General features: G+C 32.1%; 53 protein-coding genes and 1 tRNA gene (2 of these 54 running past the window's edge). 42 read left to right on the forward strand and 12 right to left on the reverse strand.

The window, feature by feature from the left end; translation table 11 throughout:
• On the reverse strand, positions 1 to 1,390 hold the 5' portion of the coding sequence (locus tag HB672_RS02990; RefSeq protein WP_167607470.1) for a CBS domain-containing protein. 461 nt of this gene lie to the left of the window's left edge; only the first 1,390 of its 1,851 coding nucleotides appear in the window; it begins with the start codon at positions 1,388 to 1,390; the stop codon falls past the left edge of the window.
• 111 nt (positions 1,391 to 1,501) lie between these two features.
• On the opposite strand from HB672_RS02990, the gene rnpA reads away from it, so the two are divergent.
• The 4 genes from rnpA to HB672_RS03010 are packed head-to-tail and all read left to right on the forward strand — an operon-like array spanning position 1,502 to position 5,207.
• On the forward strand, positions 1,502 to 1,873 hold the full coding sequence (gene rnpA, locus HB672_RS02995; RefSeq protein ID WP_167607473.1) for a ribonuclease P protein component: 372 nt from the start codon (positions 1,502 to 1,504) through the stop codon (positions 1,871 to 1,873).
• Positions 1,874 to 1,880: 7 nt separating this feature from the next.
• Complete coding sequence (locus HB672_RS03000; protein ID WP_167607476.1) at positions 1,881 to 2,693, forward strand: DUF4349 domain-containing protein; 813 nt, start codon at positions 1,881 to 1,883, stop codon at positions 2,691 to 2,693.
• A 4-nt stretch (positions 2,694 to 2,697) separates the two neighbouring features.
• Positions 2,698 to 4,332 carry a S41 family peptidase gene (locus HB672_RS03005; protein ID WP_167607479.1) on the forward strand — a complete coding sequence of 545 codons (1,635 nt, stop codon included), beginning with the start codon at positions 2,698 to 2,700 and terminating at the stop codon, positions 4,330 to 4,332.
• A gap of 32 nt (positions 4,333 to 4,364) precedes the next feature.
• Positions 4,365 to 5,207: an OmpA family protein gene (locus HB672_RS03010; RefSeq protein ID WP_167607482.1), complete on the forward strand. Its 843-nt coding sequence runs from the start codon at positions 4,365 to 4,367 to the stop codon at positions 5,205 to 5,207.
• Here HB672_RS03010 and HB672_RS03015 read toward each other — a convergent pair whose 3' ends face one another.
• Genes HB672_RS03015 through rpiB form a run of 3 tightly spaced genes read right to left on the reverse strand, consistent with a single transcriptional unit; the run spans position 5,208 to position 7,056 of the window.
• Positions 5,208 to 5,654, reverse strand: coding sequence for a GNAT family N-acetyltransferase (locus HB672_RS03015; protein WP_167607485.1), 447 nt, complete (start codon positions 5,652 to 5,654; stop codon positions 5,208 to 5,210). It lies immediately after the preceding gene.
• A gap of 20 nt (positions 5,655 to 5,674) precedes the next feature.
• Positions 5,675 to 6,595, reverse strand: coding sequence for a cation diffusion facilitator family transporter (locus tag HB672_RS03020; RefSeq protein WP_167607488.1), 921 nt, complete (start codon positions 6,593 to 6,595; stop codon positions 5,675 to 5,677).
• Positions 6,596 to 6,618: 23 nt separating this feature from the next.
• The gene (gene rpiB, locus HB672_RS03025; RefSeq protein WP_167607491.1) at positions 6,619 to 7,056 is read right to left on the reverse strand and encodes a ribose 5-phosphate isomerase B; all 438 of its coding nucleotides are present in this window, start codon (positions 7,054 to 7,056) and stop codon (positions 6,619 to 6,621) included.
• Positions 7,057 to 7,745: 689 nt separating this feature from the next.
• Between rpiB and rnr the strand changes: the two genes are divergently transcribed.
• From rnr to HB672_RS03040, 3 genes are all read left to right on the forward strand, one after another.
• A complete protein-coding gene (gene rnr, locus HB672_RS03030) occupies positions 7,746 to 9,938 on the forward strand; it encodes a ribonuclease R (protein WP_167607494.1) in 2,193 nt (730 codons plus the stop codon).
• A gap of 66 nt (positions 9,939 to 10,004) precedes the next feature.
• Complete coding sequence (locus HB672_RS03035) at positions 10,005 to 10,679, forward strand: head GIN domain-containing protein (protein ID WP_167607497.1); 675 nt, start codon at positions 10,005 to 10,007, stop codon at positions 10,677 to 10,679.
• A 78-nt stretch (positions 10,680 to 10,757) separates the two neighbouring features.
• Positions 10,758 to 11,426: a LysE family transporter gene (locus HB672_RS03040; RefSeq protein WP_167607500.1), complete on the forward strand. Its 669-nt coding sequence runs from the start codon at positions 10,758 to 10,760 to the stop codon at positions 11,424 to 11,426.
• 34 nt (positions 11,427 to 11,460) lie between these two features.
• On the opposite strand, the gene HB672_RS03045 is transcribed toward HB672_RS03040, so the two are convergent.
• Positions 11,461 to 11,531 (reverse strand) — tRNA-Cys (locus tag HB672_RS03045).
• 49 nt (positions 11,532 to 11,580) lie between these two features.
• Positions 11,581 to 11,943, reverse strand: a complete 363-nt coding sequence (gene folB, locus HB672_RS03050; protein WP_167607503.1) for a dihydroneopterin aldolase — start codon at positions 11,941 to 11,943, stop codon at positions 11,581 to 11,583.
• A gap of 64 nt (positions 11,944 to 12,007) precedes the next feature.
• Here folB and HB672_RS03055 point away from each other — a divergent pair, with 64 nt between their 5' ends.
• Positions 12,008 to 14,017 (forward strand): glutamine--tRNA ligase/YqeY domain fusion protein, encoded by a 2,010-nt coding sequence (locus HB672_RS03055; protein ID WP_167607507.1) that lies wholly within the window; start codon positions 12,008 to 12,010, stop codon positions 14,015 to 14,017.
• A 76-nt stretch (positions 14,018 to 14,093) separates the two neighbouring features.
• On the opposite strand, the gene HB672_RS03060 is transcribed toward HB672_RS03055, so the two are convergent.
• A complete protein-coding gene (locus tag HB672_RS03060) occupies positions 14,094 to 15,020 on the reverse strand; it encodes an SPFH domain-containing protein (RefSeq protein ID WP_167607510.1) in 927 nt (308 codons plus the stop codon).
• 77 nt (positions 15,021 to 15,097) lie between these two features.
• On the opposite strand from HB672_RS03060, the gene HB672_RS03065 reads away from it, so the two are divergent.
• The gene (locus HB672_RS03065; RefSeq protein ID WP_167607515.1) at positions 15,098 to 15,769 is read left to right on the forward strand and encodes a hypothetical protein; all 672 of its coding nucleotides are present in this window, start codon (positions 15,098 to 15,100) and stop codon (positions 15,767 to 15,769) included.
• A gap of 50 nt (positions 15,770 to 15,819) precedes the next feature.
• Here HB672_RS03065 and gltX read toward each other — a convergent pair whose 3' ends face one another.
• Both gltX and HB672_RS03075 read right to left on the reverse strand, forming a co-directional pair.
• The gene (gltX, locus tag HB672_RS03070; RefSeq protein ID WP_167607518.1) at positions 15,820 to 17,358 is read right to left on the reverse strand and encodes a glutamate--tRNA ligase; all 1,539 of its coding nucleotides are present in this window, start codon (positions 17,356 to 17,358) and stop codon (positions 15,820 to 15,822) included.
• 52 nt (positions 17,359 to 17,410) lie between these two features.
• On the reverse strand, positions 17,411 to 18,454 hold the full coding sequence (locus HB672_RS03075) for an alkane 1-monooxygenase (protein ID WP_167607521.1): 1,044 nt from the start codon (positions 18,452 to 18,454) through the stop codon (positions 17,411 to 17,413).
• A 125-nt stretch (positions 18,455 to 18,579) separates the two neighbouring features.
• Here HB672_RS03075 and HB672_RS03080 point away from each other — a divergent pair, with 125 nt between their 5' ends.
• The 5 genes from HB672_RS03080 (at position 18,580) to HB672_RS03100 (ending at position 25,899) form a co-directional block, all read left to right on the forward strand.
• Positions 18,580 to 21,927 (forward strand): DUF4175 family protein, encoded by a 3,348-nt coding sequence (locus tag HB672_RS03080; protein WP_167607523.1) that lies wholly within the window; start codon positions 18,580 to 18,582, stop codon positions 21,925 to 21,927.
• Complete coding sequence (ybeY, locus tag HB672_RS03085; RefSeq protein WP_167607534.1) at positions 21,920 to 22,330, forward strand: rRNA maturation RNase YbeY; 411 nt, start codon at positions 21,920 to 21,922, stop codon at positions 22,328 to 22,330. The genes HB672_RS03080 and ybeY overlap by 8 nt, the downstream gene beginning before the upstream one ends.
• 62 nt (positions 22,331 to 22,392) lie before the next feature.
• Complete coding sequence (gene mnmG / locus HB672_RS03090; RefSeq protein WP_167607539.1) at positions 22,393 to 24,270, forward strand: tRNA uridine-5-carboxymethylaminomethyl(34) synthesis enzyme MnmG; 1,878 nt, start codon at positions 22,393 to 22,395, stop codon at positions 24,268 to 24,270.
• A 34-nt stretch (positions 24,271 to 24,304) separates the two neighbouring features.
• Positions 24,305 to 25,156, forward strand: a complete 852-nt coding sequence (locus HB672_RS03095; RefSeq protein ID WP_167607544.1) for a class I SAM-dependent methyltransferase — start codon at positions 24,305 to 24,307, stop codon at positions 25,154 to 25,156.
• A gap of 227 nt (positions 25,157 to 25,383) precedes the next feature.
• Positions 25,384 to 25,899: an OmpH family outer membrane protein gene (locus HB672_RS03100; RefSeq protein WP_167607549.1), complete on the forward strand. Its 516-nt coding sequence runs from the start codon at positions 25,384 to 25,386 to the stop codon at positions 25,897 to 25,899.
• A gap of 47 nt (positions 25,900 to 25,946) precedes the next feature.
• Here HB672_RS03100 and HB672_RS03105 read toward each other — a convergent pair whose 3' ends face one another.
• Together HB672_RS03105 and HB672_RS03110 are read right to left on the reverse strand one after the other, a co-directional pair.
• Complete coding sequence (locus tag HB672_RS03105; protein WP_167607552.1) at positions 25,947 to 26,873, reverse strand: diacylglycerol kinase family protein; 927 nt, start codon at positions 26,871 to 26,873, stop codon at positions 25,947 to 25,949.
• A gap of 1 nt (position 26,874) precedes the next feature.
• Entirely contained in the window at positions 26,875 to 28,029 is a 1,155-nt protein-coding gene (locus tag HB672_RS03110; protein WP_167607555.1) for a DNA polymerase III subunit delta', read from the reverse strand.
• 150 nt (positions 28,030 to 28,179) lie between these two features.
• Here HB672_RS03110 and HB672_RS03115 point away from each other — a divergent pair, with 150 nt between their 5' ends.
• From HB672_RS03115 to HB672_RS03125, 3 genes are all read left to right on the forward strand, one after another.
• A complete protein-coding gene (locus tag HB672_RS03115; protein ID WP_167607558.1) occupies positions 28,180 to 29,367 on the forward strand; it encodes a phosphoglycerate kinase in 1,188 nt (395 codons plus the stop codon).
• 79 nt (positions 29,368 to 29,446) lie between these two features.
• Complete coding sequence (locus HB672_RS03120; RefSeq protein ID WP_167607562.1) at positions 29,447 to 31,006, forward strand: lytic transglycosylase domain-containing protein; 1,560 nt, start codon at positions 29,447 to 29,449, stop codon at positions 31,004 to 31,006.
• A gap of 24 nt (positions 31,007 to 31,030) precedes the next feature.
• The gene (locus tag HB672_RS03125; RefSeq protein ID WP_167607565.1) at positions 31,031 to 32,005 is read left to right on the forward strand and encodes a DUF4837 family protein; all 975 of its coding nucleotides are present in this window, start codon (positions 31,031 to 31,033) and stop codon (positions 32,003 to 32,005) included.
• A gap of 63 nt (positions 32,006 to 32,068) precedes the next feature.
• Here HB672_RS03125 and HB672_RS03130 read toward each other — a convergent pair whose 3' ends face one another.
• Positions 32,069 to 32,254 carry a twin-arginine translocase TatA/TatE family subunit gene (locus tag HB672_RS03130; RefSeq protein WP_167607567.1) on the reverse strand — a complete coding sequence of 62 codons (186 nt, stop codon included), beginning with the start codon at positions 32,252 to 32,254 and terminating at the stop codon, positions 32,069 to 32,071.
• 120 nt (positions 32,255 to 32,374) lie between these two features.
• Here HB672_RS03130 and HB672_RS03135 point away from each other — a divergent pair, with 120 nt between their 5' ends.
• The 25 genes from HB672_RS03135 to HB672_RS03255 all read left to right on the forward strand — a co-directional run.
• Positions 32,375 to 33,244, forward strand: coding sequence for a M23 family metallopeptidase (locus tag HB672_RS03135; RefSeq protein WP_167607569.1), 870 nt, complete (start codon positions 32,375 to 32,377; stop codon positions 33,242 to 33,244).
• Positions 33,245 to 34,765, forward strand: a complete 1,521-nt coding sequence (locus HB672_RS03140; protein WP_208864175.1) for a GH3 auxin-responsive promoter family protein — start codon at positions 33,245 to 33,247, stop codon at positions 34,763 to 34,765.
• Positions 34,766 to 34,792: 27 nt separating this feature from the next.
• Positions 34,793 to 36,481 carry a hypothetical protein gene (locus HB672_RS03145; RefSeq protein WP_167607571.1) on the forward strand — a complete coding sequence of 563 codons (1,689 nt, stop codon included), beginning with the start codon at positions 34,793 to 34,795 and terminating at the stop codon, positions 36,479 to 36,481.
• A gap of 3 nt (positions 36,482 to 36,484) precedes the next feature.
• Entirely contained in the window at positions 36,485 to 37,564 is a 1,080-nt protein-coding gene (locus HB672_RS03150) for a hypothetical protein (RefSeq protein ID WP_167607574.1), read from the forward strand.
• Position 37,565: 1 nt separating this feature from the next.
• A complete protein-coding gene (gene rfbB, locus HB672_RS03155) occupies positions 37,566 to 38,576 on the forward strand; it encodes a dTDP-glucose 4,6-dehydratase (RefSeq protein ID WP_167607577.1) in 1,011 nt (336 codons plus the stop codon).
• 35 nt (positions 38,577 to 38,611) lie between these two features.
• Entirely contained in the window at positions 38,612 to 39,469 is an 858-nt protein-coding gene (gene rfbA / locus HB672_RS03160) for a glucose-1-phosphate thymidylyltransferase RfbA (RefSeq protein ID WP_167607580.1), read from the forward strand.
• A 1-nt stretch (position 39,470) separates the two neighbouring features.
• On the forward strand, positions 39,471 to 40,016 hold the full coding sequence (rfbC, locus tag HB672_RS03165) for a dTDP-4-dehydrorhamnose 3,5-epimerase (RefSeq protein ID WP_167607583.1): 546 nt from the start codon (positions 39,471 to 39,473) through the stop codon (positions 40,014 to 40,016).
• Positions 40,013 to 40,804, forward strand: coding sequence for a dTDP-4-dehydrorhamnose reductase (gene rfbD, locus HB672_RS03170; protein ID WP_167607586.1), 792 nt, complete (start codon positions 40,013 to 40,015; stop codon positions 40,802 to 40,804). Before rfbC ends, rfbD begins: the two co-directional genes overlap by 4 nt.
• 7 nt (positions 40,805 to 40,811) lie before the next feature.
• Positions 40,812 to 41,831, forward strand: coding sequence for a UDP-N-acetylglucosamine 4,6-dehydratase (inverting) (pseB, locus tag HB672_RS03175; RefSeq protein WP_167607590.1), 1,020 nt, complete (start codon positions 40,812 to 40,814; stop codon positions 41,829 to 41,831).
• Positions 41,831 to 42,976 (forward strand): UDP-4-amino-4,6-dideoxy-N-acetyl-beta-L-altrosamine transaminase, encoded by a 1,146-nt coding sequence (gene pseC / locus HB672_RS03180; RefSeq protein ID WP_167607593.1) that lies wholly within the window; start codon positions 41,831 to 41,833, stop codon positions 42,974 to 42,976. The genes pseB and pseC overlap by 1 nt, the downstream gene beginning before the upstream one ends.
• Positions 42,969 to 43,844 (forward strand): aldo/keto reductase, encoded by an 876-nt coding sequence (locus HB672_RS03185; protein WP_167607597.1) that lies wholly within the window; start codon positions 42,969 to 42,971, stop codon positions 43,842 to 43,844. Before pseC ends, HB672_RS03185 begins: the two co-directional genes overlap by 8 nt.
• Before the next feature lie 83 nt (positions 43,845 to 43,927).
• Positions 43,928 to 44,902 (forward strand): formyltransferase family protein, encoded by a 975-nt coding sequence (locus tag HB672_RS03190; RefSeq protein WP_167607600.1) that lies wholly within the window; start codon positions 43,928 to 43,930, stop codon positions 44,900 to 44,902.
• The gene (locus HB672_RS03195) at positions 44,903 to 45,667 is read left to right on the forward strand and encodes a glycosyltransferase family protein (protein WP_167607603.1); all 765 of its coding nucleotides are present in this window, start codon (positions 44,903 to 44,905) and stop codon (positions 45,665 to 45,667) included.
• A gap of 30 nt (positions 45,668 to 45,697) precedes the next feature.
• Positions 45,698 to 47,011: an aminotransferase class III-fold pyridoxal phosphate-dependent enzyme gene (locus HB672_RS03200; protein WP_167607606.1), complete on the forward strand. Its 1,314-nt coding sequence runs from the start codon at positions 45,698 to 45,700 to the stop codon at positions 47,009 to 47,011.
• The gene (gene pseG / locus HB672_RS03205; RefSeq protein ID WP_167607609.1) at positions 47,012 to 48,487 is read left to right on the forward strand and encodes a UDP-2,4-diacetamido-2,4,6-trideoxy-beta-L-altropyranose hydrolase; all 1,476 of its coding nucleotides are present in this window, start codon (positions 47,012 to 47,014) and stop codon (positions 48,485 to 48,487) included.
• Positions 48,477 to 49,499 carry a pseudaminic acid synthase gene (pseI, locus tag HB672_RS03210; protein ID WP_167607612.1) on the forward strand — a complete coding sequence of 341 codons (1,023 nt, stop codon included), beginning with the start codon at positions 48,477 to 48,479 and terminating at the stop codon, positions 49,497 to 49,499. Before pseG ends, pseI begins: the two co-directional genes overlap by 11 nt.
• Before the next feature lies 1 nt (position 49,500).
• Positions 49,501 to 50,805, forward strand: a complete 1,305-nt coding sequence (locus HB672_RS03215; RefSeq protein ID WP_167607615.1) for a hypothetical protein — start codon at positions 49,501 to 49,503, stop codon at positions 50,803 to 50,805.
• Positions 50,802 to 51,686, forward strand: a complete 885-nt coding sequence (locus HB672_RS03220) for a hypothetical protein (RefSeq protein WP_167607618.1) — start codon at positions 50,802 to 50,804, stop codon at positions 51,684 to 51,686. The genes HB672_RS03215 and HB672_RS03220 overlap by 4 nt, the downstream gene beginning before the upstream one ends.
• The gene (locus tag HB672_RS03225) at positions 51,683 to 52,183 is read left to right on the forward strand and encodes an acyltransferase (RefSeq protein WP_167607621.1); all 501 of its coding nucleotides are present in this window, start codon (positions 51,683 to 51,685) and stop codon (positions 52,181 to 52,183) included. The genes HB672_RS03220 and HB672_RS03225 overlap by 4 nt, the downstream gene beginning before the upstream one ends.
• Complete coding sequence (locus tag HB672_RS03230; RefSeq protein ID WP_167607624.1) at positions 52,180 to 52,920, forward strand: hypothetical protein; 741 nt, start codon at positions 52,180 to 52,182, stop codon at positions 52,918 to 52,920. The genes HB672_RS03225 and HB672_RS03230 overlap by 4 nt, the downstream gene beginning before the upstream one ends.
• A gap of 686 nt (positions 52,921 to 53,606) precedes the next feature.
• On the forward strand, positions 53,607 to 54,239 hold the full coding sequence (locus HB672_RS03235; protein WP_167607627.1) for a hypothetical protein: 633 nt from the start codon (positions 53,607 to 53,609) through the stop codon (positions 54,237 to 54,239).
• Between the two features lie 7 nt (positions 54,240 to 54,246).
• Complete coding sequence (locus HB672_RS03240) at positions 54,247 to 55,248, forward strand: hypothetical protein (protein ID WP_167607630.1); 1,002 nt, start codon at positions 54,247 to 54,249, stop codon at positions 55,246 to 55,248.
• A 6-nt stretch (positions 55,249 to 55,254) separates the two neighbouring features.
• On the forward strand, positions 55,255 to 56,313 hold the full coding sequence (locus HB672_RS03245; RefSeq protein ID WP_167607633.1) for a hypothetical protein: 1,059 nt from the start codon (positions 55,255 to 55,257) through the stop codon (positions 56,311 to 56,313).
• Between the two features lie 5 nt (positions 56,314 to 56,318).
• Complete coding sequence (locus HB672_RS03250) at positions 56,319 to 57,563, forward strand: hypothetical protein (RefSeq protein WP_167607636.1); 1,245 nt, start codon at positions 56,319 to 56,321, stop codon at positions 57,561 to 57,563.
• A protein-coding gene (locus HB672_RS03255) for an O-antigen ligase family protein (protein WP_167607639.1) crosses the window boundary here: on the forward strand, positions 57,560 to 57,671 show its start. It continues 1,115 nt past the right edge of the window; only the first 112 of its 1,227 coding nucleotides appear in the window; the start codon lies at positions 57,560 to 57,562; the stop codon falls past the right edge of the window. The genes HB672_RS03250 and HB672_RS03255 overlap by 4 nt, the downstream gene beginning before the upstream one ends.

The following is a 57,671-nucleotide window of genomic DNA, read 5'->3' on the forward strand; positions in this document are numbered from 1 at the left end:
CAAATCGTTTTCTAGTTTTTAAAAGATTTCTGTAGCTCTTAGTAATCCATTGAGATCCATTATTTGAGATAATTCTATTTTTTATAATTTCTAAATAATATTCAGCATCTTTTGGAGAAACATTCATTTTATAAAGCCCTTTGTAGGCCATTGGAATTAGTTCGTTCAAAATTAGTTCGTGACTAGGAATAATTTTACCATTCCAATGAAACTGTGTGTTCATACCATATCTTGCAGCGTTAAAAAAGTTGCTTTTAACGTCTTTAAAATTCATTTTTTGATGAATATTATCATACATTTTAGGTTTTCCCATCATGACTCCTACCCAAAATACCATATTGGCTATTTCATCAATCATTGTTGGTCCCGAAGGAATATACCTATTTTCAATTCTAAGATGTGGTTTCCCTCCGCCAACACCATAACAAGGCCTGTTCCAGCGATACACGGTACCATTGTGAAGGTTTAATGCTTTTAACCCAGGAATTTCTCCTTTTTCAAGCATTTCAACGCTGTCCTTAGTGAACTCTGTAGTCACTAAGCTTCTAAATCTAGAAACATTATCTCTAAAAATATCAGCGACACTTCCTGTAGACCAATGGTCACCAAAGCTCACTCTAGATTGTTTTTCATTTAATAAAAATGAATTGGCTCTTGTATCTACACTTTGAGTAAACAAAGATATTCTCGTTTCGCTCCAAAGTTCTTTTCCAAATAAAAGGGGGGAATTAGTACAAGCACTTAAAATAGGACCCGAAATTGCTTGTGCCCAATTATGTGTGTCTATAAACGTGTCTGGATCTACCTGTAAATGCATTTGAAAACTTGTGTTACAACCTTCAAGCATTACGCTGTCGTGGAGTAAGTTTATCTCATCAACGCCCTTAATATAAATATTAAAATCTTGCTTTCTAGACTCTTTTATGGCTTCATTTAACACAAAATATCTATCTATTGGCGTCATGTTTTCTATGCCAATATGTTTAAGCGTGAGTGTTGGTAATATTCCTGTTAATAGAACTTTAGTTTTTTTGTTTTCAGCTATTTTATTGGCTTTACCTAAAAGTTCGGTTAACTGATTGTGAAGTTTTGAAAAGCAATCATTTTTTAATTCAAGAGGGTCTAAATTTATCTCTAAATTATAGTTACCTATTTCGGTTGTAAAATGATTGTCGTTAATATCCTTTAATATTTCTACAGCATTATTACTTGGTAAAAACTCACTATCTACTAAACAAAATTCTTGTTCTGCACCTATTCTAATAGGTGATTTCTCGATTAAATCATTATTAATCATAAAATCGAGAGCCTCTATGTCCTTAAGTAAATGAAAGATATAATTAGCTTTATCTTCTTTACTGGTAAGTTTTGTTACTTTTAATTCTCCCATAAAATTTAGAAATTTTAGCTGTGTTAAATTACTACTCCCTGGGTTTTTAAAACATGATTTTTATCATACCTTAAATGAGTGTTGTATCTTGCGATTTGTTAAGTCTAATAAATGGATACCTCTTACTCTAATAAAGAAAAGCTAAAAAGCAAAAAGCTTATTGAAAAAATGTTTGTAGAAGGACGCTCTATTTCTGCTTTTCCTTTACGTTTAGTGTATCTAAAAACCCATTTTAATGATGGCGTTACTATTAAAACTGGAGTTTCGGTAAGTAAACGCCATTTTAAAAGCGCCATTGATAGAAATAGGATAAAACGATTAATGCGAGAGGCTTATCGATTAAATAAACCTATATATTTTAACAACTTTTCAACACAATGTGCGTTTATGATTTTGTACATTGGGAATGAAAAACCAACATTTGAAGAGGTCGATAAGGCTATGAAGCAGTTGTTGGAAAAGGTCCTTAAAAAGGTTTCTTAGAATAATTATGAAAACACTTTATATCTTTTTATTGCTGATTTTACCATTAGCCTGTACAACAAGCTCAGACAAAGAGAGCCGTGGAGATGTATCTTCTATCAACGGCTTACTTAATAGCGATTTTACACCCATGAGCGATGATGTTCGCTATGAAGAAGTGGATTTCGAACAAAAACTTATAAAAGAATCTTATTTTGAATTTGAAACCAATGATCTTGATAAAACCTATAATTCTATCTTAAGATATGTAAAAACTAATCGTGGGTTTATTCAAAGTGATAATGCAAATAAATCCTATGCTAGGCATTCTAGAAACTTGATTATTCGTGTTCCTACTAGTAATTTTCAAAAAACGATTGACTCAATATCAACATTAGTCGATTTTTTTGACACGAAGCGTATTACTCTAAAAGATGTTACTGAAGAGTTTATCGATTTAGAAGCTAGGCTTAAAGCAAAATTAGAGTTAGAAAAAAGGTATTTAGAGCTGCTATCTAAAGCAAAAAATGTAAAAGAAATGCTTGAAATAGAACGCGAGCTATCACATATTCGAGAAGAAATTGAAGCAAAGCAAGGTCGTCTAAAATACTTAAACGACAAAGTTTCATTAAGCACTTTAAACGTTGAGTTCTATAAAATATCTGCCGAAACTGGTGTAACAACATCTTATGGTAGAAAAATGTGGAACGCTATTCAATCTGGATTTAATGGTCTTTCAATTTTCTTTTTAGGCCTTCTAAATATTTGGCCATTTATTATTATTTTATTAGTGGCTGCTTATTTAATAAGAAAGCAACTAAGAAAAAAACGAAAAAAATAATGTTATGAAAAACTTTTTGAAAAAGAAATTCTTAGTTCCTTTATTGGCTATCGGTCTTTTTTTAACTGGAACTGCTTTTCAAAGTGACTTTTTTGAAATTGCGAAGCAAATAGAAATTTTCACCACCATGTTTAAAGAGGTTAACATGAATTATGTTGACGAAACAAATCCTGGTGATTTAATGGATACTGCTATAAAAAGTATGCTAAAGGACCTAGACCCTTACACTGTTTTTTTTAACGAACAAGATGTTGAGGCTTCTAGAATAAACAATACAGGCGATTATACAGGAATTGGGGCAAGTGTGAAAACATTAAAAGACAAACTTGTAATTATTGAACCTTATAAAGATTATCCTGCTGACCAAGCTGGATTAAAAGCTGGAGACGAAATTATTAAGGTTGAAGACATAACCGTAGCGTCTTTTAAAGAAAATGCTGGTGATTTATTGCGTGGTGCTCCTGGGTCAAAAGTAAATGTTACATATATTCGTCAGGGTAAAACAAATACAGCTACAATTACTCGTCAAGAAGTTGAAGTTGGTGCTGTTCCTTTATACGATATGATTGACGAAAATACTGGTTATATAGCATTATCTAAATTTACAAGAACAGCTTCTAGAGAAACCGGAAATGCACTTAAAGAATTAAAGGCAGAAGGAGCAAAATCTATAGTTTTGGATTTAAGAGGAAATCCAGGGGGCTTGCTACTTGAAGCAGTGAATATTGTTAATTTGTTTGTTGAAAAAGGGCAATTAGTAGTAACTACTAAATCGAAAGTAGATAAGTATAATAAAACCTATTATACCCAAAATCAACCCATCGATTTAGAAATCCCATTGGTGGTTTTAATAGATGAGGGAAGTGCTTCGGCTAGTGAGATTGTTTCTGGTTCACTACAAGATCTTGATAGAGCTGTGGTGGTTGGTGTGCGAAGTTTTGGTAAAGGTTTGGTGCAAAGGCCTAAGCAACTTACTTATGGTACTCAAATTAAAGTTACTATTTCAAGATATTACACACCTTCTGGTCGCTGTATTCAAGCTTTAGATTATTGGAATAGAGATAAAGATGGTAATGCTGTTCGTGTAAAACAAGATAATTTTAACGAGTTTAAAACAAAAAATGGTCGCTCTGTTTTTGACGGTGGAGGTATACAGCCAGATATAGTCATTGAAGATGCTAAACCTTCAACAATTACGAAAGCAATTGTTGGTGGTGATTATATTTTCAACTTTGCCACAAATTATTATTACAATAATTCTGTGGATGATTTAATGTCTTTTAAATTTTCTGATTCAGACTTTAAAGATTTTAAAAATTATTTAAAGACTACTAATTTTGATTTTAAAACAAAAACTGAAAATCAGCTTAGTGAATTAATGGTAATAGCTAAAAGTGAGGGATTGGACGAAACCCTTGAAAATGACTATTCTAAACTCATTTCATCCTTAAAATCTTACAAAACCCAAGCAGTTGACGAAAATAAAAGCCAGTTAACCTCATTATTAGAAAATGAAATTATTAAAAGATATTTTTACAGGGAAGGGCTTCATAAGTACTATTTAACCCATAATAATGAAATTAAAAAGGCCGTTGAAGTGCTAAGTGATGCAAATACTTATAAAAGCTATTTAAACTAGTTTTTATTGTATCTCTAAGAATTTTTAAGATTATGATTAAAAAAATTCTATACATATTCTTACTGTTTAGTAACATCTTATTTGCTCAAACCGAGTTAAAACATGAGGTGTATTTTGATACTGATGAGTATGAGGTTTCTGATATTGAGGATAATAGATTACTTCTTTTTATTAGAGACATTCAAAATCAAGACATTGCCAAAATATCCATTTATGGATTTTGTGATGATATTGGAAGTGATTCTTACAATCTTCAGTTATCACAACAACGTGCAAATGCGATAAAATCCATTTTTTCTGAACACGAAATTGACAATACGCTTATAAGCAACGTAGATGGAAAGGGAGAGGTGCTTTTAAAAACCGTTAATACCGTTGATGCAGATGTTATTAGAGGTTTAAATCGTAAAGTTGAAATAATAGCTTATGTATATATTCCTCCTCGTCCTGAAGTTATTAAGGAAGAAGAAACTATGGAAAGCGCTTTAAAAGGCGATTTGAAAGTTGGAGATAAAGTGGTTTTAGATAACATTTTATTTAAAACAGGTTATAGTGAAATATTGCCTGAATCTATGGAAACCCTTGAAAAAATTGCTGTACTACTAAACGAACGGAGTGATGTTTATTTTACCATTCAAGGACATGTGTGTTGTACAAAAAACACTCTGGATGCTGTAGATAGAAAAACAAAAAAACGAAACCTATCTGAAGCCAGAGCGCGTTATATTTACTATTATTTATCTCGGAAAGGTGTGAGTAAAAAACGTATGCGCTACGAAGGTATGCGTCGAAAATATCCTTTAGGTGGTGATCCAAAATACGACAGGCGCGTAGAAATTTTAGTGACTAGGATTATTAATAATGATGATAAGTAATTAAAGTTTCCTTATCATAGCAACATGAGGTATGCCATCTTCAAGGTACTCCTCTCCTATTTCCTTAAACCCTAAATTATTGTAGAATTTTTTCAAATAAGTTTGTGCGGAAAGTTTTATTGTAGTTTCATTAAAATTATCTTTTACAGCTTTCATTGAGGCTTCCATAATATCATAGCCATATTTATGTTGGCGTTTATCCTTACTCACCACTACCCTGCCAATGCTAGCTTCTTTAAAATAGTCACCTGGTTTAAAAACACGCGTATAAGCCACAATATTGTTGTCTTTTTTTCCTATAACATGTAGTGCTTTTTCGTCTTTTCCGTCAAGGTCTTGGTATACACAATCTTGTTCAACCACAAATACTTCGCTTCTTAGCTGAAGTAATTCATACAACTCTTTTGTTGTAAGTTCTTGAAAGGTTTTAGTGGTTATTTTTAGCATAATTTACTTTACAAATATTATCAATCTTGTACTATCACATCTTTATCATCACATTTACCAAATTCTGGTTGAATGTTCACATGATTAATTTCAAATTTATGGAATAATAACTCTTCTATAGTATGAAGTATGTCATCAAATTCAGATAACGTGATATTATTATGAAAATCTATATGCGCTTCAAAATGTATCTCCTCTTCGTTTAGTTGCCACACGTGAATGTGATGCGCATGTTTTATTCCTTCTAAAGCATTAATTTCTTTTACAATTTTATCTATTGGAATATCTTCTGGTGTAAACAACATCAACACCTTAGTTGATGATTTTAATAAATCGTAACCCATCCAAATTAAATATATAGCAATTAAAAAAGTTAATACGCTATCTACCCAAAACACATCGTAAAATTTCATTAACAAACCGCCTACTAATACAGCCACACTTGCCATCATATCCGTAAGTAAGTGTAAATACGCGCTTTTTAGGTTCATATTTATTTCAGAATCTTTTTTTAATAAAAGCACACTAAAACCATTTCCTAAAATTGCAATTGTGGAAAGCCATATAACTAATCCTGATTCAATTTCTTGTGGATTCTGAAAGCGTTCAATTGCTTCAATAATTAATAAAACTGCTACTATAATAAGTGTAGAGGCATTAATAAAAGCCGCTAATATTTCGGCACGCTTATAACCAAATGTTTTTTGGAGAGATGCTTTTCTTTTCGCTAATTTATTAGCTATATAACTCACTACTAATGAAATAACATCACTAAAATTATGTAAGGCATCACTTAAAAGTGCTAAACTCCCAGAAATAACACCACCAATTACTTGTGCTGCAGTAATTAGAATATTTAAAAAAATAGTAATTAATAGGTTTCTACCTTGTAAATTTCCATGATTATGATGAGAATGATTATGCGAATGCGAGTGACCCATTGTATGCTAATTTTGGATTGTTATTAGCAAGATGTTGCAGGAATTTTATTTACACGATTTTGGTGTCTTCCTCCTTCAAACTCAGTGTTTAAAAAAGTGTCAACCATTTGTAAAGCTTGTGGGATAGCTGTATATCTTGCTGGAATGCATAATACATTAGCATTGTTATGTTGTCTGGTTAACTCAACAATTTCTTTGTTCCAACATAAACCAGCTCTAACCTCTTGATATTTATTAGCTGTCATAGCCACACCATTTGCACTTCCACAAATTAGGATTCCGAAGTCAGCAGATTTATTAACCACATCTTTAGCAACAGGATGTACAAAATCAGGATAATCTACACTATCGTTACTATCTGTTCCGTAATTAGTTACCTCTATTCCTTTAGATTTAAGAAGTTTAATAATAGCAAATTTATAATCGGTTCCTGCGTGATCGTTTCCTATAGATATTTTCAAAATTAGTTGTTTTAATTAGTTATATTTTTGACACAATAATAAGACGATGTTTAATTAAAAAAGATGCATTTTAATTGTATTTCATCTTGGTTATAAAATTACAAAATATAAACATGGGCTTTTTAAAGTTGTTAGTTACTTTTTAAATAATTGTTAATATCTCATCATTACTTCTAATAACTAATATTTTATTATTTCAATTTTTTTTACAAGTAGAAATCTGTTTTTAAAATCCAAATTTAATTGTTGTTAGAAGTTGCATTTTTGTTAACTAATAAAATGTGGTTACGAACAAAAAAAGCTTAAATATTTATGAGTTTTAAGTTGTTTATATCTATAATATGTAGTTGTTAACTAAACTATTTAAATTATTAATTATAAAGGGTTTACTATACTAACAACTTGTTAATTACATTTAAATAAAGAGAAGATAACTTAACATCAAAGAAATAATTAAAAAAGTTATTGTAGTAGTTAACAAGCAATAATAATCACCATTTTTATTTTAAATTTTAAAAAAGAAATAGTTATTATATTATTAAATGTGAATAAGTCAATTTTTAAAATAATCTATTTAAATTTTAAATGTTAGCTTTGCATAAACTTAATACACCTTCTTCACTTAAATATTAAGTTTAAAAATTAATAGATTCCTTAACTTCAAGGAATAGAATATGATAAAAAAATAAATGACAAGAAAGAAAAGAAAAAAGAATTCTAAACAAATACATAACCTTACAGATAGTATCCACACAATTCTTAAAGTAGATAGAAATAAATCTTTTAATTACAAACAAATAGCTGCTAAGCTTGGTGTAAACGATGCTAGTAGTAGAAATCAAATTATTAAAACTTTACATCGCTTAAAAGCGAAAGATGAAATAGAAGAAGTTGATCGTGGAAAATTTAAAGCTATCGTTTCATCTGAATATCATACAGGTATTTTTGACGCCTCAGCAAGAGGATCAGGTTATGTAATATGTGAAGATTTTGAAGACGATATTTTTATCGCTTCAAATAATGTAAATAAAGCACTTCATGGCGATGAAGTAGAATTATATGTTTATAAACGCAGAAAAAGAGGAAAACTTGAAGGAGAAATCACACAAATAATTTCCAGACATAAAACCGAGTATGTTGGTGTAATACAAAAACATAAAAATTATGCGTTTGTGGTACCAGATAGTAATAAAATGTATGTCGATGTATTTGTACCACTTAATAAAACACTCAATGCCGAAGATGGTGATAAAGTACTTGTGAAACTTGTAGATTGGCCAGAAAAACAAGATTCGCCAACAGGAAAAGTGATTAAAGTACTTGGTAAACCAGGAGAACATAACACCGAAATTCATTCTATTTTAACAGAGTATGGATTACCTTATGAGTTCCCTCATGAAGTAGAAGACTATGCTAATAAACTAGACACATCCATTCAAGAAGATGAAATAAAAAAGCGTCGTGATATGCGTGATGTGTTGACTTTTACTATAGATCCTAAAGACGCAAAAGATTTTGACGATGCTTTATCGTTTCAAGTACTAAAAAATGGTAATTACGAAGTAGGAATTCATATTGCAGATGTATCACATTATGTAAAAGAAGGAACTATTTTAGATGATGAAGCTTACGAACGTGCTACTAGTGTGTATTTAGTAGATAGAGTAGTGCCAATGCTTCCTGAAGTATTATCGAATAATGCATGTTCATTAAGACCTAACGAAGAAAAATATACCTTTTCTGCAGTGTTTGAGATGAACAATAAGGCAGAAATAAAAAACCAATGGTTTGGACGTACAGTAACATATAGTGATGCTCGCTTTGCTTACGAAGAAGCGCAAAGTATTATTGAGACCAAAACTAATGAAATACCTAAAGAAATTTCATTAACAGGAAAAGCTTATAAAACCGATCAAGCTATTGCTGACGCTACTTTAAAGTTAGACGAACTTGCTAAAATCATGCGCAAAAAGCGAATGGGTGATGGTGCAATATCGTTTGATAAAGTAGAGGTGAAGTTTAACTTAGATGAAACCAACAACCCAGTTGGTGTATTTTTTAAGACTAGTAAGGATGCTAATAAATTGATTGAGGAATTTATGTTATTAGCTAATAAAAAAGTAGCAGAATTTATAGGTAAACAATCACCTAAAAAAACATTTATTTATCGTGTCCACGACGAACCAAATGATGAAAAACTTGCTGCTTTACAAAACATTGTTGGTCGTTTTGGTTACAAATTAAATTTTAAAGATAGAAAGACTACAACAGCTTCTTTAAATAATTTATTAAAAGAAGTAAATGGAAAAAAAGAACAAAATTTAGTAGATACACTTGCTATTAGAAGTATGAGTAAAGCTGAGTACACAACACATAATATTGGTCATTATGGTTTAGCGTTCGATTATTACAGTCATTTCACATCGCCTATTCGACGTTACCCAGATGTTATGGCTCATAGATTATTACAGCATTATTTAGATAAAGGAAAATCTGCAAGCGAAGAAGTGTATGAAGAAAAATGTCAACACTCCTCTAACATGGAATATCTCGCTACTAAAGCAGAGAGGGATTCTATAAAATACATGCAAATTAAATTTATGCAAGACCATCAAGACCAAGAGTTTGTTGGAGTAATTTCAGGTGTGACTGATTGGGGTATTTATGTAGAAATAATAGAAAATAAGTGCGAAGGTATGGTAAGAATTAGAGATATTAAAGATGATTATTACCAATTTGATCAGGATGAATACGCATTAATTGGTCAAGCTACCAAAAACATGTATCAATTAGGTGATGAGGTTGTTGTTAAAGTAAAGCAAGCCGATTTAGTAAAAAAACACCTTGATTTTTCTTTAATTGGAAAAAGAGAAGATGTTTAATATAATAAATACTAAATGGTATAGTTATTGATTTAGAACCCTCAAAACAAACAAAACACAATCAAAATGAAAAATATCTTAGTAACAATTGCATTTTTAATCACAACAATCACTTTTTCTCAAAGCGAGATAACAAAAAACATTGGTGAATTTTCCGAACTAAAAGTTTACGATTTAATAGAGGTAGAGCTTATTAAATCAAACAAAAATGAAGCTGTCATCACTGGTAGAAATAAAAATGATGTGGTGATTTTAAATAAAAATGGGAAGCTTAAAATTAGAATGAATCTAGAAGAAAGCTTTGATGGTGATAACACCAATGTAAAATTATATTACACAAGTATTGATATTATTGATGCAAACGAAGGTGCAAAAATAAGGTCTAACGATAAAATTAAACAATACGAAATAGAGTTAAGAGCTCAAGAGGGAGGTGAAATTAATCTAGAATTAAAAGTAACTACAGCAGATATTAAATCTGTAACAGGAGGGGTTATACAAACTTCAGGAAAAGCGCAAAGCCAAGATATTTCTATTAGTACTGGAGGTGTTTACAAAGGCAAGGATTTAAAGACTGAATCTACTGAAATTGCGATTAGAGCTGGAGGAGAAGCGGATGTTAATGCAACAGATATATTAGATATTAAAATTAGAGCTGGAGGCGATGTATTTGTTTATGGAGACCCTAAAACAGTAAATAAAAGTAAAGCCTTAGGAGGAAGAATTAAGCACATGGATTAATTTCCTTAGCATCTTTTATTATATTTGTTACAACTTCAAAATGCTGAATATTTATTCGGCATTTTTATTACAAATTACATGATAGAAGACATACAAGCAGCCATTCCTTTAGGTTTTTTCTTAGCCTTTATGATAGGTCCTGTTTTTTTTGTTCTTATTGAAACCAGTGCTACAAAAGGATTTCGCGCAGCAGTAGCGTTTGATATTGGTGTTATTGTTGCTGATGTTTTCTTTATATGTTTAGCGTATTTTAGTAGTTTTCAATTGTTGGAAAACTTAAGTAATCAACCAGGTTTGTTTGTTTTTGGTGGGATGATTATTACAGTTTATGGTATAATTATCTTTCTTAAAAAACCAAAACGTTCCACTAACGAAGCCAGTGAATTGGTCTTTACAAAAACAAATTATTTAGGATTATTTATTAAAGGTTTTTTGCTAAACTTCATAAATATTGGTGTTCTAGTATTTTGGTTAGGTATAATTATTATCACTGGACCAAGTCTTGAAAATGACTTTAACAGGTTTGCAACTTTCTTTGGCACTATGATATTAGCCTATTTTGTTACAGATTTGTTTAAAATATTACTAGCAAAGCAACTAAAGAAAAAGCTTACTCCGGAGCGCATTTTAAAAGTAAAAAAGCTTTTAGGCCTTATTCTAGTTATATGTGGCTTAGTACTTATTGTAAAAGGGTTTTTACCGAAAGATCAGCTAAATCCTCAGAATTTAATAGAAGATATTGGGTAATAAAAAACCCTCAAGTTTCCTTGAAGGTTTTTTGAGGCGTCTAGCGGATTCGAACCGCTGTACAAGGTTTTGCAGACCTCTGCCTAGCCACTCGGCCAAGACGCCTTATAGGACAGCAAATGTAAAAAAAATAAAGTTTTCACACTATTAACACTTACTTTTTTCGTTTTTCGGCCATTTTAATCGTTACCATTTCAACGTCTCCACCAATGGGCGGATTTAATTTACTTACACAGACAGTGGCTTTGTTCACTAAAGCATCTTCATTAAATATGCGTGATAAAATGCGTTTTGCAACGGTTTCAAGTAAATGAGAAGGTTTTTTCATTTCCTCTCTTATAATACGATTTAAAAACACATAGTCAACGGTATCACTCAATTTATCAGTTTTAGCTGATGTTTGTAAATCTGCTTCTACCTCTAAATCTACACGATAATCACTACCTATTTTAGTTTCTTCTGCCAAACACCCATGATGTGCAAAAACCCTAATATTTTCAACTTTAATAATTCCCAAAACAAAATATTTTCAGCAAATATATTACACTAATATTTAATAACTTTGTCTTTTATTTTTAAAGATGTCTGAAGAAACCAAATCACTCAATTTTATTGAGCACATTATAGAAGAAGATTTAAAAAACGGAATGCCTAAAAATCATTTACGTTTTCGTTTTCCACCAGAGCCAAATGGCTATTTGCATATTGGTCATACAAAAGCTATTGGCATTAGTTTTGGCTTAGGTGAAAAGTATAATGCACCTGTAAATCTTCGTTTTGATGATACCAATCCAACCAAAGAAGAGCAAGAATACGTTGATGCCATTAAGCGCGATATAGCTTGGTTAGGATATAAATGGGAAAATGAACTATATTCATCGGACTATTTTCAACAGCTGTATGATTGGGCGGTTCGAATGATTAAAGATGGGAAAGCTTATGTCGACTCACAATCAAGCGAAGCGATGGCAGAACAAAAAGGAACACCAACCCAAGTTGGAACTAATAGTCCGTATAGAAATAGAAGCGTAGAAGAAAACCTAGATTTATTTGAGCGCATGAAAAACGGAGAGTTTCCTGCTGGAACACACGTACTTCGTGCTAAAATAGACATGGAAGACCCAAACATGTTGATGCGTGATCCAATAATGTATAGAGTAATGCACGCTCATCACCACAGAACAGGAAACGATTGGTGTATTTACCCAATGTACGACTGGACACATGGCGAGAGCGATTATATTGAGCAAATATCACACTCGCTATGCTCATTAGAATTTAAACCCCATAGAAAACTTTACGATTGGTTTAAAGAGCAAGTATATGACTATAGTTCAGAAAAATATCCACTTATCCCAAAACAACGAGAATTTGCTAGATTAAATCTTAGCTACACCATTATGAGTAAGCGAAAGCTGCTTAAATTGGTAGAAGATGGTGTGGTATCGGGTTGGGACGACCCACGAATGCCAACTATTTCTGGCCTACGACGACGAGGCTATACACCAAATTCTATTAGGAAATTTATAGAAAAAGTTGGTGTGGCTAAACGCGAAAACGTGATTGATGTATCACTGTTGGAGTTTTGTATTCGTGAAGATTTAAACAAAACTGCACCTCGTGTGATGGCTGTTCTAGACCCTGTTAAAGTAACAATTACAAACTATCCAGAAGGAAAAGAAGAATGGTTGGAAGCTGAAAATAATCCAGAAGATGAAGGCGCAGGAACTCGAAAAGTACCTTTTTCGAGGGAAATTTATATCGAAAAAGAGGATTTTAAGGAAGAAGCAGGAAATAAATTTTTTAGGCTAAAACTTGGAGGTGAAGTACGTTTAAAAAACGCATACATCATCAAAGCAGAAAATGTTATAAAAGATGCCGAAGGTGATATTACAGAAATACATTGTACATATTCTGAAGACACATCTAAAAAAGTAAAAGGTACTTTGCATTGGGTGTCTATAAAACATGCTATAAAAGCCGAGGTTAGAGAATACGACAGATTATTTATGGATGAATCTCCAGATAGCCATCCAAACAAGGATTTTATGGAGTTTATCAATCCAAATTCTTTAAAAACCATTAATGCTTTTGTTGAACCAAGTTTAGCTAACGTTAAGATTGGAGAACGATTCCAATTTCAGCGTTTAGGGTATTTTAATGTAGATGATGACTCAAAACCTGATGCATTAGTGTTTAATAAAACGGTAGGTTTACGTGATTCTTGGGCTAAGCAGAAACCAAAGCAAAATAACACTCAAAATCAACCTAAACCTCAACAACCCCAACAACAACGCAAGGCGATAAATGTGATTCAGCAATTAGGTAAGAAATACACCAATCTTCCTGAAGAAAAGCAATTAAAAGCGAAAGCTGAGATACAAGCATTGGCGAAAAATGTTGCTTATGATGAGCTCGAGCCATTATTTGGAACTGCTGTTAAAAAAGCAGGAACTCGCATTGCTATCATGATAGTGCTAAAGGAGATGCTTAAAGAGGGCTTAGAAAAAAACGATGCCATTAAGGAGTTTGTAGAAAAAGCGTTAGAAGATAGGAATGAGTTATTGGTGGCTGAAGCCAAAGCTATTTAATAGAAAATTTAGAGTAATAAAAAACCTCGAAGCGATAGCATCGAGGTTTTGTTTTTTAGCTTAAAAAGAATATTAATTACTTTTCCTTTTTATCGTTTTTATTTTTCATTGCCTCACCAATTTGGTTACTAGCAGTAAAACTAGCGACCATATCATTTAGCATATTACTTCCTGCTTGAGGTGAGTTGGGTAACAAGATTAAGTTGCTGTTTGTTTCACCACCAATAGCTTGTAAGGTGTCATAATGTTGTGTCACCACAATTAATGCAGATGCTTCTTGAGAGTTAATCCCAACCTTGTTAAGCACTTCAACAGATTCTTCCAAACCACGAGCAATTTCACGACGTTGGTCTGCAATACCCTGACCTTGTAAACGCTTACTTTCAGCTTCAGCCTTCGCTTTCTCAACTATAAGAATACGAGCAGCATCACCCTCAAACTGTGCTGCTATTTTTTCACGCTCTGATGCATTAATTCTGTTCATTGCCGCTTTTACTTGTGCATCAGGGTCTATATCAGTAACTAGTGTTTTAATAATATCAAAACCATAATCAGACATAGCATCGTTCAATTCCGCTTTTACAGCCAAAGCGATATCATCTTTTTTAACAAATACGTCATCAAGCTTCATTTTAGGCACTTCAGCACGAACCACATCAAACACATAGCTTGTAATTTGGTCGTGAGGATAATCTAGCTTATAAAATGCATCGTACACTTTATCGCGTATTACTTTGTACTGTACAGAAACTTTTAAGCGCACAAACACATCATCTAAAGTTTTCGTTTCTATAATTACATCTAGTTGTTGAATTTTTAAACTTAGTTTTCCAGCAATTCGATCAACTAAAGGGATTTTTAATTGCAATCCAGAATGGCGTATACTTTGAAATTTACCAAAACGCTCAATAACAGCAGCAGTTTGCTGTTTGACAATAAAAAATGCAGAAATTAAAATTATTAGTCCAAAAAAGACAATAGGTATAAAAACAAACTGTTCCATAACAAGAATATTAAATGGTTAGAAAATAAATGAATACTAAATTAAGTTATATTTGTTTCCGAACGATTAAAAATCCTATGAAAAACAAACAACTTACCTTATTAGTAGTACTAAGTGTGCTTTTTGTTACAATTACACAAGCACAGCATAAAAGTTTCAATATTAAAAATGGATTTGGTATAGGTGGAGGTATTAGTCTGTTTGATATTAAAACAGATAATTTTACTACAACTAGAGGAAATGGTTTTGTTGTTGCTCTTGCCGCAACAGTTGATATTCCAAACCGATGGTATAATGTAAGTTATGGTATGCAAATTTCTGAAAGTACCTTAGAAATTTCTGGCAGAATGACTGATGATGTTGCTGGTAACGAGCAAATAGAATATAAACTAACGGCAGCTCAATTAGGTTTTTTCTTCCATACAAAAGTTATAGGAAATAATTTCACAATTGATGCTGGGCCTCAATTACAATATAATGGCGATTTAGAATTAAAAAATAGCCAACAGGAAGGATATTATATTAATGGTTACGATGACTTAGCAGCACCAGATATTACAGAAATATCTAGATTTAATATCAATGGAGTGTTTGGAGCTACTGCTGGTTTTGGATCGTTAAGGCTAAAAGCACAGTACATCTATGGGTTTTTGAATATGTTTGATAAACTTAACGATAACCTTAACCAAAATGCGACTTTTAAAGGCAACCCAGAAACAATAATGCTTACCGCAATATTTACATTTTAATAAATAAGATAAAGCCTATTTTACCTTTACTATTTATAGTAAAATGGATATTAATTAATCTGTGCGATAGCTAATTCTATTCTTCTTACAGCAGCATCTCGACCAATTAAAAACATGATTTGAAACAGATCTGGACCTTTGAGATCTCCTACTAGCGCTAATCGAAGTGGTTGCATAACTTTTCCAAATCCAATGCCTTTTTTGGTAATCCACTCTTTAATTTCTGTTTGAAGATTTTCTGCAGATGCCACTTCAATATTATTTATTACAGAAACCAATTCCTTCATGATAGAATCAGTATCATCTTTCCATGCTTTTTTTGCTGATTTTTCAACATAAGATTTTGGTGCCTCAAAAAAGAAACTACTTAACTCCCAAAAGTCACTAATAAAAGTAGCTCGTTCTTTAACCAATCCAACAACCATTGATATATAGTTTACATCTATGGATGCAAGTTCAGGTCGTGATGCTTTAAATTCCATCGCTAATTCATCATTATCGTAATTCTGCATATAATGATGATTAAACCACTTAATTTTCTCTGGATCAAAACGCGCTCCAGATTTATGGACACGCTCTAAATCAAAAGCATTAATGAGTTCATTTAAACTAAAAATTTCTTGTTCAGTTCCGGGGTTCCATCCTAAAAAGGCTAAAAAATTCACCATAGCCTCTGGAAAGTAACCATCTTCCTTATAGCCTCTTGAAATCTCTCCAGATTTAGGGTCTTTCCATTCTAAAGGAAACACTGGGAATCCAAGTTTATCCCCATCACGTTTACTTAATTTTCCTTTTCCAGTTGGTTTTAAAATCAATGGTAAATGTGCAAATTCAGGCATTTCATCTTGCCAACCAAGTGCTTGATACAAACTAATATGTAAGGGCAAAGAGGGTAACCATTCTTCACCACGAATTACGTGTGTAATTTTCATTAAATAATCATCAACAATATTTGCTAAATGATAGGTTGGCATCCCGTCAGATTTGAATAATATTTTGTCATCAAGAAGTTCAAGCCTAAAAGATTGAGTGCCTCTTATTAAGTCACGAGTTGTTATTGATCCTTGTGAACCTTGGGTTTTTGGGTCTAACATTTTAAATCGAATCACGTAATCATCACCATTAGAAATTCTACTATTTGTTTCCTCTTCTGAAAGAGAAAGAGAGTTTTTAAAGCGTTTTCTATTACTTAAATTATATATAAAAGTTTCTCCTCTAGCCTCTGATTCAGTTCTGTATTCTGTTAATTCCTCAGTGGTATCAAATGCATAATAAGCACGTCCGCTTTTAACCAATTGATCCGCATATTGCTTGTACAATTGCTTACGTTCACTTTGTCTGTAAGGGCCAAATTTTTCATTTCTCCCTGGACCTTCATCAAATGGGATTCCACACCAATTAAAAGATTCCACAATGTAATCTTCAGCACCTTCAACATATCTGTTTTGGTCTGTATCCTCAATACGTAACACAAAAGTTCCGTTGTATTTTTTTGCGAACAAGTAATTAAAAAGAGCGGTTCTTACACCACCAATATGTAAAGGCCCTGTTGGGCTTGGTGCAAAACGCACACGAACATTTTTACTCATGAATCTTGTTTAAGATTACAAAGATAAAACGATAATTATTAAAAGAAAGATTCTAGATAGAAATCATTTCTCGTGGTACTCGCTTATTCATTATGGCGAACCACAAAGGCGGAAATAAGGCTAAAACCATAGATGTTGGATAGCCATAAGGTAACTGCGGGCTGTTTTCATGACATTCTAAAACCTGATATTTTTTTGAAGACCTAAAATGGTGATCGCTATGTCGTGTGAGTTCATAGAGCAAGATTCTACCAATGACATGGTTGGAATTCCACGAATGTATTTCTTTAACGCGCTCGTAGCGACCAGACTCTTTTTTCTTCCTCAACAAGCCATAATGCTCAATATAGTTAACAGTTTCCAAGAGCAAAAACCCAACAAATGCAGCTATAACAGCAAATAATAAAGCTGTTTTTCCAAAAACAAAAAACACTACGATCAAGTATATGGCTTGAAGAATCGAATACCAAAGCATATCATTTCGAAATGAAAAAAAAGAAAGGTTATAATTACTCAGTAATCGCTTTTGAATTTTCCATGCACTAAAGTATTGTCTAATAGTTGATGTTAACCAAAAGGAATATACAGTTTGTTTGAATCTTGCGGTTGCAGGATCTTCCTTGGTCGCTGCATGCAAATGATGTCCAAAATTGTGTTCTATATAAAAATGCATATACAGTGATGGTAGGAGTAAGGCTTTACCAATAAAGCGTTCTTTTGAGGCTTGTCTGTGACCAAGTTCGTGAGCCACATTAATACCGTTTCCACCCAAAACAATACCAACCGACAGTACCAATCCAACAAATTCATAGGATTCAAAACCATAACTTGACACTTCTAACAATGCCCAAACTAGTAACCCATAAACAATAGGTAGGTTTAAATAGAGCAACCAATCAAAAAGTGGATTAATGGCTCTAGACGACACTTCTTCATTAGAAAAATTACTATTTTCTTCTTTAAGAATTAGCTCTAAAATTGGTATAAGGACAAAAATATAGATAGGTGTTAAAAACAACCAAAATCCTTTAAAATATAACCCAATAATGACGCTTAAAGGAACAGATAAGGCTGATAGGTATTTTAAATCTCTCATTATTACTACAAAAAACCGATTGATAACGTCGGTTGTCGACTTTAACAGAATGTTATAAATAAATTATAACACAAGTTAACAATAAAATTGTAGATTTATTAGTTGAAACTATTAAAAACAGGCTATTGAGCAACTTTAATAACATACAAAACAAGCTTGAAGCGTTTATTAAAAAGTATTACACCAACGAACTTATAAAAGGAACTATTTTATTTTTCGCAATTGGGTTACTCTATTTTTTAATAACGTTGTCAATTGAATATGCGTTATGGTTAAGCCCAATAGGAAGAACGGTATTGTTTTGGGTGTTTGTAATTGTTGAGTTAGCCTTGTTTATTAGGTTTATTTTAAAACCAATTTCTAAGTTGTTTAAATTTCAAAAAGGGATTGACTATTTAGATGCTTCTAAAATTATTGGGAATCATTTCCCAGAAGTTAACGATAAGTTAGTCAATGTGCTTCAATTAAAGGAAAACTCAAAAGAGTCGGAGCTTTTATTGGCAAGTATTGAGCAAAAGGCGATAGAGTTGAATCCAATTCCTTTTAAACTAGCCATCAATTTTAAAAGTAATGTTAAGTATTTAAAGTATGCAGCAATTCCGTTGTTAATTATTTTATTGTCCTTTATATCAGGGAAATATGATTGGTTTAGTGATAGTTATGAGCGCGTAATAAATTATAAAACAGCTTATGAACCACCAGCACCTTTTCAATTTTTTGTAGTAAATGATAGTCTAAAAGCATTAGAAAACGATGATTTCACTCTTGTTGTTCAAACCGAAGGCGAAGTTATTCCTGATAATGTTCAAATAAGTTACAATAACGAAACGTATTACTTAAAGCAGATTAACCCTGGAGTGTTTGAATACATATTTGCACAACCCAAAGAAGCTATAAATTTTCATTTACTAGCCAATGAGGTTGTGTCCAGAGACTATAATTTAGAAGTGATTAATACACCAATACTTTTAAGCTTCGATTTGGTACTTGATTATCCAACGTACACCAAAAAACAAGACGAAATTCTTAAAAGTAATGGGAATGCTATAGTACCTCAGGGCACAAAGGTTATCTGGAATTTAAAAACAAAATCAACAGAAAATGTGGTTTTAAGCACACCAGATTCATTAGTAAAGTTTAATGGTGAAAATGATGTATTCCAGCTATCGAAACGCTTATACAAATCACTAGATTATAGCCTTCATACAAGCAATAAGAGCTTAAAGGACTATGAAAGTTTGGCCTTTTCAATTAATGTAATTAGAGATCAATACCCAGAGCTTAATGTAAAAATGGAACAAGACTCTACTGATAGTCAAACACTTTATTTTTATGGACAAGTAAGTGACGATTATGGTTTGAGTAAGCTACAGTTAGTGTATTATCCAAGTAATTCTGAAGACGATAAAAAAACAGAAAAGCTAACGGTATCAAGCTCTAATTTTGATGAATTTGTTAGTGTATTCCCTAATCAATTAAACCTAGAAGAAGGTGTTAGCTACGACCTATATTTTGAGGTGTTTGATAATGATGCTATAAGCAACTACAAGAGCACCAAGAGTAATGCATTTTCATATAGAAAGCTTACCAAAGATGAAGTTGAGCAAGAACAGCTAAAAGAACAAAGTGAAACCATTGATGATTTAAATAACTCACTTGAGAAGCTAGAAGAACAAGATGAAGAATTAAAAGAGTTTTCTAAAACTCAAAAAGAAAAGTCCGAACTTAATTTCAACGATAAAAAGAAACTAGAAAACTTTCTTAAACGACAGAAGGAGCAAGATGAGTTGATGAAAAATTTTAATAAACAACTCAAAGAAAATCTTCAGGAATTTCAAGAAGACAAGGAAGACCCATTTAAAGAAAGCTTGAAACAACGTTTAGAAGAAAACCAAGAGCAACTTAAAAAGGACGAAGAATTGCTTAAAGAGCTAGAAAAACTTTCCGAGAAAATTCAGAAAGAAGAATTGTCGCAAAAGCTTGAAGAACTCGCAAAACAGAATAAAAACAAAAAAAGAAGCCTTCAACAGTTATTAGAACTTACAAAACGATACTATGTGACCATGAAATCTGAAAAGATTCGTGTAGAGTTAGAGGAATTAGCAAAAGAGCAGGAGAAATTATCTGAAGAGTCAGAAGAAAATAACACTAAGGAAAAGCAAAACGAGTTAAACAAGAAGTTTGAAGACATTCAAAAAGAGCTTGAAGATTTGCGTAAAGAAAATGATAAATTAAGAGAACCTCTAGATGTGCCAAATGATAAAAAGAAAGAAGAGGACATTAAGAAGGAGCAGCAGGAAGCAAGTGAAAACTTAGAAAAAAAAGAAGAAAGCCAAGACCAGCAAAATAAAGAACAACAGCAAAACAACGCTAAGAAAAGCCAAAAAAAAGCAGCTCAAAAAATGAAACAAATGAGCGAGCAAATGCAGCAGTCCATGATGAGTGGAGGCGCCGAACAAATGTCTGAAGACATTGATATGTTACGACAGGTTTTGGATAATTTAGTGTTGTATTCGTTTGATCAAGAAAATGTCATGGATAAGTTTAAATCCATTCAAGTCAATCATAACGAGTATGCTAAATATTTGATTAAACAACAAAGCTTAAGAGAACATTTTGAGCATATAGATGATAGTCTGTTTGCGTTATCCTTACGTCAGCCGACGTTATCTGAAAGCATCAATAAAGAAATCACCGAAGTTTTTTTTAATATAGACAAATCACTAGAACAACTTGCAGAAAACAGATTGTACCAAGGTGTTGCAGCGCAGCAATATGCTGTAACTTCAGCTAATAGTTTAGCAAGCCTGCTAAGCGACATTCTTGATAATATGGAAAACCAAATGAATCCCTCTCCAGGACAAGGACAAGGTGGCGATATGCAGTTACCAGATATTATTATGAGTCAAGAGGAGCTTAATAAGCAAATGGAAGAAGGCTTAAAAAAGAGCGAAGAAGGCCAAAAGAAAGAAGGCGAAAAAGGCAAAGAAGGACAAGAAGGAGAGCAAAAGGAAGGTGAAGGTGAGCAACAAGGTGAAGGTGAGGGCGGAAATAGTGAAGAGTTAAATGGTGAATTGTTTCGAATTTACCAACAACAACAACAATTGCGTCAAGCACTAGAAGATAAGTTAGGAAAAGAAGGAAAAAAAGGCGCAGGAGGTAACTTATTACGTGAAATGGAGTCTATAGAAAATGATTTACTTAATAGAGGATTCACTAATCGAACACTTCAGCGCATGATGAATTTGCAGCATCAACTTTTAAAATTGGAGAACGCGACCTTTCAACAAGGGGAGGATAATAAACGTAAATCTAAAACCAACCAACAACAGTTTAACAACCTTACAAACACACAGCTACAAAACGCAAAACAATATTTCAATACTACCGAGATATTAAATAGGCAAGCCTTACCTTTGCAGCAAGTTTATAAAAAGAAAGTGCAAGAGTATTTTAAAAAAACGAATGATTAGCTTTAATTTCGAAACAGAATTCAATTTACATAATAGTGAAGCATTAGGTGAGTGGATTAGCGAAACTATCCAATCCGAAGGTTGTGAAGAGGGGGATATTAACTATGTCTTTTGTGATGACGAATACCTTCACAAACTAAACGTAGAGTTTTTAAAACACGATACTTTAACTGACATTATAAGCTTTGATTATTCGGTAGGAAAAGAGCTACATGGGGATATTTTCATTTCAATTGAAAGAGTTGAAGAAAACGCACAAGAACTTGGTGTTATTTTCCATACCGAAATTCATCGTGTAATGATTCATGGCATTCTTCATTACTGTGGTTATAAAGACAAAGAGGAAAAGGATAAAATGCAGATGCGTCAAAAAGAAGATTTCTATCTATCGAAGCTTACATAATTCTTAATGTTTGATGTATATTTGCAAACTTTAATTTTACAATTGTTTCACGTGGAACACTTATGAGTTTATTTTTGGATACATACGATGTTATAGTGGTTGGTGGAGGTCACGCAGGCAGTGAAGCTGCTGCTGCTGCCGCCAATATGGGTAGTAAGACCCTGTTAATTACTATGAACCTTCAAAACATTGCGCAAATGTCTTGCAATCCTGCAATGGGCGGAATTGCCAAAGGGCAAATTGTACGTGAAATTGATGCGCTTGGTGGTTACAGTGGTATTGTTAGTGATACGTCAGCTATACAATTTAAAATGCTTAATAAATCTAAAGGGCCTGCTATGTGGAGCCCAAGAGTACAAAGTGACCGTATGCGATTTGCTGAAGATTGGAGATTGATGTTGGAGCAAACACCAAACCTTGATTTTTACCAAGAGATGGTTTCTGGGTTAATAGTAAATAAAGCAAAGGTCGTAGGCGTAAAAACGTCGTTAGGAATTGAAGTGAAAACAAAATCAGTTGTGCTAACTAATGGTACTTTTTTAAATGGATTAATACATATAGGTGATAAAAGTTTTGGTGGCGGAAGAGCTGGTGAAAGAGCTGCAACAGGAATTACCGAACAGTTAGTAGATTTAGGTTTTGATTCAGGTAGAATGAAAACAGGCACACCACCTCGAGTAGATGGACGCTCATTAGATTTTTCTAAAATGATTGAACAGCCTGGTGACCAAAATCCTGAAAAGTTTTCTTATTTAGATATAACTAAGCCATTAAAGGAGCAACGCTCTTGCCATATGACCTATACAAGTCCTGAGGTGCATGATTTGCTTCGTGAAGGTTTTAATCGCTCTCCAATGTTTAATGGAAGAATTAAAAGTTTAGGACCGCGTTATTGCCCATCAATTGAAGATAAAATAAATCGCTTTGCCGACAAAGACAGGCACCAGTTATTTGTAGAACCAGAAGGTTGGAATACGGTTGAATATTATGTTAATGGATTTTCCACATCGCTACCTGAAGATGTTCAGTTTAAAGCATTACGCTCGGTGGTAGGTTTTGAAAATGTAAAATTCTTTAGACCAGGGTATGCAATTGAGTACGATTATTTTCCACCAACACAACTTAAGCACACTTTAGAAACTAAGTTAGTCGAAGGCTTATATTTTGCAGGTCAAATTAATGGTACAACAGGATATGAAGAGGCAGCATCTCAAGGGTTAATGGCAGGTATAAATGCGAGTTTAAAAGTTCAAGAAAAAGAACCTTTCACGCTTAAAAGAGATGAGGCGTATATTGGTGTGTTGGTTGATGATTTAATCACTAAAGGGACAGAAGAGCCTTATAGAATGTTTACGTCACGGGCAGAATATAGAACACTGTTAAGACAAGATAATGCAGATTTAAGACTAACACCTAAAGGTTTCGAACTCGGAATTGCTTCAGAAAAACGCATGAAACGGATGCAAGAAAAGCATGCACAAGCAGAAAATTTCGTTCAGTTTTTTAGAGATACAAGTGTCACTCCAGAGGAAGCCAACCCTGTATTAGAAGCTAAAGATTCAGCTCCAGTAAAGCAGCAGGATAAAATGTTTAAATTGTTTACTAGACCAAACATTACCATTGATGATGTGAGGAAATTCGACGCTGTAGAATCCTATATTCAAGAGAATAATTTAGACGCAGAAGTTATAGAGCAAACAGAAATTCAAGTAAAATATTCAGGATATATTGCGAAGGAAAAGAACAACGCAGATAAGTTAAATAGGTTAGAGCACGTTAAAATTCCAGACAATTTTGACTATTCACAAATTAAATCTATGAGTATGGAAGCTCGCGAAAAGCTTAAAAACATTCAGCCAACATCTATTGCACAAGCTTCAAGAATCAGTGGTGTTTCACCTAATGATATTTCTGTATTATTGGTTTATATGGGACGATAATGATTATATGTTCCACGTGGAACGTCAATATTAAATGAAAGAAATCAAACCCTTTTTAGAAGTAAAAGACCATTCCGTTTCTGGAGAAACGTTTCAATTAATAGTAAATGAAACGTATGGTTTTCTAGAAACTTCGCCACAACCTACAAAAGATCAACTATCTGAATATTACAAAACCGAAGATTATATTTCTCATACTGACTCTAAGAGAAACCTGTTTGAAAAAGCTTATCATTTAGTTCGTAACATTTCGCTTAAGCGTAAAATAACGCTCATAAATTCTTTTAATTCTGAAGAAAAAAAGCTTTTAGATATTGGCTGTGGTACAGGAGATTTTTTAAAAGCGGCTCAAGATAACAATTGGTATGTTTCTGGAATAGAACCAAACCATTCGGCTAGAGATATTGCAAATAAAAAAACGAATAATTCTGTTTTTAATACCGAGAAAATTCAACAGTTTAAAGAGCGTAGTTTTGATGTAATTACACTTTGGCATGTATTAGAGCATTTGCCAAATTTAGAAGAGCAAATAATAACGCTAACGAAATTATTAAAAGCAAATGGAACTTTAATAATTGCTGTTCCAAATTTTAATTGTTTCGACGCAAACTATTATAAAGATTTTTGGGCAGCTTACGATGTTCCCAGACACCTTTGGCACTTCAATCAAAAATCAATTGCAAGTCTTTTTGAAAGGAAAAACATGACCGTTGTAAAAACACTTCCGATGAAATTCGATGCGTATTATGTGAGCTTACTTTCTGAAAAATATAAAACAGGATTCATGAATCCATTAAAAGCTTTTTGGATTGGATTTCGTTCTAATTTAAAAGCTAGACGCTCCAATGAACACTCTTCAATTATATATATCATCAAGAACAAGTAGTTTTTATTTAAAATGCTTTTGTTGGGATATCTAAAGCCGCTTCACACAAACACCTTTAAATTTTATTTAAAGCTCTTAAAACGCTTAATTTAAAGCTATTTTTAATAAATAAATTATATCGAAACGCTGTTTTATAATAGATTTCTCTTATCTATTAGATTAACTATATTTTTGGTAATACCTAAACTTTACTTTTATATTTTTGCGGAATTGTAAAACATATTAAAATGAAAAAATTACTAAGTATTATTATTATAGTTTTGAGCGTAGCTTCTTGTCAGGAATCTCAAAAAATCGGATTTGTAGATAATTCGGTTTTAATAAACGACTACCAAGAGAAAAAAGATATTGAAGCAAACTTAAAAGGTAAAATTGAAGTGTATGAAAAGAGAAGAGATAGTTTAAGTCAAGCATTTCAATTAGATGTAAAAGCAGCAGAAGTAAAAGCTAGAAGTATGTCGCAAGCAAACCTTCAAAAACTGCAACAAGAATTTCAACAGAAAGAACAAATTATTTCTCAACAGCTACAGTTTGAACAGCAGCAAATTGCTCAAGAAAGTCAGTCAAAAAACGATTCACTTATTAAAAAGGTAAGAGATTTTGTTAAGGATTATGGAAAAACAAATGGCTACAGTTTTATACTTGGAAGCAATGAAGCAGGAAGTGTAATGTACGGAACCGAAGAAGTAGATTTAACACAAACGATATTAGATGCGTTAAATGAAGCTTATAAAAAGAAATAGATAAATCATTAAAAATAGTGGAAGCCAAACAGAAATGTTTGGCTTTTTTATTTGGTATAAAAAGAAAACGCTTTGGGGATAACACTTGCTTTAATATCTCCTGTTCCAATTAGCTCACCATCAGCTTGAACGAAAGGAATATTCAATTTGTCTTTACACCTAACAGTAATCGTATTTGTCTTGAGTGTTTCAACTTTTTTAAGTTTCACGATGCTTCCATTAAAAAGTTTCACCAAATTTTTAAGGATATCTAACTTGCTGAAGTTTTTTGCAATACTTATATCGAACAAGCCATCCGTAGGTTTTGTGTATTCTGTTAGCTGCATACCTCCACCAGAATACTTACAAAGCCCAATTAAAACCATCAAACTTTTTGTTTTAATTTTTTGTGAATTAGCATCAACTTCCACATCAAAATTTTTAAACGAAAACAATCCAGAAATTGCCCCAATGAGGTAGGCTAAAGCACCAAAATTTTTATAGCTTCCCACTTTGCTTACCACAGAGCCATCAAATCCAATACCTGCCAAATTATTAAAAAATACTGGAGGTTTTTGGGAGTCTAAAAACTCAATTTTACCCACATCTTGACAAATAATTTTACCACTTTTAATAATGCTAATAGCATCTTCAATATTTCTGGGAATATTATAGGTTTTTACCCAATCATTTCCAGTTCCAATAGGAATAATGCCAACATTTATACTTGAAGTGGCAACTGTAGTTTGAGACATAACACCATTAACCGTATTATGAATGGTGCCATCACCACCAATACAAATAATATCACTAAACCCTTGATTTACAGCAAATTGTACTAATTTAATGTTATGTGCCCCACTGCTTGTAAAATAAAATTCAAACTGAAACCCTTCGCGATTAAGCCGATGTTCTATTTTAGGCCATAGCGTTTTAGCTTTTCCGTTTCCAGAAGTTGGATTAATTATAACGAACCATTTTTTGGAGTTAAACACTTTAAGCAGATTTCTTATGAAGCAATCGCGTTAATTTGATTGACAAATCGGTTAGTATTATTTTAGAATTACCATTACGCTCTATATGATAAATTGCATCTTGTAATTCGTTGCTAATATCCATAATGTTGTTTCCATGAACAAAAGGCGCAAAATTTTCGAGTTTAAAACCTTCTGATTTAGGTTCCATAAACACCAAATCGGTAGCTTGGTAATTAAACAATAAAGCTTGCCTAAAAAAATCTAAGCAAAAATGCAGAAATTGCTTTTGGGTTTCTCGTCCTGTTTTGGCAATTTCTTCGCTCCAAGACATTAAATCATGAATAGCTGTTTTATTTCCTTTAGCTTTAAAAGCACTGCGAATCCAAAATATAAACCATTTTTCAAACTGAATGTCCTCGCTGTCATGATACATCAAGTCACACGCTTTATTAAAATTACCATTAGCTTGATGTGCGATTTTATTAGCAACCGCTTCATCGATATTGTATTTTTTAATGAGAGCAGTTTTAATATCATTTTCTGCTAAAGGCGGGAAATGCAAAATTTGGCAACGAGACTTTATGGTAGAAATAATCTGTTCTTCATCTTCTGCAATTAGAACAAAAACAGTTTTACTGGGTGGTTCTTCTATTAACTTTAGCAACTTATTCGCACAGGCAATATTCATTTTTTCAGCCATCCAGATGAGCATCACTTTATGACCACCTTCGTAGGCTTTTAAGGTAAGTGACTTTACAATATCATGAGCTTCATCTACACCAATTTGTCCTTGCTTATTATCGATACCCAATTGTTTATACCAATCAAATAAATTACAATAAGGCTGTTCCTTTAATAATTTGCGCCAATCCTCAAGAAATAGTTTTGAAACGGGATGTTTTTTAACCATATCGTTAGTTGCAACAGGGAACGCAAAGTGCAAATCAGGATGAGATATATTGTTGAATTTTAAATTACAGGCATCGTTACCAGAGGTGTTTTCACCACCCTTATTTTGGCACAAAATATATTGTGCATAAGCTATTGCCATTGGTAATGCTCCAGCCCCTTCCTTTCCTACAAATAATTGAGCATGCGGAATACGTCCATTATCCACACTATGTGTAAGGTGTTTTTTTAGATGTTCCTGTCCAATAATTTCACTAAAAAGCATAGCACAAATATAACTTATGTTTTTAATATTTGAAGTGTTATGCTATATATGATTGAGCCAAAAAAACATTAAAAAATATTATTTAATCCTTAAAAGGATTAATATTGCTTACTACATTTGAAATAAGGTTTAAAAAATAATTAAATGACCATGAAAACTATTGATGATATTAACTTTAAAAATAAAAAGGCACTTGTTAGAGTAGATTTTAATGTGCCATTGAATGATAATTTTGAAGTTACAGATGGCACACGAATAATCTCAGCAAAACCAACCATAATAAAAATATTAGAAGATGGTGGAAGCTGTATATTAATGTCGCATTTAGGAAGACCAAAAGGGGTACAAGACCAGTTTTCGTTAAAACATATTGTGGATAAAGTTGAGGAGATAATAGGTGTTGAAGTAAAGTTTGTAAATAATTGTGTTGGTGAAGAAGTAGAAGCGGTAGCAACAAACTTACAACCAGGACAAATTTTACTATTAGAGAATTTACGTTTTCATGACGAAGAAAAACAAGGAGACGAAGCATTTGCAAAACAATTAGCCAAATTAGGAGATATATATGTAAATGATGCTTTTGGAACAGCTCATAGAGCACATGCATCTACCACAGTTGTGGCTAAATTTTTCCCAGAATACAAATGTTTCGGAAAACTATTAGCTAAAGAAATTGAAAGCATAGATAAGGTAATGACATCTGGAGAAAAACCAGTATTGGCAGTTTTGGGAGGTGCGAAAGTATCGTCTAAGATTACTATTATTGAAAATATATTAGATAAAGTTGATCACCTTATTATAGGTGGAGGAATGACCTTTACTTTTATAAAAGCACAGGGAGGAAACATTGGAGATTCAATTTGTGAAGATGATAAAATGGAACTTGCTTTAGATATTTTAAAACAAGCAAAATCTAAAAATGTCCAAATTCATTTACCAGCAGATGTGATTGCAGCCGATGCTTTTAGCAATGATGCATTGACTCAAATAGTTGATGCCAACAAAATACCTCATGGTTGGCAAGGATTAGATTGCGGACCAAAATCTATTGTGTTATTTGACGAAATAGTCAATCAATGCAAAACCATTTTATGGAATGGCCCTTTAGGAGTTTTTGAAATGGAAAGTTTCGCTAGCGGTACAATAGCATTAGGCGATTCTATAGCTAAAGCGACAAAGAACGGAGCCTTTTCACTTGTTGGAGGAGGAGACTCTGTAGCTGCTGTAAAACAGTTTGGATTTGAGGATAAGGTAAGTTATGTAAGTACTGGCGGAGGCGCTATGCTAGAAAGCCTAGAAGGAAAGACACTTCCTGGAATTGCAGCCATTATAAACTAGGTACATATAAATTTTCAATTCTAATCAAAAAATACGATTTTAGCGTTTCAACCGTTTAGATATATCACAATCATTAGGTATGAATTTTAGAGTATTAATAGCATTATTATTTATCCAATTTTCTTTTGGTCAATCCAAAGACAGTACGGTGGTAAAATCATCCATAAAAACCATTGCAGTTGACACTCTTATTGATGGAAAATCACAAGTTCTAAAGCAGATAAAACCTGTTCATGACTCGATTGTTAAAAAAGAATTCCAAGATTTAGAAATTGCAGCAGAATTTGATAAAAAATGGATGCAAGAGTTATTTAGCTCTGGGCTTTATGATACCATATACAAATCTGTTTCAGAACTAAAATATGACGAGGTATATTACCCAGAACTCCCAACTGATACTTTAAAAAAGAGACTCGCTGAGCTTGATGCAAAAACACCGTTTAATATTGAATACAATGCCTCACTAGAAAGCGTAATTAAAAGCTATTTAAAAAATAGACGCAAACATCTAGAGCGTTTAATGGCATTAAGCGAGTATTATTTCCCAATGTTTGAGAAAGAGCTTGATAATTACGATATTCCACTTGAAATAAAGTATTTAGCCATTGTTGAATCTGCCTTAAAACCAAGAGCAAAATCAAGAGTTGGAGCCACTGGTTTGTGGCAGTTCATGTTTGCAACAGGCAAAGAATTTGGATTGGATGTCAGTAGTTATGTTGATGAACGAAGTGACCCAATCATGGCAACCGAAGCTGCTGCAAAATATTTAGCAAGATTATATAGAATATTCGGTGATTGGGATTTAGCATTGGCAGCTTATAATTCAGGACCAGGAAATGTGTCTAAAGCTATTAGGCGCTCTGGAGGCTATGAAAATTATTGGAATATTCGACCACATTTACCTCGTGAAACCGCAGGTTATTTGCCAGCTTTTTTAGCAACCATGTATATTTTTGAATATGCAGATGAGCATGGTTTTCAACCACAAAAACCAGAGATTACTTATATAGAGACTGATACTATTAAGGTAAAACAAATGATTACCTTAGACCAAGTGTCTGAAATAACCAGCATACCCATGGAAATGCTTCAGTTTTTAAATCCATCGTATAAATTGGATATTATTCCGTTTATCAAAGACGAAGATTACGTGTTGCGATTGCCTAGAAAGTATGTAGGTCCTTTCGTGGCTAATGAAGCATCTATTTATGCGTTTGCAAAGGCAGAATTTGATAAAAGAGAAAAGCCATTGCCACAATTTTTTGACACAAACTCAAGAGTTAGATATCGAGTAAAATCAGGCGATTATCTTGGAAAAATAGCAAGAATTTATGGTGTTAGAGTTAGTCAAATAAAACAATGGAATGGATTGCGAAGCAATAATTTACGAGTAGGACAGCGTTTAACCATTTATCCTAGAAAACCAGTTTCACAAGCACCGAGTAAGAGCACATCAAGCTCTAAAAAAGTTACTATACAAGACCCAAATGCAAAAACATATAAAGTAAAAAATGGAGATTCTTTATGGACTATTGCCCAAAAATTCCCTGGAGTTTCGGTTGATAATATTAAAAACTGGAACAACATTAGTAGCTCCAAATTAAAAATAGGAACGGTTCTTGTTGTAAGCAAGAAATAACTAAATAAAAAACAATACTAACAAATGAAAAAACTATTACTAATAATGTTAAGTGTTTCGCTGCTAACTTCTTGTGGCGAAGGTTCTAAAAGCAAAAGAATAGTATCTGCTTCTTCTGGAAACATCAATAATTTACAGGTTATTATAGACAGCGAACTCTGGCTAAGTAGAATAGGTGATGAACTTAGAGAGGTGTTTTCTGCCGAAGTTGTAGGTCTTCCTCAACAAGAACCATTATTCTCTATACGACAAATGCCTCCTATAGTTTTTACTGGATTTGCAACAAAAAACAGAACTATTCTAAAAATAGAAAGAGATAAACCAGCAGACACAAAGTTTTTAAAAGACGTTTACGCAACGCCACAATCGGTAGTGGTCATTTCTGGAAATTCGGCAAAAGAAATTATTGCAGAAATTAATAAACATGCCGAAAGAATTATTTCAACATTCAAAGCCACAGAAATAAAGGAAAAACAACGTAGAATGGCAAAATCCTTACTTAATGATAAAAGTATTGAAGAAACACTTGGGATTACAATTAAACCATCATCAGCCTATAGAATTGCAAAACAAGAAGGGAATTTCTTTTGGTTGCGTAGAGATATTGATAATGGTGATGCCAACTTAATGATTTACGAAATGCCACTTGATGCTGTTTCAGATGGAGAAAACGCTATTAACGATATTATTAAAATGAGAGACTCTATAGGTAAAGTCCACATTCCTGGACCAATTGAAGGATCTTATATGATTACAGAAGAAGCCTATACACCTTTTTTAAACACCACAATAATAGATAACAAACCAGCTTTTGAAACAAAAAGTACTTGGGAGGTAAAAGACGCCTTTATGGCTGGACCATTTGTTAATTACGCTGTTAAAGACGAAGTTAATAATCGTTTAATTGTTCTTGAAGGATTTGTGTTTGCACCATCTAAATCAAAACGCGATTATATTTTTGAACTTGAAGCTATAATTAGAACTTTAAAAATTAAATAAGTAAAAAAAGAAATAAAAAAAGCCAACAGTTAACTGTTGGCTTTTTTTATTATAATGTTTTGTTTATTCTTTCGTAGGCTCTTTTTCTTTCTCATCCTCTTTACTAGCATCTTTAAATTCTTTAATGCCACTTCCAAGTCCTCTCATAAGCTCTGGAATTTTCTTTCCACCGAATAATAGTAAAACCACTACCACAATTAAAATAATTTGTGGAGCTCCTATCGCTAAAGGTAACATAAATAAACTCATCTGTTTTTTTGTTTAATAAAGCAAAGTTAATAATTAAACTTTAAAAAATACGTTTAAAAGCAAACTTTAGCATATTGTAAAATACGTTGTACGTATAATTTTAATTAATTTAGCGCAAGAATGTCAAACAAAAAAAAGAAACAAAAAAAGCTAGCAAAAAAATTACTGCACAAGTATCGATTAGTCATACTTAATGAGGATACTTTTGAGGAACGTTTCGCCATTAAGTTAACAAGGCTAAATGTATTTGTTATCATGTCGTTATCGGCTATCGTTTTAATAGTTTTAACTACAATTCTAATTGCGTTTACACCAATAAGAGAATATATTCCTGGGTATTCATCAACCAAATTAAAAAAAGAAGCGACAAACCTTAATTTTAAAACAGATTCATTACAACAAGTTATTACAATGAACGAGCAGTATTTAGAATCTATAAAGCGTGTTTTAAAAGGCGATGTCGCCACCGTAGAGTTTAATAAGGATTCTATTATTAAAGCCGCTGAACAAGAAGCCATTGAATACAATTTAAACCCATCGAGAGAGGACTCACTACTTAGAGAAAAGGTGAACAAGGAAGATAAATACAACCTATTTGAATCTGCAACTTCAAAAGTGAATTTTGTGTTATTCCCACCAGTAACAGGCACTATAAGTGAAAGTTATAACGTTAAAGAAAAGCATTATGCTGTAGATATTGTTGTTGCTAAAGGTACACCTGTTAAAGCTGCTGCAGACGGTGTAGTTGTTTTGGCCGAATGGACTACACAAACAGGTTATGTAGTGATTATCGACCATGGCAACGGACTCATTTCGGCATATAAACACAATGCTTCATTAACCAAAGAGCAAGGCGACTTAGTTAAAGCAGGTGAAGTAATAGCTATTTCAGGAGATGCAGGAGAGCTTACTACTGGTCCACATTTGCACTTTGAGCTTTGGACAGATGGCTACCCAATTGACCCAACTACTTTTATAGATTTTGAATAAATGAGTATAGCAAAAATTACATCGCTAAAAGCGTTATTAGCAAAACCATTTGCAAAACAAATTCGAAAAAAAGTTAATAAATGGGCAAATAATCCAATAAAAACACAGCAAAAGGTTTTTCAAAAACTAATTTCATCGGCTACACCTACCGTTTTTGGTAAAGACCATGATTTCATAAGTATTAATTCATACGAAGATTTTGTAAAACGAGTTCCGGTAAGAGATTATGAAGGATTAAAACATTATGTTGATAGGGTTGTCCATGGAGAAGAAAACATCCTTTGGAAAGGAAAGCCTATATATTTCGCAAAAACCTCAGGAACAACCTCAGGTTCTAAGTATATTCCAATTACTAAGGAAAGCATGCCTTCGCATACCGAAGCTGCTAGAAATGCCATTTTAATGTATGTGGCGGAAACTGGTAAAACAAGTTTTGTAAATGGCAAAATGATTTTTTTACAAGGAAGTCCAATTCTAGAGGAAAAAAACGGAATAAAACTTGGACGACTTTCAGGGATTGTAGCACATTATGTTCCTAAATACCTTCAAAAAAACCGAATGCCTAGTTGGGAGACCAACTGTATTGAAGATTGGGAAACCAAAGTGGAAGCTATTGTAGATGAAACCCTAAACGAAGACATGACCATTATTAGTGGTATTCCTTCTTGGGTACAAATGTATTTTGAACGACTTCAACAGCGCACCAACAAAAAAATAGGTGATATTTTTAAAAATTTCAACCTATTCATTTTTGGTGGTGTTAACTATGAGCCTTATAGAGCAAAATTTGAAAGCTTAATAGGTCGAAAGGTTGATAGTATTGAGTTATATCCAGCAAGCGAAGGCTTTTTTGCTTTTCAAGACAAACAGAATGAAAAAGGCATGTTACTGCAATTAAATTCTGGTATTTTTTACGAGTTTATAAAAGCAGATGATTTTTTTAGCGACAACCCAAAACGAATTACAATTAAAGACGTAGAGTTAGGCGTAAACTATGTCATGATTATTTCAACAAACGCAGGTCTTTGGGCGTATAATATTGGCGATACGGTTGAGTTTGCCTCTTTGAAACCCTATAGATTAATTGTTTCTGGGCGAATCAAACACTACATTTCTGCTTTTGGAGAACATGTTATAGCAAAAGAAGTGGAACAGGCACTTCAAGAAGCAACAAGCAATAATAATAACATTTTGGTATCTGAGTTTACAGTTGCCCCACAAATAAATCCACCAGAGGGACTACCTTACCATGAGTGGTTTATAGAGTTTGAAAACGATATTAAAAACCTAGAGATACTGGCAACTAGAATAGATGAATCTCTCCAAAACCAAAACAGCTATTACAAAGACTTAATCCAAGGAAAAGTTCTCAAACCTTTAAAAATAACAACAGTTAAAAATGAAGGATTTAAGGAATATATGAAATCAGTCGGCAAATTAGGTGGACAAAATAAAATACCGAGACTGTCTAATGATAGAAAGATAGCCAATACCCTCTATAAAAATAATTTGGTTAATTAGTGTATCTTTGTAGGTTAAATAAACTATATGAGTAAAAAGCACCAAGGAAGAACAAGAGCACAGGAAAGTTCTAGTGCCATTGAACGCATGTATATTACAATGCGCCATTTATTTAATCGTGGATTTTATAAACCCATGGGTGTTTCGGGAGAGACGCTAAGAGAGGCTCTTTTGCTTTTAAGGCCAGAAATTTATGGCTCTATTGCTGAAGAGAAAGCAGAATTAAATGGATTACTGTATGTTATTGACAGGCTTCCTAGAGGTATAGAAGAATGTAGGTTTATCAACCTTACAAGTGATGAAGGTTATGGGAATTCACATTTTGAAGTTATTATCCCACCTAAAAGGCGTCGTAATTGCTACCGTATAGACGAAGAGCAAATGAATATTGAAATCACGAGAGGGCGATCGGAAATTTATGATATTTTAACCCATTTAACATTTTTATTCATTGAATCACATAAAATTAGTAAACGTGTAATAATCAACGAAAAAGGAGATACCATACGTGATTGGGTGAAGCTAGAGAAAGCAGTTTTATCTGGGAAAAAATTAACCCAAAAAGAGCGGGAAATTGCCATTACACACACAGCTAATATTTTAGGAAGAACTTTTGAAGAGCTTACACATACGTATTCCTTATTTGCTACAAAATCACAACCAGAACGCTTATTACAAATAGTGTATTGGCTGGGTAAATTAGCTATTGAAGAAGTTATTAGCAACACGAAAAGAACAGTTACTTTTAGCCCTGTTTTACGAGAACGCTTGGGGCATCATATTCATGGTGAAATTTGGGCAAACAATATTAAAGAGGTACTTAAAAAAAACAATTTATTGGAGCGTCCGATGCATATTATTAGTGCCAACTTGCATAGTGTTATGAATACACTTCATGCACCAAAAGCATTAAAAACGGGAGCTTCAAAAAAAGATGTTTTTCAAATATATGAAGCATTAAGCCAAACTAATAGTGAGGCTTTACGAAATAAAGTGAGCCAAGAGGCTAACAAATCAGGAATGATTTATATTAAAGACACTTCTGGAACCAATATTGACGTTCAAATTTTTGATACCGAAAAAATTAATTTTGATTTTCTTGATTTAAAAATAAATAAAGACAATTCTAAATCAGAAAAACCAGTTATATTCGTAATGGATTATGCTTTTGGAGAACAAGCTTTTGAGACTATTGATGAATTCTTGAAACCTTATGAAAATGGAACCGATAAAATACATTTAAATATTGAATCGATTTCAATTATGGGTAAAGCAGGAATTTTAGAAGGTGGTAAAGGAGATATTATGATTCCGTCAGCTCATATTTTTGAAGGCACTGCAGACAATTATCCTTTTACAAATGAGTTATGTAAAGAAGATGTTGAAGGACAAGGTGTTAATGTTTATGAAGGAGCAATGATAACAGTATTGGGAACATCTCTTCAAAACAAAGAGATATTGAAGTTTTTCCATGATTCTACTTGGGATGTGATTGGATTGGAAATGGAAGGAGCACATTATCAAAAAGCCATACAATCGGCGGCAAGAATTAGAAAAAGTATTAATCCAGATGTTAAAGTGCGCTATGCATATTATGCAAGTGATAATCCTTTAGAAACAGGAAGTACTTTAGCTTCAGGAGGTTTAGGAACAAGTGGTGTTAGACCAACATATTTAATAACACGTAAAATTTTAGAACAAATATTTAATTCATAGATTATGAGTACAAATCTACCAGAACAACAACCATCCGAAGAAATCGATTTAGGACAATTGTTTAAACTCATCGGCAATGCATCCGAACGCTTTTTTAAATTTATTGGCAGTATATTTAATAAGCTCTTTCTAGCGTTTGTCTGGTTTGTGTTTTTCACAAAAAAACATTTTTTAAAATTTGTGATTGCTGGAATTATTGGTGCTGGATTAGGATTTGTTAAAAATAAGACAGAAAAAAAGGTATATAACTCAACAGCCATTATTAAGCAAAATTATGATACTGGCGAACACCTTTTTAACACTATAAATTATTATAACTCTCTGTTTCAACAAAAAGACTCAATAGAATCTTCAAAAATATTAAATATAAAAACATCCAGATCTAATGAAATTGCAGGATTAGAAATGGAATCTAATCTAACAGAAAACCAAAAATTGCAATTGTTTAATGAGTATGTTAAAACCTTGGATTCTGTATTGGCAAGTACAGTTGAATACAAGGATTTTTTAGAAAACTCAAAAGATTATAATTACAATATTCAAAAAATAACCTTAAAATCATTTACAAAAAGTAATTTTAATGATGTACTTAAAAATATTATAAAGAATATTGATTCAAGTGAGTTTTTTAGAAATGAAAAGGAAAAACGTATTACTAAGCTGATAGAGACGGACAAAGTAATTGCGACATCCTTAGAAGAATCTAGAACGCTTAAAGAGGTTTATACTCAAGTTTTACAACAACAACTGGAAGAAGTGCCATTAGGAGGTTCAACTAATATAGTTGTTGGTGGGGCTAGTGACAAAAACACCACAAAAGAATACGAGCTTTTTAGCAAAGACCTAGAATTAAGAATGGAACTTGTTGAGAATGAAGCTGGCAGAAAAAATTTAGAAAAAATCATTGAAATAGTATCAATACAAGATGGAGATGGAACTCTTGATAATAAAGCTAAATTATTTGGAATTCAAACGAGTTGGATTGTTTCTTATGGAACTAAACTAGTAATATTTTCTTTTTTAGTTTTATTATTACTTGAATTCTTAAAATTCCTTGATCGTTACAAAGACAAAGTACAATAGAATGACTATTTTAATTACAGGAGGAGCAGGATTTATTGGCTCTAATTTTATTCCGTATTTTTTAGGTCAACACAAAGAAACACATATTGTGAATCTTGATAAACTCACCTATGCAGGCGAACTTTCTAATCTAAAAGACATAGAGAGCAATGAACGTTACACCTTTGTAAAAGGAGACATTTGCGATAGAAATTTAGTTGAAAACCTATTTAACACTCATGATTTTAAAAGTGTAATTCATTTTGCTGCAGAATCTCATGTAGATAATTCTATTGAAAAACCAGACGAATTTATTAAAACCAATGTTTTAGGGACATTTAACCTTATAGACGCTGCTAAAAACCACTGGATGGATGCTCCTTTTAAAGTAAAGGAGAACTATGAGAATTGTCGTTTTCATCATATTTCAACTGATGAGGTGTTTGGTACATTAGGAAAAACTGGATTATTTACAGAGAATACGCCTTATGCTCCTAACAGTCCATATAGCGCTTCAAAAGCATCGTCTGATTTTGTAGTACGAAGCTATTTTCACACGTATGGATTAAATGTAGTAACCACTAATTGTTCAAATAATTATGGGCCAAAACAACATGATGAAAAATTAATCCCAACCATTATTAGAAAAGCAATTCGAGGAGAAAACATACCTATTTATGGAGATGGTCTAAATGTTCGTGATTGGTTGTATGTATTAGATCATTGTGTTGGTATTGATTTGGTGTTTCAAAAAGGAACATCTGGAGAGGTTTATAATATAGGGGGTAAAAACGAACGTAATAATCTTTATATTGCTCATACAATATGCAATATATTAGATGAGGTATTGCCTAATAAACTATCTTATAAAGAACAAATAGCATTTGTAAAAGATAGGCCTGGGCACGATTTTAGATATGCCATTGATGCTTCAAAAATTGAAACAGAATTGGGCTGGAAAGCATCTGAGAACTTTGAAACAGGTATTAGAAAAACTGTTAAGTGGTATTTAAAGAAATATACTAAAAATTAAATTTTAATAGATTCCTGTGTTCACAGGAAATAGATATGAAAGGCATTATACTTGCAGGAGGCTCAGGAACTAGATTGTATCCGCTTACCAAAGCGGTGAGTAAACAATTGATGCCTGTTTACGACAAGCCCATGATTTATTACCCTTTAAGCATACTAATGTCCGCGGGAATAAAAGAGATACTTATTATCTCTACACCAATTGATCTTCCTAAATTTAAAGAACTACTTGGTGATGGGAGAGATTATGGCTGTCGTTTTGAATACGCCATTCAAAATGAACCAAATGGTTTAGCCGAAGCTTTTTTAATTGGCGAATCTTTTATAGGTAATGACAAAGTTGCTTTAATTTTAGGAGATAATATTTTTTATGGTTCAGGTTTAGCCCAGTTATTAGAAACCAATAACAACCCTAATGGAGGCGTTATTTTTGCTTATCATGTTCAAGACCCTCAAAGATATGGTGTAGTAGAATTTGATAGCAGTAATAAAGCAATTTCAATTGAAGAAAAACCAGAAAAACCAAAATCAAATTTTGCTGTTCCTGGAATTTATTTTTATGATAATAATGTCGTAGAGATTGCTAAAAATATTCAACCTAGTCATAGAGGAGAGCTTGAAATTACCGATGTTAATAAAGCATATTTAAAACAAGGAAAACTCAATGTGCAAATCCTCGATAAAGGCACCGCTTGGTTAGACACAGGAACTTTCAATTCTTTAATGCAGGCCTCACAATTTGTTCAGGTTATAGAAGAACGACAAGGTTTAAAAATTGGTTGTATTGAAGAAACAGCCTTTAAACAAGGCTTTATCAATAAAGAAGAGTTACTTAAATTAGCACAGCCATTACTTAAAAGTGGTTATGGAAAATATCTTGAACAGCTGGTATAACATGAATACAGAAGAAACACATTTAAAAGGGTGCTTTGTAATCTCTCCTAAACTACATCATGATGACAGAGGTTTCTTTTTCGAAAGCTATAACAAGAAGGATTTTGAAAAGGCTATTGGCCAAACAGTAAATTTTGTACAAGACAATCATTCCGTATCCAATAAAGGTGTTTTGAGAGGCTTACATTTTCAAACAGGCGATTTTGCACAAGCAAAGCTACTTCGAGTTATAAAAGGAAGTGTACTAGATGTTTGTGTAGACATAAGACCAAACTCTTACACTTTCGGACAATATTTTTCGATTATTTTGGACAATATTGATCACAAACAACTATTTATTCCTAGAGGGTTTGCTCACGGGTTTCTAGTATTAGAAGATGATACTATTTTCAATTACAAATGCGATAATTATTATAGTAAAAATCATGAATCTGGGTTATTGTTTAACGATCCAGCGTTACAAATAGATTGGAATTTCCCATTGAACAATATCATTTTATCAGAAAAAGACAAGCAACTTCCAACATTTGAAAGTCTATTAAAATGAGTATAAACGTTTTGGTTACTGGCGCCAATGGGCAATTAGCAAAAACGCTTCAAAAACTTTATAAAAATAATGAAGACCATATCGAATTCACTTTTGTCACAAAAAAAGAATTAGATATTACAGATATTCAACAAGTTCAAAACTACTTTTCAAATAACACCTTTCATTATTGCATAAACTGCGCTGCTTACACCAATGTAGAACAAGCTGAAAAAGCATCAGAGATAGCTTTTAAAGTAAATGCTGAAGCGGTTAAAAACTTAGCAGAAACTTGTAAAAAAGCTAATACCATTTTGATTCACATATCAACGGACTATGTGTTTGATGGTGAAAAACATAAACCTTACACTATAGAAGATATTCCTAATCCTATTAATGAATATGGAAAATCAAAATTATTGGGCGAACAATATATTGAAGAAACCTTAGAGCACTATTTTATAATTAGAACCTCTTGGTTGTATTCAAAAGAATTTGGACATAATTTCTACAGAACTATTTTGAATAAGTCCAAAACAGAAAAGGAACTATGTATTACCGATGCACAGACAGGTTGTCCTACAGATACGGTCAATTTATCTATATTTATCAATAAACTCATTTATGAGCAATCAAAAGACTTTGGCATCAAGCATTTTTGTGATACTAAAGCAATGACTTGGTTCGATTTTGCCCAACAAATTTTAAAAGAGAATGGCTTGGAAAATAAAATAAAACTTGTTAAAGCAAAGAAATACCCTACTTTTGCAAGGAGACCCAAGAACTCTATTTTATTAAATAATAACTAAAAGACTTATGTTTGATTTAAAAGGAAAATCTTTACTAATCACAGGAGGAACTGGTTCCTTAGGAAAAGCCTTAACCAAGCACATATTAAGTAAGCATCCAGAAATCAAGAAATTGGTCATTTTTTCAAGAGATGAACAAAAACAATTTCAAATGGCTCAAGAATTTCCAATTACTGAATTCCCTCAAATACGGTTTTTTATTGGAGATGTTAGAGATAAAGAACGCTTAGTAAGAGCTTTTCAACATATTGATTATGTGATTCATGCAGCCGCAATGAAACATGTTCATATTGCTGAGTATAACCCAGATGAATGTATAAAAACTAATATAGGAGGCGCCGAAAATGTGGTTGATGCTTGTTTTAAAACAAAAGTTACTAGAGTAGTTGCACTATCTACCGATAAAGCTTGTGCACCAATTAACCTTTATGGGGCAACTAAATTGACTTCAGATAAGTTATTTATAGCTGCTAACAATATTAAAGGAGAAAATCCAATTAGATTCTCTGTTGTGAGATATGGCAACGTTATGGGCTCCAATGGATCTGTAATCCCATTTTTTATAAATAAAAAGAAAGAAGAAGGCAAACTACCAATTACCGACCCCAACATGACGCGCTTTAATATTTCTCTTCAAGGCGGTGTCGATATGGTCATGCACGCACTTGAGCATGCTTGGGGAGGCGAATTATTTGTACCTAAAATCCCATCATATAAAATCATGGATGTTGCCAACGCCATTGGCCCTGAATGTGAAAAACCTGTTGTTGGAATTAGGCCAGGAGAGAAAGTACATGAAGAAATGATTACACCTTCAGACTCTTTTTACACTTACGATTTAGGAAAGTATTACACTATTCTGCCAGCAACTCATATGTGGAAGCTTGAGGATTACCTATCAAAATTCAAAGCTAAAAAAGTACCGTTAGGGTTTAGCTATAACTCTGGAGAGAACAGTGATTGGGAAACCGTTGAAACCCTTAGAAAGCTAATTAAGGAGCATGTCGATTCTAATTTCAAAGTATAATGAAAGCTATACCTTACGGAAGACAGCATATTGACCAAACAGATATTGATGCTGTTGTCTCAACATTACAAGCAGATTTTCTGACTCAAGGACCAAAAGTTCAAGAATTTGAAAATAAATTTGCTGACTATGTGGGCTCTAAATATGCAGTAGCAGTAAACAATGCCACTTCAGGATTACATTTAGCTGTTTTAGCTCTTGGCTTAAAAGAAGGAGAACGCGTTATAACAACCCCTATTACTTTTGCCGCCTCTGCTAACTGTGTTAGATATGCAGGAGGTGAAGTTTGGTTTGCCGATATTGACCCAGACACGTATTTACTTTCAATAGAAAGCACAAAAAAACTCATAAATAGTAAACCTAAAGGGTTTTTTAAAGGAATTATTCCAGTGGATTTTGCTGGACTTCCAGTAAACTTAGAAGCTTTTAGGGATTTAGCAAACGAACACGATTTATGGATAATTGAAGATGCTTGTCATGCTCCTGGAGGTTACTTCTCAGACTCAAAAGGCGTAAAACAAATGTGTGGCAATGGTAATTATGCCGATATAGGTATATTTTCATTTCATCCAGTAAAACATATTGCTTGTGGTGAAGGCGGAATGATAACCACCAATTCTGAAAAACTTTATAAGAGACTTTCATCTTTAAGAACACACGGTATTACTAAAGAAGATATGGCAGAAAACCACGGTGGATGGTTTTACGAAATGCAAGAATTAGGGTATAACTATAGATTAACAGACATTCAATCGGCTTTAGGAATTACACAACTTACAAAAAACAAAGCTGGTGTAGCCAGGAGAAATGACATAGCAAACAATTACAAGCAAGCTTTTAACGGAAAAGTAAAGTTCCAAAGCTTACCAGATGGAAATTTAAATGCACACCATTTGTTTGTTGTTGAAGTTGATGATAGAAAAGGGCTTTATGACTTTTTAAGAACACATCATATTTATGCACAGATACACTATATTCCTGTACACACCTTACCTTATTATAAAGAAATAGGTTATGGAAGTACAGATTTAAGCAAATCAGAAAACTATTATTCTAGGTGTATAAGTTTGCCAATGTATCCAACACTAAGTAATGAAGAACAAGGCTTTGTTATAGAGAAAGTATTAAAGTTTGTTAATGGTTAATAAATTAATATTAGGAACTGCCCAATTAGGTCTAGATTATGGGATTAATAATCAACTAGGGAAACCCTCAATAGAACAATCATTTGAGATTTTAAATACTGCTTTCGAAAATGGTATTAGGATACTAGATACTGCTGAGGCTTATGGGAATTCGACAGAAATCATAGGTAGATTTACTAAAGAATATCCTAAAAAAAAGTTCAAGATCATTAGTAAATTAGCAACTACCGCAGATTTATCCAAAAAAGACCTATCCACTCATATTACTGAGAGTTGTCACATATTAAATATTGATCAATTTCATGGATACATGTTTCATAATTATAGTAGCTTCAAACAAAACATTAATCTATATGATGAATTGTTAACCCTAAAGTCTAAAGGATTAATATTAAACACTGGGATTTCACTTTACACTAATGAAGAACTCCTTGATATTATTGAAAATTTTAATAATTTTGATTTTATTCAAATTCCGTTTAATTTACTAGATAACCACTTAAGAAGAAACGCACTGATTTTAAAGGCTAAAGAAAAAGATATTGCAATACACACAAGATCAACGTTTTTGCAAGGCTTGTTTTTTATGGATTCATCGGCATTACCAGATCGATTAACGCCTTTAAAACAGTATCTTCAAGAATTAGAAAAAATAAAGGCTGATAATAATTTAACTACAGAAGTTCTTGCGCTTCAATATGTAGTACAGAAAAATTATATTGACCAGATTTTAATTGGAGTGGAAACACCTCAACATGTAATTGACAATGTAGCTCTATGTAAAGCTCATGCTAAAATACCTCATGATTGTATTGATAAAATTAACGTTATTGAGACGGTCTTGTTAAACCCATCTAATTGGAGCTAAATTTAAAATCGAAACAAAAAAACTAGTTATAAGCACTTGTCAGTAAAAAAAACTCCTTAATTTAAAGACAAAATAGATTTATCATGAAAAGCATAGTACTTCTAGGTCATGGAGTCGGAGTTAAATTCGTTATAGATTCCTTATTAAAAAACAATAAGAATTATCGTGTTATAGCGGTATTTACGCACCCTTTTAAAGAACATAAAAGAGATTTGGAATTGATTGAAAGGCGGAAAGATATTTATGGAGAATATGCATATAATGTATTTAATTTAAAACAGGATTATGATATTGATGTGCATGAATCTGATAATATTAACACCCTTGAAACAGTTTCAAAAATCAAAAGCTATAATCCAGCATACATTATTAGTATAGGATGTAGAAATATTTTGAAAGTTGATTTTCTGAGAGAATTCCCTCAAAAAGTATTAAACATTCACACAACACCATTACCTACCTATAGAGGAGCAGCCAGCGACTCTTGGATGATTCTAAACAATGAATTGGGTAAAGAGAAATATGGTTGTATGCATTATATTGATTCTGGGATTGATACTGGAGATATTATTGCCAAATCATATTATACCATACCAAAAAAATCTTATCCCATTGATGTATTTAAATCAAGAATGGATGTGTTTCACGACATCATAATAAAAGGAATAACCAATCTAGAAGACCCTAACTTTATCCCTGAAAAACAAGACTCAAGCAGATCAACAACTTTTCCAAGGCTTTATACACCTAAAGATGGTCATATCGATTTCAATAGCTATTCAGGAGATGAATTAATTCGTTTTATACTCGCTTTTGGCTACCCTTTTGAGGGCGCATTTTGTTTTTTAGAAGATCAAAAGATTAATATTTTGGATGCTGAATTTTGTAGCGACCTTAGTTTTCATTCTTTTTCACATGGATTAATTTTTGGTAAAAACGAAAACAACGAATACAAAGTTAGTGTTAAAGGTGGCTACATAATTGTGAAGAAGGTTGAAATTAATGGAGTGTTTACAAAACAATCTAAAGTATTTAGACTAGGAAAATATTTAAAGTAAATGAAAGTAGTTGTAGTCACACAGGCAAGATCAGGATCCACGCGTTTGCCAAATAAAGTCTTATTAAAGATTGAAGGTAAAACATTATTGCAAATTCATATCGATAGGATAAAGCAAGCAACACAAGTGGATGATATTTTCATAGCAACAACAACTGAAATAGAAGATGATATTATTGCTAATCTTGCAGAGGGCTTAGAAGTAAAATATCATAGAGGAAGTGAAAATGATGTGTTAGATAGGTTTTACAAAACTGTAAAAGATATTAAACCAGATTTTATTGTAAGACTTACTTCAGATTGTCCACTTATAGACCCTCAACTATTAGATGAGGTTATCATTAAGGCCAAGGAAGAAGATTTAGATTATTATGCTAATATCATTAAAGAGCTTTATCCAGACGGTCAAGATATAGAGGTATTTAAGTTTTCTGCCTTAGAAAAAGCATGGAGAGAGACCAATTTAAAATCAGATCGAGAACACGTGACACCTTATATTAGGAATAACTCTTCCTATTTAGGAGGTACGATGTTTAAATCTAATAACCATGGTTTAGAACAAAATTATAATCATGTGCGATTAACTGTTGATGAACCTCAAGATTTTGAAGTTATAAAAAAGATAATTGAAGACCTTGATTTAGATAAAGACTGGAAAACTTATGCAGATTATTATTTGAACAATCCTGAAATTAAAGTACTTAACGATAAAATCACGAGAAACGAAGGCTATCAAAAATCTATCGATCAAGACAAAAACAATTAGTAACTTTACAGATAGTATTATTATTTGAATATGAGCAAAAGAACAGGCCAAAATCTTTACAAAAAAGCAAAAACATTAATTCCAGGAGGAACCATGTTGCTTTCAAAACGACCAGAAATGTTTTTACCAGATAACTGGCCGTCTTATTTTTCAAAAGCAAAGGGGTGCAAAGTTTGGGATCTTGATGGTAACGAATACACAGATATGTGTATTATGGGCATAGGCACTAACACCTTGGGTTATGGCAATGATGAAGTAGATAATGCCGTTATCGAAACAGTAAAAAAAGGAAACATGAGCACCTTTAATTGCCCAGAAGAAGTTGCGCTAGCCGAAAAATTAGTAGAACTCAACCCTTGGGCAGATATGGTTCGATTTGCTAGAAGTGGTGGAGAAGCCAATTCTATCGCTATCAGAATTGCTAGAGCTGCTTCAGGAAAAGATAAAGTTGCTATTTGTGGGTATCATGGTTGGCATGATTGGTATCTTTCAGCAAATCATAATAAGGGCGACGAATTATCAAGTCATTTATTATCTGGATTAAATCCTAATGGTGTTCCTAAAAACTTAAAGAATACAGTATATCCTTTTCATTATAATGATTTTGAAGAACTACTCGAAATCGTCACCAGCAATGATATTGGTGTTATAAAAATGGAAGTGATGCGAAATTTTGGACCTGAAGATAATTTTTTACAGAAAGTTAGAGACTTAGCAACTCAGCGAAATATTGTATTAATTTTTGATGAATGCACCTCAGGGTTTAGAGAAACTTATGGTGGTATTTATAAGAAATATGGTGTCGAACCAGATATGGCAATGTACGGAAAAACTATTGGTAATGGTTATGCTCTAACGGCTGTTGTGGGCAAAAAAGCAGTCATGGAAGCGGCTCAAACCTCTTTTATAAGCAGTACTTTTTGGACCGAACGAATTGGCCCTACAGCCGCACTAAAGACCTTAGAAGTAATGCAAAACATGAAATCATGGGATATCATTACTGCTCAAGGAAAAAAAATACAAAGTCAATGGAAGTCTTTAGCAGAAACGCACAATATAGAAATTATGGTATCAGGTATGCCAGCACTAAGCACCTATAGTTTCAGTAGCGATAATGCAATGGCTTATAAAACATTTGTAGCTCAAGAAATGCTTAAAAAAGGGTTTTTAGCGAGCACAAATTTTTATGCATGTACAGAGCACAAAGACGATAACATAGCTGATTATTTTGATGCATTAGAAGGGGTTTACAAGATGATTTCAGATTGTGAAAAAGGTCATAAAAATATTCATGATTTATTAGAGGGACCTGTATGCCATTCGGGGTTTAAACGGTTAAATTAAATGATCAAAAAAGTAATCTTTAGAGCAGATGGGAGTTCTACAACGGGGTTAGGTCATTTATATAGATTATTTAGTCTGGTAGAAATTGTAAAAGACACTTTAGATTTTGTGTTTTTAACACACGAAACAACTACAAATTCAGTTATATCAAAAACTTATCACAAAGCCATCATACCAAGAGAAATTAATATTGAAGATGAGCCTGAATGGTTGGCGGCTAATTTTTTACCGGAGGAACATATTATTATTGCCGATGGGTATCAATTTAACTCGCTATACCAAAAAAAAGTAAAACAAAAAGGATATAACCTGATTTATATTGATGATTTAGCCAAAGAATATATGTATGCAGATGTGGTTATTAATCATTCACCATATATTCAAGAAAAACGCTATAATAAAGAACCAAATACAAAATTAGCTTTAGGTACAAAATATGCTTTATTAAGACCATTATTTTTAGAGGAGGCAACAAAAGATAGAACAATAAATGTAATTGATAGTGCTTTTGTGTGTTTTGGTGGGGCTGACCCTATTAATTTAACATTAATTGCAGTTAAAGCACTTTTACAAATCCCAACCTTTAAAAAAATACATGTTGTTTTAGGGGGTGCCTATAAACATATTGAAATTTTCGATTTAGAAGTTAAGCATTCTGATAAAATAAAAACGCACAAAAACCTTTCAGAAGAACGATTAATAAAAGTTATGCAACAATGCAACTTTGCGGTTGCGCCTGCAAGCACAATTTTGTATGAGCTCTCTTGTATTAAAATGCCTATTTTGAGCGGGTATTTTGTTGACAATCAAAAGAACATATATAAAGGCTTAGTTAAAGAAAAAACTATCATAGAAGGTGGAGATTTAACCAAATACACAAGCTCTGATTTTAAGCAAGAAATTAGTTCTGCTATAAATAAAAATAGAGCAGAATCTTTTATAGCGCATCAGAAGAACCTAATCGACGGAAATAGTAAAAACCGCTTCTTAGGATTGATAAACGGATTGACGATTTCTCTTAGAAAAGCAAAAGAAGAAGATATGTTGCTTGTTTTCAAGTGGTCAAATGATAAATTAGTAAGAAAGAACTCTTATAATTCTAAACCTATTTTATTAGAAAACCACAAAAAATGGTTTTTGCAAAAAATCAAAAGCCAAAACACCTTGTTTTTAATAGCTTTAATAAATGATGAACCATCTGGAGTAGTAAGGTTTGATATAGGTAAGCATTATTCGACTGTTGGAATTTTGGTGTCAAAATTCTATAGAGGTCAAAAACTTGCTAGTGAATTTTTAAAGGAATCTGCAAAAATATATTTCAGAATACAAACGGTGCCCATATTGGCTTATATTAAAAAAGAGAATAAGGCATCAACTAAAGCCTTTGAAAATGCAAATTATAAGTATTTTAAGGATGAAAATGTTAAAGGAAGTACTAGTTTTGTATATAAATTAGAAAAACAAGATGTTGGATAATAAATGTTTTATAATTGCAGAACTTTCTGCAAACCATGGAGGAAGCTTAGATATAGCTAAAGAAACAGTTAGAGCAGCTAAAAGAGCAGGAGCAGATGCTATAAAACTGCAAACCTATACTGCAGATACAATTACCATGGATGTTAAAACAAATGACTTTAAAATACAACAAGATACAGCATGGGATGGCCAATATTTATATAATTTATATAAAGAAGCTTCTTTACCTTGGGAATGGCATAAACCGTTATATGAATTAGCAAAAGAGGAAGGACTAATATGTTTCTCTTCACCTTTTGATAAAACGGCTGTAGACTTTTTAGAAAAGCTGAATACGCCTATTTATAAAGTAGCCTCTTTCGAAATCACCGATATTCCATTAATAGAATATATTGCATCAAAACAAAAACCGATTATTATTTCTACAGGAATTGCCACTATTCAAGATATTGAATTAGCTATTCAAGCTTGCAAATCTGTTGGAAATCATAATATTACCATTTTAAAATGCACATCTGCATATCCTGCAGCTCCAGAAGATGCTAATTTGTTAACTATCCCCGATATTGTTAAGCAATTTGGAGTAAAATCAGGATTATCTGACCATACAATTGGGACTGAAGCACCAATGATAGCAGTTGCTTTAGGAGCAAAAGTTATTGAAAAACATTTTATTTTAGATAAATCAATAGAAAGTGCAGACGCTCATTTTTCATTAGATGAAAATGAATTTAAACAAATGGTTGAAGCAGTTAGATTAACTGAAGAGTTACTTGGACATGTTGATTATGAAATGACAGATAAAAAAAAGAAAAGCAGAGAATTCTCTCGCTCTTTATACGTAACTAGAACTGTAAAATCAGGAGATATGGTTACAGAAGATAATATAAGATCAATTAGACCTGGATTTGGTTTACATCCAAAATATTATAATAAAATTCTTGGGAAAAAGTTTGTATGTAGTGTAAAAAGAGGAGAGCCTTTAACATCTCAAATGATAGAAGGCTTATAATATGAAGTTACTATTTATTGAAAACCGATATAAAACATTTTTTTTTGATTTAGTAGCCACTAAATTAGAAAAACATGGTCATGATATTTATTGGATAGTACAAAACCCAAATTTTATTCCAACTTCAGGGAAAATAATAACAATTAAGTACCCTCCTAAGTCCGTTAAAGTTAATAAAGAGGTTAATCTAGACAACATTTTAATATCAGATAGACAGTTAAATTATTTTAAAAAAGAAGATACAAGTTATTTTTACTACTACTATCAAGAAATAAAAAATATAATACAAGAGATAAAACCAAACTTTGTTTTTGGAGAAAGCACTGTTTTTCATGAATTATTAACAATAAAAATATGTAAAGAAAAAGATATTTTATATCTACACCCATCTTCTTGTCGCTACCCATCAGGAAGGTTTTCATTTTATTTATATGATACGGTTTACCCTTATTTAGGTAGTGAAAACCTATTGTCTCAAAATGAAGCCTTAAGCATTATAGACAATATTGTTAAAAGACATTCAAAACCAGACTATATGAAAAAAGTGTCTTTTAAAAAAAGTAAGGTATTAAAAGACAAAGCCAAAATTTTAAAAGGCTATATAACTGGTGAGAAATACAATACGCCAAATCCTATTGTAAAATATAAGATTGAAAAGCAAAAGGAAAAAAACAAAGCTATTTGGAATGAGAAAGCAGTATCTCAAATAGACAAAAATGTATTTTCTATTGTCTATCCATTACACTTACAACCAGAAGCCAATATTGATGTTTGGGGTAGACCTAGACGAGATCAATTAGAAAGCATACAACAAATAGCCAACAATTTAAAACACAATCAGGTACTCTATATAAAACCCAATCCAAAGTCTAAATACGAGCTATCTAAAGAGTTATTAAGCTTCATAGATAACACTCCTAACACACAAATGCTCCATCATCAAGTATCTATGGATGAAATCTTTATTGATGTTAATTTATTTATTACGGTTAATGGTACTATAGCGTTAGAATGTATTTTTGCTAACAAACCAATACTTACATTGGTTGAGGTGTTTTTTAATAAGGCAAAAAATTGCTTATTTATGAATGGGTTTGATTTACTACAAGACCATATAATTGATATTCAAAAGAATAATTTTCCAATTTTATCACAAAATGAGAAAATAGATTTCCTAAATTTGTTAAATACAACGAGTTTTATGGGCGTAATTTCTGACCCTTATTACAGTGCTTATTCAGTTTCAAAACAAAATGTAAAAGATGTTACCAAAGCTTTTGAATCAATAGTTAAAATAAAAACATGATAAAAAAAATCTTGCATCGAATTAGTTCTATTTCAAATGTTAAATTTTATTACCAACGTAGTATTACAAATTATAACAAGAGGGAAAAAATAGCCAATAGAATTGCCAAAAAAATAGGGGTTTCCAGTTTTGAAGGTGATTCAATTTTGCCAAACAGTAAAATTGAAAACACATTATCTACAAAAGGGTATATTAATTTTGGTAAAGTTTTATCTGAAAGTGAGATTAATAACATAACGGAACAACTTGTACCACTTAAATGTTTTGACCCTTTTAGACCCGAACTAAAAGACTTTACGTTTAGCAATATTCCAAATGAAGTGCATGTGGCCAATTATAAAAGAGCCGATTTAGTGCAGATTCCAGAAATTACGAAAATTGCCAACGACCCAAAAATATTGACTTTAGCACAAGAATTTTTAGGAGCTACACCTACCATAAGCAATGTAAATTGTTGGTGGTCTACCTCTACAAATGATGAAGCCGAACAAGCACAATTTTTTCATCGAGATGTGGATGATTACAGATTCTGTAAGGTTTTTATTTATTTATCAGATGTTGAAATGGAAAACGGTCCTCATGTTTTTGTTGAAGACTCCCCTGCTTCAAATACCCTTACTGCCATTAGAAGGTATCAAGACCATGAAATTGAAAGCGCTTTTGGGAAATACAATATTAAATACTTTACAGCGCCTAAAGGTAGTATGTTTATGGTAAATACTTATGGGTTTCATAAGGGGTTATTACCAAAAAAAGGAAAGAGATTACTACTGCAAATACAATATTCATTGCAACCAATAGGGATAGAAAAGTATAACCCAATAAATGGATATAATAATTCATATAATAAACATACTAATAGGCTTATTCTAAAACAATGAGAAAAGCAGCTCAAATACTTGCATCATTGCCTCCAGTGAGATTTTTTTCAATACTTATTATAGGTGTTTTAAGTATATTTTCCAGAGTATTAAGTAATTTGAAATTTAAAGCGTTAATTCCAAATTCAAAGAATAGTATTTGTCATTACTCAACTGAAATAAAGTACGGAAATAATATAACAATAGGTAATTTTAGTAAAATTGGAAAGCATTGTAGTTTGGGAGCGAAGAGTCCAATAACAATTGGAGACCATGTTACACTTTCTAGAGGAGTAATTGTTGAAACTGCGGCATTAGATCTTAAAGGAGAAAAACCATATAAACATTATTCAAAGCCTATTGTTATTGAAGATGGTGTTTGGTTAGCAGCTAATGTTATAGTATTGGCAGGAGTTACAATTAAGAAGAACGCGTTAATTGGTGCAGGAACAGTAATTACAAAAAATGTGGAAGAAGGAGAAATCATTGTTGGTGCTAGAAATAGAAGTTTATCATGAAAAAAATTCTGACTGCTTTAGCCTGTTTATTACCGTTTAAATTATCTAACCTTTTTTTAAAAATATTAGGTCATAAAATAACATGGTCGGCTAAAATTGGTTTTTCGCTCATTTTATCTAATAAAATATTCCTTGAAGAAAACACCATGATAGGACATCTGAATTTTATCAAGAACGAGGAATTGAATTTTAAGAAAGGTGCTTACATAGGGCATTTAAATAGAATAAATGGACCTTTTAAAATCTTTTTAAAAGAGAAAGGGGCGATAGGAAATAAAAATTCAGTCGTAAGAGCTCCCTTAGGAGTGACTTACGAAATATCTAAATTAACTTTGGGTAAGTTATCAAAATTAACTTCAAATCATTATATCGATTTAACAAGAAGTATTTGTTTTGGTGATTACTCAACATTAGCGGGTATAAAATCACAGCTTTGGACTCATGGTTATTATCATGCAAATACAGGGAAAGACAGGATTAGAATTGATGGACAAATAACTATTGGCGACAATGTATATATAGGCTCAGGCTGTATTTTTAACCCTGGTGTTACTGTGGCAAATGCGATACACATTGGAGGAGGCAGTGTTGTTTCTAAAAACCTAGAAAAACCAGGGATGTATGTTGGACAAGCTCTTCGCTTTATTGAAAATGATATTGATTCTTTAAAAAACAAACTAACAAAAGTAGAAGGAGTTAATCTTATTGAAAAAGTATATTCGAAAAAGGAATTATGAATCCTGTAAATCGCGTCTTCATAAAAAAATTCAATCCATTAAAAGTTACTTTTTTTGGTATGCTACTTTGGGTTTTTATTTTCTTTTTTTCTTCAATTAAAGTTAAACATCAACCTGGAGTATTACCTGTAATATTTATTCTAGCTAATTATTTTTTCTTCTTTGTTGGCCTAATTTCTATTATAAAAAAAAATACAATTATCAATGAAAAGTACGTTTTAAAAAAACGTGCGTTAAAGAAAATACTTGTCTTTTTAATTATAATTTCGCTGATAGGTTTCAGTTTTAGAATATTGGACAAATTCTTTATTCGAGACATAACAATTGGCAATACCTCTATCGATAATAGAAATTTATTAACAGAAAACAAATCAAGCATTTTTGGTGTCATAGCAGCTGTTCTAACTCCCTTTTCTTTTTTGCCTCTCTACATATACTATACTATAAAGCCAAAAAGATTTTTTTTAGCATTACTCTGTATTATCATTTTTTTTCTGCCTGCTTTTGATAGTATAATCTTGGGCTCACGATCAGGCTTGTTTATGGTGGTGTTTTTTTTCATAATTAATATGCTATATTTTAAAATATTAAAAATCACACCTTTTAGATTATTGTTCTTTTTTGGGATAATCTATTTTTTAGGAATCTATACAACAAAGATGTTTATAGAGCGAACCCAAGAATACATGGTAACAGAAAAAAGAGCTACAAAACATATATTATCTAATGCTGTTTATAACTTTACACTAGAACCGAAAGAATACACTAGAACCGATATCATAGAAACTAAAAATGAAACCTTAAGGCTAACAAGATTGAGTCTTTTAAATGCATCACAATACTATACTCATGGTGTATTCGAATTTGGATATTTATATAATAATTATGAAGGAAAACATCATTATGGTGGATTTACTTTTAATGTTATAGCAAAGTTTTCTAATATTATTTTGGGAACAAACATTGATTTAGCCAAAATTCAAGACAGCCCAGTTAGAACAGGTGTTTATACAACCTTCTTTGGTCCAATATATTTAGATTTTGGGTGGTTTGCACCAATTTTTATGCTGTTTTTTGGGATGCTTCAAGGCTTAATATTTAACAAGACCCTCTTAGGGGACTATAAGTATGTTCCGTTATTATTCTATATGCTTATAATAGATTTTTTTATGCCTGTAATTAATTTTATTACATCCTCTCAAGGAGTTTACATAATTGTATCTATGATAGTTTTTGCTAAGTTGTATAAACTATTAACTGCAAAATTAATTTTTAAGGATATTAACGGTAATAAAAGATTTTATAAAATTTTAAAATGAATAAATAATGTTACGTAAGGGAATAGGTATTTTGTTTTGTATACTTTGTGCATGTAAGGACATAAACGAAAACGAAGCTGGAGGCTTTAGTCAAACAGTTTTAGATCAAGAAAAAGTATTTGCCATTGACACAACATTCCCAATTGGCGATGTTAGAAGATATGGTATAGATTCTTTAGGCCTAGACATTAAGCACCCAGTCACAAAAGAAAGCACAGTAACTACCATTTTAGACATTTCAGAGGAATTGGGAATAGAAATTTACTTTCCTAAGGGATATTATGATTTTGGATTAAATATTGATTCTAGAAAAAATATAAAGATTAAATTTGATAATTCTGAATTTTCAGATGTGATTCACATTACCAATGAAAAAGGCTCAAAGTCTGAGAACATTATATTAAAAGGAACATTAATAACCTATGATAGGTTTGGAACATATGAAAGTAATAACATTCAAATTGATTCGTTAATAATCAAATCAGATAAGAATAAACAAAAAAGAAACCTAAATTCAAGAGGATTGCATATTTATACTAACACAACAAATTTAAGTATAGATTATTTGCAGGTGGATGGTTTGGGAGATGATTCGATAAATAACCATGCAGCGATAGCCATTGACGGTTGGCCTGCTTATCCGAAAAACATTAAAATAAAAAAGGCTAAAGTTAATTCATCTGATCGTCACGGAGTTTATCTAATGGGTTTTAATCATAAGATTGATACTTTAATTATTAAGAATTATGCCTTAGGGAGCAGTGCAAACATGTCTTTAATGCAAGGCGCTCAAAGAGGAGAAGAAAAGGAATTTTCAGGTATTTGGTTTAACGAATGTTATAGTACAAATATTGGGTTCCTTAAAATTGAGACTAAGAAAATTGATAAAAAACAGAGCGACATTAAATTTGATATAGGAGATAAAAATTATCCAATTTTAATAAATGAATTATACAATAATAATTCCATTATTAGAAACAACTATTCAGGAGAAATAATAAAACAATAAAAAACTATGAATTACTACAAAATTTTATTTGCAACAATAATTTTTACTCTTTTTGTTTCATGTAAAGAAGAAAGCAAAAATGATTCAAAAAATGAATCAATTGAAGTTATCGATGAAAAAATAAACGAAGAAGAATTAAAGTATGTTATTGATGACTCTTTCCCCATTGGAGATATAAGGAGATATGGTATTAGAATAGAAGGAGGCGATCCTCTTCACCCAATATCAAAAAAGCCTACCACTCAAACTATTTTTGAAATGGCTAGCAAAGAAAAGATAGATTTATTTTTCCCGAAAGGATACTATAAATTTGGAATATATATTAAAGGCTTAAATGGTTTAAGCGTAACCTTTGATAATTCAGAATTTGGAGGTCCCATTTATATTATTGAGGGAGAAGAAAAAAACGAATCAACCAACATTTCTCTAAAAGGAGATTTTACCACATATTATAAATTCTTTTCTAGAAACTGTTCAGATATTGATATTGATAACCTAACAATTAAAACAGACTTAGAAAAAAACTCGGCTGGTTTAAGAAGTATGGGATGTGATATTTATTCAGGAAGCAAGTATTTAACCTTCAAAAACCTTGTGATTGAAGACTTGGGATCTGGAAGTGATAAATATTCGCTTTCGCGAGCAGCTCTACAGGTTCATGGATGGAATAATAACCCAATAGGCTTAAGTATTGATAAAGTGCATATTAAATCGTCAGATAGACATGGCGTTTATATCACAGGAAAAGAACATACTATAGGCCAAATTATTATAGATAAATTTGGAGTTGGAAATATAAATGGCATGAAAGCACTAGAAGATTCTGATCAGGGAGAATCTAAAAATATTACAGGTGTGTGGCTTAATAGATTAACAAATTCGCATATAGACGAAATAATTATCAATACAAAGGATTCAAAGGGGAAATACGCTGTTTGGTTAGATCAAGGAAATATTGGAGAGCCCACTATTATTGAGCAATTAACTTTGAATGGAGGAGATGAAAAATTAGGGGTTTTTGCTGATGAAATAACAAATACTGTTGTAAAAGGCATAGAAAAATAATTTTTTTGAAAACAGTATTAAAACATAGACTATTTTTTTTAATGGCTTTTGGAGTATCAAAAGCCATTGTTTTTTTAGCACCTTTATTACTATCTAATACACTCTCTAAAACAAATTACGGAGTTTTAGAGTATGCGCTAAACATTGCTTTTATTGGAGCTGCTATAATTAATTTTGGAGTGCCAAATGCTTATCCATATTTTAAATTAAAAAGAAAGTTTCAAGCTATATACACTGGTTTTAATTTTCATTTTTTGTATTTGTTAGCGTCTTCGTTTTTTGCGTTGATTTCTATTTTCATTTTTAGAAACGAAACCCAATTTGTTTTATCAGTATTGTTTATTTACACCCTAAGCAACCAAGTCACCTATTCTTTACGATATAAAACAGACGAAAAAATTATCAAGGCTGTTTTTGTTGACGCTTTGTTTTATGTTGTGTTGTTGTGTGCCTACTTCTATATTTATTTAACAGACGACAGTAGTATTGAGCCTATTACATATGGCGCTTTTTTGTATAGCATAATTTATATGATAATAGCCTTGAAAAAAGGATATAAATTGCAAATAAAAGCAGCGTTTAAAAAACATCAAAAGCTCATTAAATATGGTAAGAGCGTCATGCTTTCGGGTTTGTTTATTTTGCTTATTGCAAACTCAGGAAGAATCGTAATAGACTTAGTGTTTAATGACAAGGAACTTATTGCTATTTTTGGTTTTTATTTTAGAATGGCCTCTTTTGTAGTAATGTTGCACCAAATATTAAACATTATTTATTTTAAACGGATTTATACCTTTAACACTCAAAAACTAGATACTATTTTTGTTGTTTTTTTAAGTATTATTGCTCTTGGTGTTGCAGCTACATATTTTATTATACCCAAAATTGGGATTCATTTTTTCAAACTTTTTGAAACATTTCCTATATATAAAGATGTGTATTTAGTGTTGTGTTTTCAAATGATTTTTTGGATTGTTTTAGCCAATAATGAAAATGTTATTTATAGAGAAAAACTAGCTAGTAAAATGAATATTGCTTTTACCCTTCTTTTAACGTTTTTTGCAGTTACTGTAACCTTGTTAAAAGATACGTTTAACTTTAATGACGTTGTTATTGGACTATATTTATTAATTGTTACAGCTGTTACCTTACAGTTTTATATATTGTATAAGTTTAAAAAAATTAAGCTTAAAAAAACAATTGTGGCAAGTGTTTTAGTTTTCTTGTTGTCATTGATATTAATTATATGATTAAAACATTATTTGTAACAAAAAGAGAGCGTACAGTGTTAATTGCATTAGGTCTTTTTTTGGTAACCTTACCAATATCTTATGGATTAAACTCGGTAAGTGCTATTG

This window comes from Gaetbulibacter sp. S0825 (assembly GCF_011777505.1).
Classification (GTDB): Bacteria; Bacteroidota; Bacteroidia; order Flavobacteriales; family Flavobacteriaceae; genus Pontimicrobium.

What these genes read in the sequence shown, in the direction of transcription:
- rnpA (WP_167607473.1), top strand. Translation starts at nt 1,502, where the DNA reads ATGGATACCTCTTACTCTAATAAAGAAAAGCTAAAAAGCAAAAAGCTT.
- HB672_RS03000 (WP_167607476.1), top strand. Translation starts at nt 1,881, where the DNA reads ATGAAAACACTTTATATCTTTTTATTGCTGATTTTACCATTAGCCTGT.
- HB672_RS03005 (WP_167607479.1), top strand. Translation starts at nt 2,698, where the DNA reads ATGAAAAACTTTTTGAAAAAGAAATTCTTAGTTCCTTTATTGGCTATC.
- HB672_RS03010 (WP_167607482.1), top strand. Translation starts at nt 4,365, where the DNA reads ATGATTAAAAAAATTCTATACATATTCTTACTGTTTAGTAACATCTTA.
- HB672_RS03015 (WP_167607485.1), bottom strand. Translation starts at nt 5,654, where the DNA reads ATGCTAAAAATAACCACTAAAACCTTTCAAGAACTTACAACAAAAGAG.
- HB672_RS03020 (WP_167607488.1), bottom strand. Translation starts at nt 6,595, where the DNA reads ATGGGTCACTCGCATTCGCATAATCATTCTCATCATAATCATGGAAAT.
- rnr (WP_167607494.1), top strand. Translation starts at nt 7,746, where the DNA reads ATGACAAGAAAGAAAAGAAAAAAGAATTCTAAACAAATACATAACCTT.
- HB672_RS03035 (WP_167607497.1), top strand. Translation starts at nt 10,005, where the DNA reads ATGAAAAATATCTTAGTAACAATTGCATTTTTAATCACAACAATCACT.
- HB672_RS03040 (WP_167607500.1), top strand. Translation starts at nt 10,758, where the DNA reads ATGATAGAAGACATACAAGCAGCCATTCCTTTAGGTTTTTTCTTAGCC.
- HB672_RS03055 (WP_167607507.1), top strand. Translation starts at nt 12,008, where the DNA reads ATGTCTGAAGAAACCAAATCACTCAATTTTATTGAGCACATTATAGAA.
- HB672_RS03060 (WP_167607510.1), bottom strand. Translation starts at nt 15,020, where the DNA reads ATGGAACAGTTTGTTTTTATACCTATTGTCTTTTTTGGACTAATAATT.
- HB672_RS03065 (WP_167607515.1), top strand. Translation starts at nt 15,098, where the DNA reads ATGAAAAACAAACAACTTACCTTATTAGTAGTACTAAGTGTGCTTTTT.
- gltX (WP_167607518.1), bottom strand. Translation starts at nt 17,358, where the DNA reads ATGAGTAAAAATGTTCGTGTGCGTTTTGCACCAAGCCCAACAGGGCCT.
- HB672_RS03075 (WP_167607521.1), bottom strand. Translation starts at nt 18,454, where the DNA reads ATGAGAGATTTAAAATACCTATCAGCCTTATCTGTTCCTTTAAGCGTC.
- ybeY (WP_167607534.1), top strand. Translation starts at nt 21,920, where the DNA reads ATGATTAGCTTTAATTTCGAAACAGAATTCAATTTACATAATAGTGAA.
- mnmG (WP_167607539.1), top strand. Translation starts at nt 22,393, where the DNA reads ATGAGTTTATTTTTGGATACATACGATGTTATAGTGGTTGGTGGAGGT.
- HB672_RS03095 (WP_167607544.1), top strand. Translation starts at nt 24,305, where the DNA reads ATGAAAGAAATCAAACCCTTTTTAGAAGTAAAAGACCATTCCGTTTCT.
- HB672_RS03100 (WP_167607549.1), top strand. Translation starts at nt 25,384, where the DNA reads ATGAAAAAATTACTAAGTATTATTATTATAGTTTTGAGCGTAGCTTCT.
- HB672_RS03110 (WP_167607555.1), bottom strand. Translation starts at nt 28,029, where the DNA reads ATGCTTTTTAGTGAAATTATTGGACAGGAACATCTAAAAAAACACCTT.
- HB672_RS03115 (WP_167607558.1), top strand. Translation starts at nt 28,180, where the DNA reads ATGAAAACTATTGATGATATTAACTTTAAAAATAAAAAGGCACTTGTT.
- HB672_RS03120 (WP_167607562.1), top strand. Translation starts at nt 29,447, where the DNA reads ATGAATTTTAGAGTATTAATAGCATTATTATTTATCCAATTTTCTTTT.
- HB672_RS03125 (WP_167607565.1), top strand. Translation starts at nt 31,031, where the DNA reads ATGAAAAAACTATTACTAATAATGTTAAGTGTTTCGCTGCTAACTTCT.
- HB672_RS03130 (WP_167607567.1), bottom strand. Translation starts at nt 32,254, where the DNA reads ATGAGTTTATTTATGTTACCTTTAGCGATAGGAGCTCCACAAATTATT.
- HB672_RS03135 (WP_167607569.1), top strand. Translation starts at nt 32,375, where the DNA reads ATGTCAAACAAAAAAAAGAAACAAAAAAAGCTAGCAAAAAAATTACTG.
- HB672_RS03140 (WP_208864175.1), top strand. Translation starts at nt 33,245, where the DNA reads ATGAGTATAGCAAAAATTACATCGCTAAAAGCGTTATTAGCAAAACCA.
- HB672_RS03145 (WP_167607571.1), top strand. Translation starts at nt 34,793, where the DNA reads ATGAGTAAAAAGCACCAAGGAAGAACAAGAGCACAGGAAAGTTCTAGT.
- HB672_RS03150 (WP_167607574.1), top strand. Translation starts at nt 36,485, where the DNA reads ATGAGTACAAATCTACCAGAACAACAACCATCCGAAGAAATCGATTTA.
- rfbB (WP_167607577.1), top strand. Translation starts at nt 37,566, where the DNA reads ATGACTATTTTAATTACAGGAGGAGCAGGATTTATTGGCTCTAATTTT.
- rfbA (WP_167607580.1), top strand. Translation starts at nt 38,612, where the DNA reads ATGAAAGGCATTATACTTGCAGGAGGCTCAGGAACTAGATTGTATCCG.
- rfbC (WP_167607583.1), top strand. Translation starts at nt 39,471, where the DNA reads ATGAATACAGAAGAAACACATTTAAAAGGGTGCTTTGTAATCTCTCCT.
- rfbD (WP_167607586.1), top strand. Translation starts at nt 40,013, where the DNA reads ATGAGTATAAACGTTTTGGTTACTGGCGCCAATGGGCAATTAGCAAAA.
- pseB (WP_167607590.1), top strand. Translation starts at nt 40,812, where the DNA reads ATGTTTGATTTAAAAGGAAAATCTTTACTAATCACAGGAGGAACTGGT.
- pseC (WP_167607593.1), top strand. Translation starts at nt 41,831, where the DNA reads ATGAAAGCTATACCTTACGGAAGACAGCATATTGACCAAACAGATATT.
- HB672_RS03185 (WP_167607597.1), top strand. Translation starts at nt 42,969, where the DNA reads ATGGTTAATAAATTAATATTAGGAACTGCCCAATTAGGTCTAGATTAT.
- HB672_RS03190 (WP_167607600.1), top strand. Translation starts at nt 43,928, where the DNA reads ATGAAAAGCATAGTACTTCTAGGTCATGGAGTCGGAGTTAAATTCGTT.
- HB672_RS03195 (WP_167607603.1), top strand. Translation starts at nt 44,903, where the DNA reads ATGAAAGTAGTTGTAGTCACACAGGCAAGATCAGGATCCACGCGTTTG.
- HB672_RS03200 (WP_167607606.1), top strand. Translation starts at nt 45,698, where the DNA reads ATGAGCAAAAGAACAGGCCAAAATCTTTACAAAAAAGCAAAAACATTA.
- pseG (WP_167607609.1), top strand. Translation starts at nt 47,012, where the DNA reads ATGATCAAAAAAGTAATCTTTAGAGCAGATGGGAGTTCTACAACGGGG.
- pseI (WP_167607612.1), top strand. Translation starts at nt 48,477, where the DNA reads ATGTTGGATAATAAATGTTTTATAATTGCAGAACTTTCTGCAAACCAT.
- HB672_RS03215 (WP_167607615.1), top strand. Translation starts at nt 49,501, where the DNA reads ATGAAGTTACTATTTATTGAAAACCGATATAAAACATTTTTTTTTGAT.
- HB672_RS03220 (WP_167607618.1), top strand. Translation starts at nt 50,802, where the DNA reads ATGATAAAAAAAATCTTGCATCGAATTAGTTCTATTTCAAATGTTAAA.
- HB672_RS03225 (WP_167607621.1), top strand. Translation starts at nt 51,683, where the DNA reads ATGAGAAAAGCAGCTCAAATACTTGCATCATTGCCTCCAGTGAGATTT.
- HB672_RS03230 (WP_167607624.1), top strand. Translation starts at nt 52,180, where the DNA reads ATGAAAAAAATTCTGACTGCTTTAGCCTGTTTATTACCGTTTAAATTA.
- HB672_RS03235 (WP_167607627.1), top strand. Translation starts at nt 53,607, where the DNA reads ATGGTAACAGAAAAAAGAGCTACAAAACATATATTATCTAATGCTGTT.
- HB672_RS03240 (WP_167607630.1), top strand. Translation starts at nt 54,247, where the DNA reads ATGTTACGTAAGGGAATAGGTATTTTGTTTTGTATACTTTGTGCATGT.
- HB672_RS03245 (WP_167607633.1), top strand. Translation starts at nt 55,255, where the DNA reads ATGAATTACTACAAAATTTTATTTGCAACAATAATTTTTACTCTTTTT.